The sequence below is a fragment of the Microbacterium sp. genome, assembly GCF_047607225.1.
Taxonomy (GTDB): Bacteria; Actinomycetota; Actinomycetes; order Actinomycetales; family Microbacteriaceae; genus Microbacterium.
In genome coordinates, this window is record NZ_JASGDO010000042.1 from 1 (window position 1) to 57671 (window position 57671).

At 70.7% G+C, this 57671-nt stretch carries 39 protein-coding genes and 1 pseudogene (1 of these 40 running past the window's edge); 17 read left to right on the top strand and 23 right to left on the bottom strand.

The genetic code is table 11. The features are described from left to right. Positions 1-48: 48 nt before the first annotated feature. The 3 genes and pseudogenes from QM591_RS07535 to QM591_RS07545 all read left to right on the top strand — a co-directional run. Positions 49-864: pseudogene (locus QM591_RS07535) on the top strand (SDR family oxidoreductase); the annotation flags it as partial. A gap of 227 nt (positions 865-1091) precedes the next feature. After that, positions 1092-2624, top strand: a complete 1533-nt coding sequence (locus tag QM591_RS07540; RefSeq protein WP_415131162.1) for a sugar transferase — start codon at positions 1092-1094, stop codon at positions 2622-2624. Positions 2625-2704: 80 nt separating this feature from the next. Then, the gene (locus tag QM591_RS07545; protein ID WP_415131245.1) at positions 2705-3832 is read left to right on the top strand and encodes a DUF1972 domain-containing protein; all 1128 of its coding nucleotides are present in this window, start codon (positions 2705-2707) and stop codon (positions 3830-3832) included. Positions 3833-3883: 51 nt separating this feature from the next. Here the strand turns inward: QM591_RS07545 and QM591_RS07550 are convergent, their stop codons facing one another. Continuing rightward, a complete protein-coding gene (locus QM591_RS07550) occupies positions 3884-4480 on the bottom strand; it encodes a hypothetical protein (RefSeq protein WP_415131164.1) in 597 nt (198 codons plus the stop codon). Positions 4481-4587: 107 nt separating this feature from the next. Here QM591_RS07550 and QM591_RS07555 point away from each other — a divergent pair, with 107 nt between their 5' ends. Then, on the top strand, positions 4588-5748 hold the full coding sequence (locus QM591_RS07555; protein WP_415131166.1) for a glycosyltransferase family 4 protein: 1161 nt from the start codon (positions 4588-4590) through the stop codon (positions 5746-5748). 100 nt (positions 5749-5848) lie between these two features. Here the strand turns inward: QM591_RS07555 and QM591_RS07560 are convergent, their stop codons facing one another. The 3 genes from QM591_RS07560 to QM591_RS07570 form a co-directional block, all read right to left on the bottom strand. Continuing rightward, positions 5849-8434, bottom strand: a complete 2586-nt coding sequence (locus QM591_RS07560) for a right-handed parallel beta-helix repeat-containing protein (protein WP_415131168.1) — start codon at positions 8432-8434, stop codon at positions 5849-5851. Between the two features lie 160 nt (positions 8435-8594). Continuing rightward, on the bottom strand, positions 8595-9956 hold the full coding sequence (locus QM591_RS07565) for a polysaccharide biosynthesis tyrosine autokinase (protein ID WP_415131170.1): 1362 nt from the start codon (positions 9954-9956) through the stop codon (positions 8595-8597). Then, the gene (locus tag QM591_RS07570; protein WP_415131172.1) at positions 9953-11236 is read right to left on the bottom strand and encodes a hypothetical protein; all 1284 of its coding nucleotides are present in this window, start codon (positions 11234-11236) and stop codon (positions 9953-9955) included. The genes QM591_RS07565 and QM591_RS07570 overlap by 4 nt, the downstream gene beginning before the upstream one ends. Positions 11237-11347: 111 nt before the next feature. Between QM591_RS07570 and QM591_RS07575 the strand changes: the two genes are divergently transcribed. The 4 genes from QM591_RS07575 to QM591_RS07590 all read left to right on the top strand — a co-directional run bounded on the left by QM591_RS07575 (position 11348) and on the right by QM591_RS07590 (position 16129). Beyond that, a complete protein-coding gene (locus tag QM591_RS07575) occupies positions 11348-12424 on the top strand; it encodes a polysaccharide pyruvyl transferase family protein (protein ID WP_415131174.1) in 1077 nt (358 codons plus the stop codon). Positions 12425-12483: 59 nt separating this feature from the next. Next, positions 12484-13623, top strand: a complete 1140-nt coding sequence (locus QM591_RS07580; protein ID WP_415131176.1) for a Coenzyme F420 hydrogenase/dehydrogenase, beta subunit C-terminal domain — start codon at positions 12484-12486, stop codon at positions 13621-13623. Beyond that, entirely contained in the window at positions 13620-15080 is a 1461-nt protein-coding gene (locus QM591_RS07585; protein WP_415131178.1) for a lipopolysaccharide biosynthesis protein, read from the top strand. The genes QM591_RS07580 and QM591_RS07585 overlap by 4 nt, the downstream gene beginning before the upstream one ends. Before the next feature lie 71 nt (positions 15081-15151). Beyond that, entirely contained in the window at positions 15152-16129 is a 978-nt protein-coding gene (locus QM591_RS07590) for an acyltransferase family protein (RefSeq protein WP_415131180.1), read from the top strand. A 53-nt stretch (positions 16130-16182) separates the two neighbouring features. On the opposite strand, the gene QM591_RS07595 is transcribed toward QM591_RS07590, so the two are convergent. From QM591_RS07595 to QM591_RS07620, 6 genes are all read right to left on the bottom strand, one after another. Then, entirely contained in the window at positions 16183-16650 is a 468-nt protein-coding gene (locus tag QM591_RS07595) for a hypothetical protein (RefSeq protein WP_415131182.1), read from the bottom strand. Positions 16651-16795: 145 nt separating this feature from the next. After that, on the bottom strand, positions 16796-21715 hold the full coding sequence (locus tag QM591_RS07600; RefSeq protein ID WP_415131184.1) for a PKD domain-containing protein: 4920 nt from the start codon (positions 21713-21715) through the stop codon (positions 16796-16798). Positions 21716-21732: 17 nt separating this feature from the next. Then, positions 21733-22350, bottom strand: coding sequence for a hypothetical protein (locus tag QM591_RS07605; RefSeq protein WP_415131186.1), 618 nt, complete (start codon positions 22348-22350; stop codon positions 21733-21735). A gap of 128 nt (positions 22351-22478) precedes the next feature. Next, a complete protein-coding gene (locus QM591_RS07610; protein ID WP_415131188.1) occupies positions 22479-23342 on the bottom strand; it encodes a hypothetical protein in 864 nt (287 codons plus the stop codon). After that, positions 23339-24235 (bottom strand): glycosyltransferase family 2 protein, encoded by an 897-nt coding sequence (locus QM591_RS07615; protein WP_415131190.1) that lies wholly within the window; start codon positions 24233-24235, stop codon positions 23339-23341. Before QM591_RS07615 ends, QM591_RS07610 begins: the two co-directional genes overlap by 4 nt. Beyond that, the gene (locus QM591_RS07620) at positions 24232-24996 is read right to left on the bottom strand and encodes a CDP-alcohol phosphatidyltransferase family protein (RefSeq protein WP_415131192.1); all 765 of its coding nucleotides are present in this window, start codon (positions 24994-24996) and stop codon (positions 24232-24234) included. Before QM591_RS07620 ends, QM591_RS07615 begins: the two co-directional genes overlap by 4 nt. 135 nt (positions 24997-25131) lie before the next feature. Between QM591_RS07620 and QM591_RS07625 the strand changes: the two genes are divergently transcribed. The 3 genes from QM591_RS07625 (at position 25132) to QM591_RS07635 (ending at position 27732) form a co-directional block, all read left to right on the top strand. Continuing rightward, positions 25132-26160 (top strand): glycosyltransferase, encoded by a 1029-nt coding sequence (locus tag QM591_RS07625; protein ID WP_415131194.1) that lies wholly within the window; start codon positions 25132-25134, stop codon positions 26158-26160. Continuing rightward, entirely contained in the window at positions 26157-27071 is a 915-nt protein-coding gene (locus tag QM591_RS07630; protein ID WP_415131196.1) for a glycosyltransferase family 2 protein, read from the top strand. The genes QM591_RS07625 and QM591_RS07630 overlap by 4 nt, the downstream gene beginning before the upstream one ends. Positions 27072-27273: 202 nt before the next feature. After that, positions 27274-27732, top strand: coding sequence for an adenylyltransferase/cytidyltransferase family protein (locus QM591_RS07635; RefSeq protein WP_067164425.1), 459 nt, complete (start codon positions 27274-27276; stop codon positions 27730-27732). A gap of 208 nt (positions 27733-27940) precedes the next feature. Here QM591_RS07635 and QM591_RS07640 read toward each other — a convergent pair whose 3' ends face one another. Then, complete coding sequence (locus tag QM591_RS07640; protein WP_415131247.1) at positions 27941-29101, bottom strand: glycosyltransferase; 1161 nt, start codon at positions 29099-29101, stop codon at positions 27941-27943. Positions 29102-29241: 140 nt separating this feature from the next. Here QM591_RS07640 and QM591_RS07645 point away from each other — a divergent pair, with 140 nt between their 5' ends. From QM591_RS07645 to QM591_RS07655, 3 genes are all read left to right on the top strand, one after another. Continuing rightward, positions 29242-29502, top strand: a complete 261-nt coding sequence (locus tag QM591_RS07645) for a glutaredoxin family protein (RefSeq protein ID WP_415131198.1) — start codon at positions 29242-29244, stop codon at positions 29500-29502. A gap of 65 nt (positions 29503-29567) precedes the next feature. Beyond that, on the top strand, positions 29568-31043 hold the full coding sequence (locus QM591_RS07650) for an MFS transporter (RefSeq protein ID WP_415131200.1): 1476 nt from the start codon (positions 29568-29570) through the stop codon (positions 31041-31043). A 64-nt stretch (positions 31044-31107) separates the two neighbouring features. Continuing rightward, on the top strand, positions 31108-32790 hold the full coding sequence (locus tag QM591_RS07655; protein ID WP_415131202.1) for an aldehyde dehydrogenase family protein: 1683 nt from the start codon (positions 31108-31110) through the stop codon (positions 32788-32790). A 1-nt stretch (position 32791) separates the two neighbouring features. Here the strand turns inward: QM591_RS07655 and QM591_RS07660 are convergent, their stop codons facing one another. The 3 genes from QM591_RS07660 to QM591_RS07670 form a co-directional block, all read right to left on the bottom strand. Continuing rightward, positions 32792-34384 (bottom strand): DEAD/DEAH box helicase, encoded by a 1593-nt coding sequence (locus QM591_RS07660; protein ID WP_415131204.1) that lies wholly within the window; start codon positions 34382-34384, stop codon positions 32792-32794. Between the two features lie 168 nt (positions 34385-34552). Then, the gene (pip, locus tag QM591_RS07665; protein WP_415131206.1) at positions 34553-35554 is read right to left on the bottom strand and encodes a prolyl aminopeptidase; all 1002 of its coding nucleotides are present in this window, start codon (positions 35552-35554) and stop codon (positions 34553-34555) included. Next, the gene (locus QM591_RS07670) at positions 35551-36432 is read right to left on the bottom strand and encodes a neutral zinc metallopeptidase (protein ID WP_415131208.1); all 882 of its coding nucleotides are present in this window, start codon (positions 36430-36432) and stop codon (positions 35551-35553) included. Before QM591_RS07670 ends, pip begins: the two co-directional genes overlap by 4 nt. Positions 36433-36481: 49 nt before the next feature. Here QM591_RS07670 and QM591_RS07675 point away from each other — a divergent pair, with 49 nt between their 5' ends. The 3 genes from QM591_RS07675 (at position 36482) to QM591_RS07685 (ending at position 39885) form a co-directional block, all read left to right on the top strand. Further along, positions 36482-37501 carry a malate dehydrogenase gene (locus tag QM591_RS07675; protein WP_415131210.1) on the top strand — a complete coding sequence of 340 codons (1020 nt, stop codon included), beginning with the start codon at positions 36482-36484 and terminating at the stop codon, positions 37499-37501. Positions 37502-37539: 38 nt separating this feature from the next. Continuing rightward, on the top strand, positions 37540-39315 hold the full coding sequence (locus tag QM591_RS07680) for a cation:proton antiporter (RefSeq protein ID WP_415131212.1): 1776 nt from the start codon (positions 37540-37542) through the stop codon (positions 39313-39315). Between the two features lie 147 nt (positions 39316-39462). Then, the gene (locus QM591_RS07685; protein WP_415131214.1) at positions 39463-39885 is read left to right on the top strand and encodes a recombinase family protein; all 423 of its coding nucleotides are present in this window, start codon (positions 39463-39465) and stop codon (positions 39883-39885) included. Between the two features lie 215 nt (positions 39886-40100). On the opposite strand, the gene QM591_RS07690 is transcribed toward QM591_RS07685, so the two are convergent. The 9 genes from QM591_RS07690 to QM591_RS07730 all read right to left on the bottom strand — a co-directional run. After that, positions 40101-41726: a serine/threonine-protein kinase gene (locus tag QM591_RS07690; RefSeq protein ID WP_415131216.1), complete on the bottom strand. Its 1626-nt coding sequence runs from the start codon at positions 41724-41726 to the stop codon at positions 40101-40103. Continuing rightward, a complete protein-coding gene (locus QM591_RS07695) occupies positions 41723-43060 on the bottom strand; it encodes an FHA domain-containing protein (RefSeq protein WP_415131218.1) in 1338 nt (445 codons plus the stop codon). The genes QM591_RS07690 and QM591_RS07695 overlap by 4 nt, the downstream gene beginning before the upstream one ends. Next, positions 43053-43931, bottom strand: coding sequence for a PP2C family protein-serine/threonine phosphatase (locus QM591_RS07700; protein ID WP_415131220.1), 879 nt, complete (start codon positions 43929-43931; stop codon positions 43053-43055). The genes QM591_RS07695 and QM591_RS07700 overlap by 8 nt, the downstream gene beginning before the upstream one ends. Further along, positions 43931-44365, bottom strand: a complete 435-nt coding sequence (locus tag QM591_RS07705; RefSeq protein WP_415131222.1) for an FHA domain-containing protein — start codon at positions 44363-44365, stop codon at positions 43931-43933. The genes QM591_RS07700 and QM591_RS07705 overlap by 1 nt, the downstream gene beginning before the upstream one ends. Then, positions 44362-46683 carry a transglutaminaseTgpA domain-containing protein gene (locus tag QM591_RS07710; RefSeq protein WP_415131224.1) on the bottom strand — a complete coding sequence of 774 codons (2322 nt, stop codon included), beginning with the start codon at positions 46681-46683 and terminating at the stop codon, positions 44362-44364. Before QM591_RS07710 ends, QM591_RS07705 begins: the two co-directional genes overlap by 4 nt. Then, positions 46680-48035 (bottom strand): DUF58 domain-containing protein, encoded by a 1356-nt coding sequence (locus QM591_RS07715; protein ID WP_415131226.1) that lies wholly within the window; start codon positions 48033-48035, stop codon positions 46680-46682. Before QM591_RS07715 ends, QM591_RS07710 begins: the two co-directional genes overlap by 4 nt. Next, on the bottom strand, positions 48035-49006 hold the full coding sequence (locus QM591_RS07720) for an AAA family ATPase (protein ID WP_415131228.1): 972 nt from the start codon (positions 49004-49006) through the stop codon (positions 48035-48037). The genes QM591_RS07715 and QM591_RS07720 overlap by 1 nt, the downstream gene beginning before the upstream one ends. 46 nt (positions 49007-49052) lie before the next feature. Then, positions 49053-55145 (bottom strand): Ig-like domain-containing protein, encoded by a 6093-nt coding sequence (locus QM591_RS07725; RefSeq protein ID WP_415131230.1) that lies wholly within the window; start codon positions 55143-55145, stop codon positions 49053-49055. A gap of 192 nt (positions 55146-55337) precedes the next feature. Further along, a protein-coding gene (locus QM591_RS07730) for an ATP-binding cassette domain-containing protein (protein WP_415131233.1) crosses the window boundary here: on the bottom strand, positions 55338-57671 show its 3' portion. Its footprint extends 30 nt past the window's final position; 2334 of the gene's 2364 nt are visible here — the last part of the coding sequence; the start codon falls outside the window, past its right edge; it ends in the stop codon at positions 55338-55340.

A 57671-nucleotide genomic window follows, 5' to 3' on the forward strand; every position in this document is an offset into this window, starting at 1 on the left:
CCGACGGGCTGAAGCGCGTTCTCGACAAGCGGTTCCTGCTGACGATCGGCGCTGCGCACGGCCCTGGCAGGGCGCGGCGAGGTCGAGTTCGCCTCGCGCGCCGACCTCGACCTCGCCGCGTCCGATCTCGCATCGGCTCGGCGGTGGCGCGACTACGCGACCATCATCAACGCCGCGGCCTACACCGCCGTCGACACGGCCGAGACGCCGGAAGGCCGCCGCGACGCGTGGGCGGCGAACGTCACCGGCGTCGCGGCGCTGGCCTCGGTGGCGCGCGAGAACGGCATCACCCTCGTGCACGTCTCGAGCGACTACGTGTTCGACGGCACGGCGGACCGCCCCTACACGGAGGACGACCCGGTCAGTCCGCTCGGCGTGTACGGTCAGACCAAAGCGGCCGGCGATGCGATCGTCGGCACGGTGCCACGGCACTACGTCGTGCGCACGTCGTGGGTGATCGGCGAGGGGCGGAACTTCGTGCGGACGATGGCCGCGCTGTCCGAACGCGGGGTATCCCCGACGGTGGTGTGCGACCAGATCGGACGCCTCACCTTCACCGAGGACATCGCGCGGGGCATCCTCCACCTGCTGGACACGGGCGCGCCGTTCGGCACCTACCACCTGACCGGCGGCGGAGAGGCCGGCTCGTGGGCCGACGTCGCCCGCGCGGTCTACGCCGCCGTCGGAGGCGACCCCGCCCGCGTGACCGACGTGAGCACGGAGGAGTACTTCGCGGCGGCCACCGGCCCCGTCGCCCCCCGTCCGCGCAACAGCGTGCTCGACCTCTCGCGCCTGGAGGCGACCGGCTTCGTCGTCCGCGACGCGGCAGAGAGTCTCCGCCGCTACCTCGACGCGCCGGCCTGACGCGCGGGGTGCGCACGACACCGTGAAATATGCGCGGTGGTGTTTGCGGATCCTCGAACGAGCGCTAGAGTGAGGGTGAACGCGGCGTGACAGCTGGGGTTGTCACGTGGTCCGGGGGGACCACAGCGTTCATCTGGGGGATGATGTAGGCGCCATCGCGTGTCTGCATGTCGCATGTTGCTGGGGGGCACAATGCTGACGCAATTGATTGCTGTGGGGGAAGCGCAGTGAGCGCGGTCGACGAGGTCGTACCGGCACTGCATCTGCCGAGGTTCACGTCTCTGGGCACGGCGCGCACCAGCGCGTCGGTCGCTCCGCGTGCCTCCGCAGCGATCGTGAGCCGCCAACAGTGGGAGCGCCGCTTCCGCACCCGCTTGCGCGTGACCGACAGCACGATCGTGCTGCTGTCGTGCGTGCTCGCATCGGTGCTCTCACTGTTGGCGACCTCTCCGCAGGTCCTCGCGGCCGACCCGTGGCTCCTGCTGCGGGTGCCGTTGAGCACGGCGATCGTCTGGGCGATCGCGCTGGGGCTGCTCAACACCCGCGAGCCGGCGATCATGGGAAGCGGCGCGACAGAGTACACCCGTGTGCTCCATGCGACCGGGCTCGCCTTCGGTGCTCTGGCGATCGTCTACGTGGCCTTCGAGTGGCAGGGCATCCGCACGCAGCTGTTCTTCGCGCTGCCGGCCGGTGCACTCGCGCTGCTGGTCTCGCGGTGGGTCGCGCGCCGCTGGCTCGTCACACAGCGCGCGCTGGGCCGCTACTCGTCGCGCACGGTCGTGGTGGGAACCCGCGACGATGTGGAGTACGCCATTCGTACTCTCGGCGACGAGGGTCGGCTCGGCTACAACGTGGTGGGCACCGTGGTGCTCGACGACCAGATCGGAAGCCTCTCCGTGGGGACGGAGAGCTATCCGGTGGTCTCGGGCGACGACGCGGCACCCCGCGCTGCGACCGAGCTGAACGCCGACACGATCATGGTGGCCGGACAGCCCGCGGGCGACCCGACGTACATCAAGCGTCTCGCGTGGGAGCTCGAAGGCTCGGCGGCGGAGCTCGTGCTCTCGAGCCGGATCGCCGACGTCGCCGGGCCCCGCATGTCGCTGCGCCCGGTGGAGGGGATGCCCCTCATCCACGTGCGGATCCCGACGTTCGAGGGTGGCGCGTACCTGATCAAGCGCGGTCTGGACGTCGTCGCGTCGGCAGCTTTCCTGCTGCTCTTCTCGCCGTTCATGGCCCTGATCGCACTCGCCATCAAGATCGACGACCCGGGCCCGGTGTTCTTCCACCAGGAGCGCGTCGGCCGCGACGGTCGCACGTTCAAGATGGTCAAGTTCCGCTCGATGCGCATCAACGCCGAAGCAGAGCTCGCCAAGCTCCTCGAGGCGAACGAGGGCGCCGGCCCGCTGTTCAAGATGAAGGACGACCCGCGCGTCACGCGCATCGGTCGCATCCTCCGCAAGTACTCGCTCGACGAGGTTCCGCAGTTCCTCAATGTGCTTCGCGGCGACATGAGCGTCGTCGGCCCGCGCCCGCCGCTTCCGGCGGAGGTCACGGCGTACAACGGCACCGTCTTCCGGCGCCTCTACATCAAGCCGGGCATCACGGGACCGTGGCAGGTGGGCGGCCGCAGCGACCTCTCCTGGGAGGAGAGCGTCCGGCTCGACCTGCGCTACGTGGAGAACTGGTCGGTGCTCAGCGATATCGTGCTGATGTGGCGAACGGCGAAAGTGATGATCAAGCCCGAGGGGGCGTACTGAACCCCTCGCCGGCGAGCCCGGCGCCGGTGACGTCCGACAACGACGCAGCCGCGCGACCGGTGCGCTCGCTCTCGATCGCGATGATCGGCACGCGCGGGGTTCCGGCGGCCTACGGGGGCTTCGAGACGGCCGTCGAGGAAGTCGGGCGCCGTCTGGCCGAACGCGGGCACCGCGTTACGGTCTATACGCGCGGATCCGACCACAAGGAGCGCGAGTTCCTCGGCATGCGCGTCGTGCACCTGGCCGCGCTTCCGGTCAAGCAGCTGGAGACCCTCAGCCACACGGGCCTCTCGGTGGGACACGCGCTGCTGCGCCGTCGTCCCGACGCCGCATTCGTCTTCAACGCCGCCAACTCGCCCTTCCTGCCGTTCCTGCGCGCACGGCGCATTCCGATCGCGCTGCACATGGACGGACTGGAGTGGAAGCGCTCGAAGTGGGGTCGGCGCGGCAAGGCCTACTACCGCTGGGCGGAAGAGTTCGGTGTGCGGTGGGCCGACGCGCTGATCGCCGACGCCCCCGGAATCTCCGACTACTACGACGCGGAGTTCTCGGTTCCCACCGAGCTCATCCGCTACGGCGCTCCGATCCTCACCTCCGCCCCAGAAGGGGGCGTGCGCGAGCGCGGCCTGGAGCCCGACGGCTACCACCTGGTCGTCGCGCGCTTCGAGCCCGAGAACCACGTGCTCGAGATCGTCGAGGGCTATCGGGCGAGCGGGGCGACCATGCCTCTCGTCGTCGTCGGATCCGCTCCGTACAGCGCCGAGTATACGCAGCGGATCGCCGCCGCTGCCGAGGGGGACGACCGCATTCGGCTCCTCGGCGGCGTCTACGATCAGGACCTGCTCGATGCCCTCTACTTCCATGCGCACACCTACGTGCACGGGCACTCGGTCGGGGGCACCAACCCGTCCTTGCTCCGGGCGATGGGGGCCGGAACCGCGGTGATCGCCTACGACGTCGGCTTCAACCGCGAGACCCTCGACGGCAACGCCTGGTTCTTCGACGATGCCCAGGGCGCTCGGGATCGTTTCGACGAGGTGAAGAACGACCCCGCCGCGGTGACGACGCGCGGACGCGAGATGCGCGCGCGTGCGGAGGAGTCGTTCCGCTGGGAGACCGTGGCCGATGAGTACGAGGCTCTGGCCCACCGCCTGTCGTCGGGAGCGTCCGTCCACCGCACCGCGCGACGAGCACGCCGTCGATCGTGAGCCCCGCGTTCCGCGGTCGGCGCGAGACCCCGGAGCGTCCCCGTCGCGGCGTCACGCCTCGGCGAGTGCGCGGGCGAGCTGCGTGTGGAAGGTGCGGATGTACGCGCGCGCGGCCGACAGGGTGCCGGCGTGCTTCGGTGCGCGCGATCCATGGTCGTCGGGAATGTCGAGCGGGTGGGGCCGGCCGAACGACCACCCTGCGCGCACCGTCGGCAACAGTCCATAGGCACGTCGCTTGTTGAGCTCGACCGCCACCTCGTCGAGGCTCGCTGCACCGGTGACGTCGGCGGACAGCACGTTCGCCTCGCGCAGGGTGAACGTCCGCTCCCGCGCCGTCGGCACCAGCCGCGCGACGACGGCGCGCTCGGCCAACGACGCCGTGATGACGAGGTCGGCGTCCTCGATCAGATCGGCGTCGATCTGTCGGGAGCGATGGGCGGCCACGTCGTCGTGCGCCACGCCGTCGCGCGCGAGGATCTCGTCGACGACGGAGCACACCGGGAGGCTGCCGGCGACGTGGGCACCGGCGCTCTGCAGCCTCCACTCGCCTGACCCGCCGTCGGCGGCCACGAGACCGGAGAACTCGAACTGCATGAGCGGCGACCGACAGACATTCGCGGCGCAGACGAACAAGAGGCGTTTCTCCACGTGGTTTCCCCCGATTTCCGCGTGCAGAGCTGTGAGGACGAGCGTGGCTCCCACCTTACTCGGCGCAGGAGCGGCGCGACGGACACACCGGAAGAGAGAATGGACCGATGGTGGCACGATCTGAGACACCCGCACGCGAGACCTATCTGCTGATCCATCCCGGAGCGGAGCTCTTCGGCTCCGACCGGATGCTGCTGGAGAGCGCGCGAGGGATCGTCGACTCCGGCGCGCGCGCCGTGGTCGCCCTGCCCGAGCACGGACCACTCGTCGAACACCTCCGCGGTGCCGGTGCGGAGGTGGTGATCCTCCCGATGCTCGTGCTCCGCAAGGCTCTCCTGCGCCCCCGGGGATGGCCGACGCTGATCCGCAACACCCTGCGCGGAGCGGGAGCGGCCTGGCGCCTCATCGGCCGGGTGCGTCCCGCCGCCGTCTACGTCAGCACGATCACGATTCCGCAGTGGCCGCTCATCGCGCGCCTACGGCGTGTGCCCGTCGTCAGCCACGTGCACGAGGCCGAGGCGTCCGGATCGCGGCTCATCAACGCGGCGCTCTACGCTCCGCATCTCGCGGCGACCAGCGTGCTGGTCAACAGCCAGTTCAGCCGCGACACGATCGCCGCCGCGCTCCCCCGCGCCGCCCGTCGCGCAGAGCTCGTCTTCAACGGCGTCGCTGGCCCCAGCGACGCCGCGCTCCCGCGGGAGGACATCGACGAACTCCGTGTGCTGTACATGGGGCGACTGTCGCCGCGGAAGGGCGTCGACGACGTCGTGTCGGCGGTCGCGCTGCTCAGCGAGCGCGGTCAGCCGGCCACCGTCTCCCTGCTCGGCTCGGTGTTCACCGGCTACGAGTGGTACGAGCAGGAGCTCCGCGAGCGGGCCGCTGAGCTCGGCGGCGACACCGTGCGGTTCCTCGGCTTCCGCCCCGACGTGTGGTCGGTGTTGGCCGAGCACGATGTGCTCGTGGTGCCGAGCCGTATCGATGAGCCCTTCGGCAACACGGCCGTCGAAGGCATCCTCGCGCTGAGGCCCGTCGTCGCCAGCGACACCAGCGGCCTGAGAGAAGCAGCCGGCGGGTACCCGACGACCGCGCTGGTCGCGCCCCACGCGCCGACCGCCATCGCCGACGCCCTGGAGGACATCGTCCGCACCTGGGCCGACCTGCGGGAACGCCTCCAGGCAAGCAGGGCACAGGCGGAGGCACGGCACGCCCCGGAGCTCTACCGCCGCGCGGTCAGCGACGCGGTGCGGTCGGCGGGATCCGCTCGCTGACGACACCGCGCACGCCCCGCGGGGGCAACCAGGGTCGTCGCGCTCGGTCGCTGACGGCGCAGACCGGGAGAGCGCGGCGCGCTCCCCCGGTCACGCGCGATCAGCGGCTCTGCGCTCCGATGACCTTGGCTCCCGCGGTCAGCGCGCTCTTCGCGGCGACGGCGGCGGGCACCGGCGACGCGTTCGAGCTCTGGGCCGAGCGCATCGTCGACAGCAGCTTCAGCTCGGAGGACAGCACCGCGGCGCCGTCGACCGCACGGGAGGTCTTGTCCCGACCGGTCGCCGAGACATAGGCCGAGAAGGACGCATGGCGCTGGTTGCCGTTGCCCGCCTGCGCCCACTGCGCGAAGTTGCTCGTGTCGGAGGCGCGGGAGCGGTGGTACACGTTGCCGCCGCTCTCGGTGACCATCTTGGCTCCCGTGAACTCCCTCGACCAGTCGTTGACGCACACGACGCAGTCTCCCTGAGCCTCGGAGATGACGTTGTTGCTGACGACGACGTTGCGCACCGTCCACGGCACGGTCGGGTCGGGGTTGGGGCGGCGCGGATCGTGCCCGGGCAGGCTGGTGTTCGATGCGCGACGCTCGTCCTGCGTGATGTAGACGCTCCCGCTGGCGTTGTCGGACAGCGTGTTGTTCCACACCGCCGCGTTGCCGGAGTTGGCGATCAGGATGCCGGCCTTGCCTGAACCTGCGACGAGGTTGTTCGCGATCACGGCCTTGTCGGACAGCTCCACGACCAGGCCGTATCCGGTGTTCCCGGAGACGTCGTTGTCGGTGAACGTCAGGTCGTAGACGGACTCGTCGAACCAGGGCCCCTGGCCCTTGTTGTCGATGAACGAGCTGTCGGTCACCTGGATACCACGGGCTCGCGTGACCTTGAGCGCTCCCGAGACCGGCGCCCGGTTGAAGCCCTGCGAGTTGTTGTTGACGGACAGCATGCCCTTCACCGTGAGACCGTCGGACTGCGAGGCCCCGGCACCCAGGAGGCCGTTGTTCGCGACAGTCACCCGCGTGAGGGTGACGTTCGAGGCCCACGTGTAGAAGCCGGTGGTCGCGTTGTCGCGAATCGTCACGTCGGTCAGGGTGATGCGGGGCTGGTCGGCGGTGACGGTTCCCATCTCGGGCACACTCGTGGCGTACCGACGGATTCCGATGCCGCGGATCTCGGCGTCGGTCGCGCGAATGGTGAGCGCCTTGGACAGGGTGCTCGCTTCGACCTTCTTGCCGCTGGGGTTGGATCCGATGACGAGGGCCTTGCCGGAGCGGTCGACGTAGAAGGTTCCGGCGGTGACCGCGGAGCGCGAGCCCACCTGGGTCAGCGGCTTGCCGTCGATCCAGATCTGGTCGGGGTGCGCGGCCATCGGCTTCTTGGGGTCGAGCCACTGCCAGCCGGGCTGCGTGCCGTCGGGCTTGCCCTTGGCGTAGGTCGGGCTGGAGTCGAAGAACGTGGTCCAGCCGCTCTTGACCCAGACCGAACCGGACTGCTGCCAGCCGCTGACGACCTCGGCACCGTCGAGCCAGACCTCCTCGTTCGGGTAGGGCTGGATCGTGATGCCGGTGCGGGGGATCACGAACACCGACTGGTGGTAGCTGCCCTTGCGCAGCACCACCGTGCCGTGGTTCTTGGCCAGCTCGACGGCGCGCTCGATGGTCTTGACCGGCTGGCTCTTCGTGCCGGGGGCCGAGTCCTTGCCGCTCGGTGCGACGAAGATCGCCCCGGCGGGGACGGGGTAGGCGAGCGTGCCGGGGGCCGCAGCGCCGACATCGCCGCGCTTGCCCGGATAGTCCACGCGCACGGCGCCCTGCCCGGTGGGCGACGGCTCCGCGGTCGCGGTCGGCGTGGGAGTCGGCTTCGGAGTCGCGGTGGCCGTGGGCTTCGGGGTGGGCTTCGGAGTCGCGGTGGCGGTGGGCTTCGGGGTCGGAACGGGCGAGGGAGCCGGGGCCGCGCTGGTGCGGCGGCTGCTGAGGTTGTCGAACGACACCGGCATGACGGCACCGGCACCCGAGGCGTAGACGAACGCTCCCACAGACCCCGCGGTGCGCACGCGCGACGCCGAGGTGTCTGCGGTGCGCAGCATCCACGTGGCCGGCTGGGTCGCGCTGGCGCGCCACGCGCTGGCCGACACGGTCACGGTGCGGCCGGCGCCGCTGACGGCGGCGCGGATCCGGACCGACTCACCCGCCTTCACCCGGAAGGGGAGCGCCGTGCGTGCGAGCGTCGTGAACGACATGCCCGCCGACCGGGCGATCTCCAGATCGGCCCGGCCGTTGGAGCGCACGATCACTCGCGCGGCGTACCCCGACGTGGAGGTGGCGCGGACCAGATGCGACGCGTAGACGGTCGACCCCGACTTCGGCAGACGCGGCAGCCGTACGTCGATCCTGCTGACGACGTTCGCAGCGGTGGCCACCGAGGGGAGCAAGGCCCGCGCGGAGCGACCGGCCCCGGCGACGGTGAGCGTCGCCGTGCCGCGAGAGACGGCACCGGCGCGCGTCGGCACCACGGCGTAGCGCCCGCCGTCGAGGGAGGCACCCCATCCCGAGGCGACGGTGCGGCTCATGGAGTCGCGGGCGAGCGCGTCGTCGGCGGCCACGGAAGGCGTGGTCGTCAACAACGGCGCCACGAGCGCCGCGAGGGCGATGGCGATGAGGGTGAAGCGACGAGGGGCAGGCGACGACGACATATGAGGGTCTCCAGGCAACCGCGGGTCGGGCTGGGGGGAACGCATAGCGGGTGCGAGAAAGCTACCACCGCCGTCAACCGAAACGCGCGGGTGTGAGAGCACTCTCATGCGAGCGCATGGAGCTGCGCCGTCGCGAGGCCGGCTCCGATCCGCCCTCGGGTCAGTTATCGGAGAGGTAGTAATACCGATCGCGTCGCGCCTCGGCGACGTTGTTCAGGACGAAGCCGGCCAGGTTCGCACGCACGCCGGTGAGTGCCGCGATACAGCGTTCCACCTGGGTTTTTGCGGTCTTCCGCGTGTTGATGATCGCGATCGTGGCGTCGACGTACTGCGAGATGACGGTGGCGTCGGAGACCGACAGCACGGGAGCCGTGTCGATGACGACGAGGTCGTAGGAGGGGCGCAACGCATCCACGAGGAGACGCATCCGATTCGACGCGAGCAGCTCAGCAGGGTTGGGGGCTTGCTCCCCCGCCGTGAGCACCGCGAGGCCCCCGGCACTCTCGATGATCGCGTCCTCGGCTTCGACGGCCTCGACGAGCACCGACGTGAGTCCCACCGCGTTCTCGAGCCCGAGTGTGGTCGCCACAGTGGGGCGACGCAGGTCCGCATCGATGAGGAGCACCCGTTGGCCGGACTCGACGTAGGCGAGCGCCAGGTTGACCGCGGTAGTCGTCTTACCCTCTCCGGCGACGGACGACGTGACGGCGATCGCGCCGATGCGGTGCTCGACGGCGGAGAACTTCAACGCTGACCGGACCTGCCGATAGGCCTCCGCTCCGTGGCCGTTGGGCTTGGTCAGGACGACGGGACCGCTGGGCTTGCCCTTCTGCCGCGGCACCGCGCCCAGGACCGGCAGGTCGGTGACCTCGGCGAGCGCATTGCGCGAGCGCACGCGGGTGTCCAGCAGCGCCCACGCGCTCAGGGCGAGGGCGGCAAGCAGCGCCCCGATCAGCACGCCGATGACCGCGTTCTGCGACTTGTTCGGCGAGGACTGGACGGTCGCGGGCACGGCGGGATCGATCACGCGGGCGACGACGGTCGACTCACCCTTGTCGTCCTTCGGCGCGATCGTGTACACGGCCTGCGTGAGGTTGTCGGCGATGGAGTTTCCCACCTCGGCGGCGAACTCGGGGTTGGCGGACGCGGTGGTGATCTCCAGAACGACAGTGTTCTGCGGGATCTCGACCTTCGTCATGCGGCGGAGATCCGTGAGGGTCAAGCCGGGGCGGGTGGCCGCCAGGTCGTCGCGCACCTCGTCGAGCACGGCGGCCGACGTGGCCAGCTGCGCGAAGGAGAGCATCTGGTTCTGCGTGTAGGCCGACCCCTGGTTGATGTCGGAGCCGCTGGAGGCGGTGCGCATCGAGAAGTAGATCGATGCGGTCGAGTGGAAGACCGGGGTCAGCGTGGAGCTGTAGCCGAACGCGGCGAGACCGCCCACGAGCCCCGCGACGACGATCACCCACCACAGTTGCAGGAACACGGACGGCAGCCGTGCCGCCGCCGATTGTGTGGTGCTCATGTTGCCCCCTTGAGCAGTGTGTGTCGCGCGTCATCCAGGACGGGGGCCTCCCCATGGGCACCGTCCCGACGCCAGGCCAGACTATAAGAGGAGACCGCGATTCCCGCGACGAACCAGAGGAACGGGGCGTACTGCGTGATCAGCGCGACCGTCGCCAGCGCCGGGATCTGGCTGACGATCGCAACGGCGGCGGGGCTTCCGCGACCGGTCACGACGACCCACACGCACACCGCGAGCATCAGCATGAGGATCGCGAGGGGCACGATGCCGTGCCGCAGACCCGTGAGGATGAGGGCACTGTCGATCGACTGGAATCCGCCGAAGTAGTCGACGCCCGTGGCGTCCACGCGCCGCGCGTCGGAGACGCCGATCGCATTCATGTCGCCGATGAGCGGCAGCAGGTCGGCGCGGTACTCCGCGCTCCCGGCCGCCTCGTCGCCGGCGTCGTCGAACACGGTGGAGATGAAGGGCACCGCTGCGACGAGGGCCACCAGCGACAGCCCGACGGCCGCGACCCGCTGTCCGATGCGGATGTAGCGGCCGAGGAACACCACCGAAAGCGCGATCACCAGCAGGAGCCCGACGAGCCCGATGCGGCTGAGGGTCATCACGATCGCCGTCGTGACGATCGCCAGGGCGCCAGCCTTCCACCACCATCGCCAGGTCGTGACCAAGACGAACGCGCTCGAGATGGCCAGGCTGGAGCCAAGGGAGATGGAGTGCCCGAACGCGCCTTCCGCCCGCAACAGGCCGCCGCGGTACTGGAGGTTGGTCCACATCGCGCCCTGGACGCCCGGGATCAGGACGAAGATGTTGACCCCGGTGGTGAACTCGACGATCGCCAGTGCGGCCGCCACGACGGCGATCACCGAGATGCACGAGACCACGAAGTCGGAGCCGACGGCGGCGATCGCGATCCTTCCCCAGATGTAGGGGAGGAGCCACGAGAACACCGTGTACTGCACATGCCCCCAGACGCCGCCGAACAGCAGCCCGACGACGATCGCCCCGAACGCGGCGAAGGCGAGGGTGTCCACGACCGACCAGCGCAGCCGCACCGACGGCCAGCACCCGACGATCGCGACGATCGTCACGACATCGAGCACGGTGAGGGCGATGCCCTGCAACGAGACGTTGACGTAGACCGGCGCGAAGAACAGCGCTATCGTCCACAGCACGACGGCCCATCGGGCGTCGCGGCGGAACAGCAGCCAGAGGGCCAGCAGGACGTTCAGTCCGATGAGGAGCAGCGCCAGCAGGCGAAGCGGATCGCCCACCATCGCCCCCCTTCCCCGGCATGAGGATCGCTCTAGGCATCGTAGCGATGCGGCGCAGGGAATTGAACCGTAGAATAGGACCTCACCATGCACCGAGCCAGGGGGAGGCCATCAGTGCGGGCAGTTGTTCTATGGGCGAGTGAAGCGTCGACGAATCTGGGGGTACGGGCGCTGGCGCGGGGCTCTCGCGACCTGTTGCGCCGTGTCTGGCCCGATGTCGAGGTCGAGTTCGTCGACTTCGGGCACCGGCCCGACCAGCTCCGTTTCGGCCGCAAGCGCTCGCTGATCCGCGAACGCGTGCTGCGCGAGCACGGCATGATGGCGTGGCTGCGTTCCTTCGACCTCGTGTGGGACACCAGGTCGGGCGACAGCTTCGCCGACATCTATGGCCTCGACCGGCACCTGAAGATGTCGATGCTGTACGAGTTCGCCCAGCAGGCCGGTGTGCCCACGGTGCTGGCACCTCAGACGATCGGCCCCTTCGGAAGCCGCACCGGACGCCTCGCCGCGCGTCGGAACATGCGCCGTTCGTCGCTCGTCTATGCGCGTGACCCCGCGAGCGTGGCCGCCGCCCGTGAGCTCGGCCGCCCGGTCGATCGCCTCGCGAGCGATCTGGTCTTCGGCATCGACCAGCCGACGCCCCGCACGGGGCACGACGTCCTGCTGAACGTGTCCGGACTGCTGTGGAAGCCCAACAGTCACGTCGACAGCGAGCGGTACCAGCGGTTCGTCCGGGCGACGATCGCCGGCCTCCTCGACGCCGGACGCGGCGTGACGCTCCTCCCCCACGTCCTCGATTCGGCCGACCACGACAACGACGTGCCGGTGTCGCGAATGCTGGCGGACGAGTATGGCGGACGCATCGACCTCCACGTTCCGACCGACCTCGACGACGTCCGCGAGACGATCGCCGGCTCGGCCCTGGTGATCGGGTCCCGCATGCACGCGTGCCTCAACGCGGTGTCGACGGGAACGCCCGCCATCGCGATCTCGTACTCGCGCAAGTTCAAGCCCCTCTTCGACGAGATCGGGTGGCCGCACGTCCACGCGCTCGGCGAACCGGATGCCCTCTCCGCCCAAGTGGTGGCGACCGCGACCGGTCCCTCGATCACGGCGGACGCCGAGGCCGCCCGGGATCGCGGCCGCGAGGCGATCACGGCGATCGAGGCCGATCTGCGAGCCCTGCTGTGAGCGCGCTGCGCGACCGGGTTCGCTCCGTCGTCGCGGCGGATGCCTGTTCCGGCTGCGGCATGTGCACACTGCTGGACCGCGGACTGGAGATGTCGGATGCGACGGGATATCTCCGCCCGGTCGAAGCAGGCGCTTCCGCCGAGCTCGACGGCGCCGCGGCGATCTTCGACCGCGCCTGCCCGGGCCGGCGGATGGACGCGCAGCGCCCGGATGGGGCGCAACGCCACCCCCTGTTGGGCTCGTACTTGGGCATGTGGGTCGCGTGGGCGACAGACGAGGAGGCGCGTTTCCGCGGCTCCAGCGGCGGCACGCTGACGGCGCTCCATCAGTGGCTGGTCAGTCGCGACGTCGACGCTCGCATCGTCTCGGCGGCGGCCTCCCAGGCGGCGCCGTCGCGCACGGTGCCGGTGACGATCACGACCAAGGCACAGGCCCTCGCCTCGGCGGGCTCGCGGTACGCGCCGGTCGCCGTGGCGGGCGACCCCGCCATCCTGCAGGCACCCACCGCCGTCACCGGCAAGCCGTGCGAAGTGAGCGCCCTGCGCGCGGCCCGGCTCACCGACGACGCTCCCCTTCTGCTCTCCTTCTTCTGCGCGGGCACGCCGAACCAGTCCGCGACCGAGAAGCTCGTCCGCGACCTCGGCGGGCCCGAGATCGACGCCGTCACCTCGCTGCGCTATCGCGGTGACGGGTGGCCCGGGCGCTTCGTCGCCGCTTTCGACGGCGGAGAGGTGAGCACGGACTACGAGAACTCCTGGGGCTCCACCCTCGGTCCCGCGACGCAGTGGCGGTGCAAGATCTGCCCCGACGGCATCGGCGAATCCGCCGACGTCGTCGCGGCCGACTCGTGGGACACCGACGAACGCGGCTACCCCGTCTTCGACGAGGGAGCCGGACAGAGCGCCCTCATCGCCCGTACGCCCCGGGGACTGGCCGCGGTCCTCGCGGCCGAAGAGGCCGGGTTCCTGCAGCTGAAGCCTCTCGACCCGGGTGCTCTCGTGTCGGCTCAGCCACTGCAGGCGAGCCGGCGCACGTTCCTGTTCGCGCGGCTGCTGGGTTCCCGCCTCGCCGGGCGCCCAGCGCCCCGCTACCGCGGTTACGGACTGCTGCGGCTGTCGCTCTCGGCTCCCCGCACGGCGATCCGCACCGCACGCGGCACCTTCCGCCGCGTGCGGACCGCGCTCAAGGCCCGGCAATGAGCGGTACTCTCGCGCAGTCCGCTGCGCGGGGCATGTTCTTCACGCTGGGCGCGCAGGGCGTCAAGATCGTCCTGCAGCTCGCCTCCGTCGCGATCCTGTCACGCCTGCTCACGCCGAACGACTACGGCCTGCTCGCGATCGTGCTGGTCATCGTGGGCGCCGGCGAGATCTTCCGCGACTTCGGCCTGACCGCCGCCTCGATCCAAGCGCCGACCCTCAGTCGCGGACAGCGCGACAACCTCTTCTGGCTCAACGCGGCCATCGGGGCCAGCCTGTGCGTCATCGTCTTCTTCGTGTCGTGGCCGGCGACGTGGATCACCGGCCTGCCGCAGATCCAGGCGATGGTGCAGTGCCTGTCGCTGCTGTTCGTCCTCAACGGCCTGGCCACGCAGCACCGCGCGAGCCTGCTCCGAGCCCTGCGGTTCAAGGCGATCGCGGTCGTCGACATCGCCGCTGCGGTGATCGGCCTGGGGCTCGCGGTCCCCGCCGCCCTGGGCGGCCTCGGCTACTGGGCGCTGGTGCTCCAGCAGCTCATCGTCGCCGCCGTGGGAATGGCCGGGGCCATGTCGCTCGCCCGCTGGTGGCCGCGACTGCCCGACCGCACCGAGAGCATCCGCGGCTTCATCGGGTTCGGATGGAACCTCGTGGCCACCAACCTCCTCATGTATGCGGGCTCGCAGCTGGACACGGTCCTGGTCGGCGCCCGCTTCGGTACGGGCGCGCTGGGCCTCTACAACCGTGCGTTCCAGCTCGTCATGACGCCCCTGAACCAAGTACGGGCGCCCATCAACAGCGTCGCCCAGCCGGTGTTCGCGCGGGTGCAGGGGGATCAGTCGCGCTTCGAGCGCTACGTCGTGGCCGGACAGCTCGCGCTCGGCTACGGCATCGGCATCGTCCTGGCCGTCCTGGCCGCGCTCTCGACGCCCGTCGTCGCGGTCATGCTCGGGCCCCGCTGGCTCGACGCGGCGCCCATCCTCTGCCTCTTCGCGATCGCCGCGATGCTCTCGAACATCTCGATGATCGGCTACTGGGTGTACGTGTCGCGCGGCCTCACCGCGCAGCTCTTCCGCTACACGATGGTGAGTCTGGCGATCAAGGTGGTCTGCCTCGTGACCGGTTCGTTCTTCGGCGTCGTGGGGGTGGCGGCAGGGTTCGCGATCGCCCCCGCGTTGTCGTGGCCCATCTCCCTCTGGTGGCTGTCGCGGCTGACCCCCATGCCGGTGCGGGAGCTCTACGCGGGCGCCGCGCGGATCCTCGCCGTGTGCCTGGCCGCCGCCTTCGCCGCCGCGGGCGCGGGGGTCTTCGCGGCGGGTGGTCTCGTGCCCGTCGCCCAGCTCGGCATCGGAGGAGTGGCGGGCCTGTTGGCCGCGGCGTTCTTCCTCGTGTTCCCGCTGTTCCGGAACGACGCCGCGACCCTCGTCTGGTTCGCGCGACTGATGCTGAAGCGCAAGAAATGAGGGGCAAGGGGGACGCCATGGCACCGGCTGGACGATCGACGGCTGTTCCGGCGGGAGGGCGGATCCATTGGATGGACTCCGTCCGCGGGACGGCGATCCTGCTCCTTCTGCTGTGGCACGCCAGCGCCGTGCCCGAGATGTACGGCGCTGAGATGCCCGAAGCCATCCGCGCCGTCAACGCCTTCTTCCTGCCGTTCCGCATGCCCACGCTCATGCTCCTGTCGGGAATGCTCCTCGCCAAGTCGCTGAGCAAACCGCTGCCGACCTACTATGCGGGCAAGTTCGCGATGATCCTGTGGCCCTACGTCGTGTGGGTGCTGATCGCGAAGGCGACGTTCCTCGACATCGAGGGCATGCCCTGGTGGCACTGGCGCGCGTGGTACGCCACGTCGTACCTGTGGTTCCTGTTCTTCATCGGCGTGTACTACCTCGTCGCTCCGGCTTTCCGGCGGCTGCCGGGATGGGTGCCGGTGGCGGCCGCCGCCATCCTCGGCCTCGTGCTGCCCTACGGCACGACGGAGCAGCGGATGGCTTACTTCGCGGTGTTCTTCTTCACCGGCGCCTGGCTCGCCCGGCATCGCGGGGTCCTCGACACGCTGACGCAGTGGCGCGTGGCCGGCCCGCTGGCCGTGGCGGCCGCCGGATTCGGCGTCGCCGCGGCGCTATGGACCGATCCGCTGCAGTACGCCGTGTGGGGGGCGCCGTTCAGCCTGGCGGGGAGCCTGTTCCTCGCCGCCCTGTATGGCTCCCTCGAACGAGGACGACGACGGCTAGGAGCGCTGCGCTTCGCCGGGCGCTCCTCGCTCGTGTACTACGTGAGTCACTTCCCGGTCATGGCGGTGATCTCCGAGGCCCTGCTGGGCGTGCTTCCTCCCCTGCTCATTGCCGCGATCAACCTCGTTGCGGCCCTCGCGGTGGGAACCCTCCTCGCCTTCGCAAAGGAACGGATGCCGGTGTGCTGGCTGTTCCGCGCTCCGCGTCCCCTCACCCGCGGCGTGGATCGCGCGATCGGGTGGGTGGCTCCGCGCCGCCGGACGGCGACGCGCTAGGGCACGTTTCCGGCGCTGAGGCGACGCGACGCCCCCTGGCACACTGACGCCCCTCAGAGCAGGTCGTTCTCGGCCTCTTCGATGCGACCGCTCCACCAGGAGTCCGGACCGGTCGCGGCGCTGTCGATGGTCTGGAGTCGTCGTCGGAGCTCTCTCAGCCGCGCGCGGTGAGAGGGCCTTTTGCCGGACGGGAGCGAGCGAGGACGCGTCCTGCCCTCCCGGAATGCACGGAGACGCTCCGCTGCCTGCTCCGCCGTCATCACCACGGGTGCCGGAGCAGGCGGCCCGGAGCTCAGATACTCCGCGAATGCCTCCAGGAACCCCTCGGTGGCCCTCCGGTCGCGGTTGAGCGGGAAGCGATCGCCCGTTGCGGGGTCGCACACCGACGTCGTCCCGTCGCTGTCCTCCATGACCAGGAACTCTCCGTCGTGCACGCTGCCGATTTCGCGAGCCTCGGAAGCCACATCGGCTCTGGGCGTCACCGGATACAGGCGGATACCGAACAACTGCTCCTCGCTCACGCCCTGCAGCCTATCGAGGCGGGTCGCACCGACCTTGACCGAGCCCGGTTGGGATCTCACCGAAGGGACACGGCTCCTCACGGCATCGGCCCCCGGTGTTCCTTTCGGAACTGCCCGGGGGCCGATGTGTCGTACGCGTCGCCGCTTACTTGGCGGTGAGGTCGTACACCGAGACGACGACCAGACCGTTGGTGGCGGTGCCTGCGACGTAGCTGCTGACGGCGATCTGGCCGGCGCCCTGCAGCGCGGCGGTCGTGTCGGTGCCGGTGACCCACCAGGCGGTGGGCTCGTCGGTGCCCGCCGCCCACACCTTGACGCGCAGCGTCGTGGTGCCGTCGGCCGACGACGTCTGGAACCGCACGTTGAGCTTGGCGCCCGCGGTGTGGGTGTAGCCGGTGAGGTTACGGTTGGCGATCAGCGTCTCCGTGCCGTCGACGACCTTGGCGACACCGACCGCGACGACACCCGCCGACGAGATCCGGAGCTTCGCCCGCAGCTCGTTGCTGCCGTTCTTGTGCACCGCGTAGTTGAGGTGGAGCCCGCCGCCGTCGGCGACCTTGTCGGTCGAGAACGTCAGACGAGCGTCGAGATCGCGTGCGGAGACGTCCGAGAGCGTCGCTGTGCGCGTCTGCGACTTGCCGACCGTCAGCAGGCCGGCGCCGTCGGCGACCGAGAGCCCGGTGGTGCCGCTCCAGGCGCCGCCGTCGATCGCGGTTCCCCACCCGGTGGCGACGGTCCGCTCGAAGTCGTCTCGTGCGACGAACGAGTCGTTGGACACCGTCACGCTCTTGGTCGCCGACGCGGTCGCCCCCAGACTGTCGGTGACAGTGAGGGTGACGTCGTACTGACCCGACGCGGTGTAGCTGTGCGACGCGGTACGACCGGTCGAGGCCGACGAACCGTCGCCCCAGTTCCAGCTGTAGGTGAGCGTCGCCCCGTCGGAGGCGGTGGAGTCTCCGCCGTCGACGTTGACCGTGAGCCCTGCGGTAGCGGTCGTCAGCTTCGCGATGGGCCGTGCGTGCTCGACGACGATGTTGGACGAGACGGGTGCACTGGTGGCCCCCGTGCTGTCGGTCACCGTGAGCGTCACCGCGTAGGTGCCCGCCGCATCGTACGCGTGGGAGGGCTTCGCCGCCGTCGACGTCTTGCCGTCGCCGAAGTTCCATGCGTAGCCGGTGATGGTCGCCCCATCAGACGCCGACGACTCGGTGCCGTCGAACGACGCGGTCAGGCCGTCGGCCATCGCGGCGATCTTGGCGACGGGTGCCGCATGCGGGGCGACGGCCGTGCCGCGGACCACGAGGTCGTCGACCGAGACCGTGACCGGACCGTTGGTGATCGTGCCGGTGCCGTAGGCCCCGACGCCGAACGATCCGGCGCCCTGCAGCGTGTTCTCCGTGTTCGAGGCCGTCGTGGTCCAGTCGGCCGGCTCGCTCGAGCCCACCGGCCACACCTTGACCTTGAGGTCGGTGCGCGATGCGGTCGGCTGCTCCACGACGAAGCGGACGTTCAGCTTCGCGCCGGCCGTGTAGGTGTAGCCCGTCAGCGTCTTGGCCGCGATCAGGGTCTCGGTCGTGCCGATGACGGTCGCCAGGTTCACGGTGACCGCACCGGCCGCGGAGATCCGGAGCTTCGCCCGGTACTCACCCGTCGCGTCCTGGTGTCCGACGGCGTTGAAGTGGATGCCCCCGCCGTCGGCGACCTTGTCGGCCGAGAAGACCAGCGACATGTCGAACGCGTTGGTCTGCGGGTCCGGGAGCGAGATCCGACGAGTCTGCGACTTGCCGACCGAGATCTTGCCGGCGCCGTCGGCGACCGAGAAGCCCGTGGCGCCCGACCAGCTGCCGCCGACGTCGGCCGTACCCCAGCCGCTGGTGACGGTGCGGTCGAACGTGTCGCGAGCGAGGAACACCTCGGCGAACACCTGCGCGTCGTGACTGACCGTCGCGGTCGAGCCGAGGCTGTCGGTGACCGTCAGGGTGACCGTGTAGGTGCCGGCCTGCGCATAGGTGTGGGTTGCGGTCTTGCCGGTGCCGGCGGCGCTTCCGTCGCCCCAGTTCCACGAGTACGACAGTGTCGCACCGTCGGATGCGGACGATCCGCTCGCATCCGTCGACACCGACGGGCCCGTCGCGGTCACCTCGAACGCCGCCACCGGATCGGCGTGGGTCACGGTCACCTGCGCGGTCGCGGCAGCGCTGTGCGCGCCGGTCTCATCGGTCACGACGAGCGAGACCGTGTAGGTGCCGGCCGCGTCGTAGCGGTGCGTGGGCGAGACGGCCGTCGAGGTCGCGCCGTCGCCGAAGTCCCACGCGTAGCTCTCGACGGTGGACCCGGCCATCGCGGTCGAGCCGGAGCCGTCGAACGATGCCGTGAGGCCGCTCTCGGTGTGGGCGATCGCCGCCGCCGGCGCCTGGTGCGGCGCGGTGGCGGTGACGGTGGCGGTCTTGGTCGAGACCAGGCCGCGGTTGTCGGTGACCTTCAGCGTGACCGTGTAGGTGCCCGGCGTCCCGTAGGTGTGCGTGGCCGTCACGCCGGAGGCGGTCGGCGTGCCGTCGCCGAAGTCCCACGTGTAGGAGCTGATGCTCTGACCGCTCGCCGCCGTCGACGCCGAGGCGTCGAACGACCGGCTGAGGTCGGCGCCGCTCACCTGGAACGAGGCGGTGGGAACGCCGGCACCGGTGCCGACCGCGTAGTGCTGCGCGACCTGCTGGGCCGTGAGAGCCTCGCCGTACACCGCGACCTCGTCGAGCTGTCCCGCGTAGTAGCGGTTGTTCGACGGCTGGTTCGGCCACCCGTTGAGGTTGTCACCGCCGATGCGCCAGTACCCGGTGTAGTCCTGGGCGGTCGTGACCGAGGCGTCGGATGCGCTCAGCTGACCATCGAGGTAGAGGGCGATGCCGCCGGTCCCCTGCGTGGCCACCACGTGGTGCCACTGGTTGTCGGCGTACGACTTGTTGCTCGGTGACATCACGGTGCGGACCGCGTTCGGATAGACACCGAAGACGATGCGGCCGTTGTCGGTCAGGTAGACGTGACGGTCGTAGGAGCTGGAGTCGCCGGTGCGGGAGCTTCCGTAGCCGATGAGCTTGCCCGAGTTCCCGGGGGCCGCCTTGAACCACAGCTCGACGCTGAAGCGCGCCGTGGTCGGAACGGTGGTCGGTGTCGCCGCCGTGCCGCTCTGCGATCCGTTGAACTGCGCGGCACCGGTCTCGCCCGGGATCGCGGAGCCGTTCACGCTCGTGACACCCGTGCCCGTCACCGCGTCGCGGCTGCCGGCCCAGTCCGCCGTGAAGCTGGACGGGTTGAAGCGCCAGTAGATCGACGGGGACGTCGCCAGCACCTGGTCGGCGTACGCCGAGGGCAGGTTGTTGGTCACGGTGCCCGTGATCTCCGAGCTGGTCACCGAGTTGCCGTCGCCGTCACGGACCACGACGCGGTACGTGTGGGTGGTCCCGGCGGTGAGACCGGTGGCCGTGAGGGAGACTCCCGGCAGGTTCCAGAACGTCGACGCCTTGGTGACGGTGGCCGCCGGGGCGCTGGCGCCCTGCTCCCACAGCTCATAGGTCAGGTCGCGGTCGTCGCGGTCCCAGTTGGAGCCGATGCTCACCGACAGCGTGCCGGGGAACAGCGACTTGGTGCTCGTGGGCGCCCAGTCCGCGCCGGAGAGGCGCGGCCCCTGCTTGGCGCCGCTGGCGGGCTGGCGTGCGAACCGCACGAGGCCCTGCTGCCGCTGGTTGTTCACACCGACGAACTCGCCACCGAAGACGACGTAGTCATCGTTGCCGGTGATGGTCCAGCCCGCCTGGCCCATGCCGGACGCGGTGCCGGTGAGCCACTCGGGGAACCAGTTGACGGCGGCCGGTGCGGGATACCCGCTCCAGTCGGCGTAGATGTTGTTGACGTAGGGCGAACGAGTCAGGGTTCCCTTGCGCTCGGCCGTGTAGACGGTCGCGTGACGAAGCGTGCCGTTGCCCTGCGGAAGACCACCGGCCGTCGTGCACTCGTGCTCGTGACCCGTGCTGTACACGTTGGTGCCGTCGGAGAACACCCCGTAGTGGTCGCCGTGGCAGTCCGCGATCCACACGACGTCACCGGTCTGGCCGTCGGCGGCGAAGAGGCCCTCGAGGTTGCCGGTGGCTACGTCGGAGAAGACCCACCCGGTGCCGTACACGTTCTTGGAGTCGGCGGAGATGGCCCAGATACCGGCCTTGCCCGAGCTTCCGGATCCGTCGTTCCGACCGTTCTTGACCGTGTTGGTCACCGCCCACGGCAGAAGGGCACCGCTGGTGAGGTCGAGGGCGGCCAGTCCGCGCTGGAGCGAGCCGTTGACGTTGGCGAAGCGACCCGCGGCGATGAGCTTTCCGCCGCCGGGAGCCAGGACCATCGAGTCGACCTGCAGGTCGGTGGTCGGGGCCCATCCCAGCACCGCGCCGTTGGAGGCGCTCACCGCGGCGAGGTTCTGTCGCGAGATGCCGCCGGCGGCGCCGATCAGGCCTCCGAAGTAGACGGCGGTGTCGGTCGCGACGATCGCATTGACGAACGAGCCGCCGATGGCCGGCTTGAAGGTGTTCGAGAGCTGGCCGGTGGCGGTGTCGAACGCCGCGACGTTGAAGCGCGTGGCGTCGCCGACCTTCTGGAAGCTGCCACCCACGTAGAGCGTGCGCCCGTCGGGCGAGAGCGCGAGCGCCTTGACCGTGCCCTTGATGTCGGGAGCGAACGGCAGCAGGTTGCCCGTGCGCACGTCGTAGGCCAGCAGGTTCGAGCGGGCCGTCAGGTTGGTGCCCGGAGCGGCACCGGCCGGGCGGGTCTGCGAGAAGCTGCCGCCCGCGTAGACGGTGTTCCCGTTCATGACCTGCGTCCAGACGATGCCGGAGTCGAGCTGCACGGTGGGCAGCGCGTCTGCGGTGACGGTCTTGGCGTTGCGCTGTTCGATGGGCGCGACGCCGCTCAGGTCGCCGTCGGCGGCCACGGCGGCACCGCCACCGACGACGGCGCCAGCGGCCACGACGGCAGCGGCGGCGAGGACGGCGACGCTGCGCCAGATCTTCTCGGTGATGTTCATCGGGGGGATCCTTGTTCTCAGTTCTCTTCGGCGAAGAGCGCGATCGTCGCGCCTGCCACGTATTGGATGCTCACGACGAAGTCCTTGCGGGACTTCTCGGGAAGAAGGAAGACGTACGTCGCCTCGGCGGTGTCTCCCGCGGCGAGTTCGCCGGCGAAGGGCGTGTACGGCTCAGAGGTCGTCGGCTGACCGAAGACGTCGCCGTCGGCGGTGAGCCCGACCATCGCAGTAGCGATGTCGATGGGCTTCTTGCCGCCGTTGGTGAGCGACACGTCGACGGCCACAGCCGGACCGGAGATCTCTCCCGGCGTCTGAGCGGTGACATCCAGCGAGCGGATCTTGGTGATCCGCGCGGTGACGTCGCCCCCGACGTCGGCCTCGTCCTTCAGGCCGACCTTGGTGGTCTCGACCTTGCCGCCCGACTTCTCGACCTCGTCGATGGACCCGCCGTTCGGAGCGGGCACCGTCTCGGTCGGTGCGGGCGTGGTGTTCTGCGTGCCGTCAGCCGTCGGCGCCCCGCTGGCGGTGCCGGCGGCGCCGGCCTCCGCCGCGATTCCCGAGCACGCAGACAGCGCGATCACGGACGCAAGTGCGATGACGGCGCCGATATGGCGCGTGTAACGTCGTTCCCCCATTGACGAGACTCCCCAGTCCCCAAACGAGATCGCCTGTCATTCCTTGTTCGGCGATCCCACTCGCCGAGGACAGGTTCGACCTCTTATTCCCCAGAGTCCGGAATCTACCACACGCTTGCGCGAATCGCCTAGGGCTTTGCGCGTTTTCTTTCCGACGGGCGGGTGGGGTCCTCCACGTGGGTGAGCTCGTCCATGGCGCGCAATCGCGTGTCCTCTGGACTCCGCGACGTCTCCAAGCGGATGGCGGGACCCGCCAGGTAGAGCGCCAGCTCCGGGAAGCTCGAGTAGTGCGGCCCGACGATGTGGGCCGAGCTGGCGAGGAGGTACAGGTCGACGAGCGAGAGCCGCAAGGCGCCCAGGCTGTTGTACGCCCCCTTGTCGCCGAGGCCCACCGCGCCCGGGAACGCCGCCTGGATCCTCTCCTGCGCCGCCACGGTATCGGCCGAGACGAAGAAGGGCACGGGCCCGTGCTCACGGCGGATCTCGGACAACCGGTCGAGGTACCACTCGATCGGAGACTCACGGAGCGTGTTCTCGTGCGACACGGCATGCGTGCGGACCATGACGCCGACGTACGGAGCTCCTCGGAAATGGTCGTCGAAGACCCGGTGCACCCGGTCGGCCACTTCGGACACGGGACGAAGCTCCCGCAGGAGGGGGTGCCACGCGTCGATCCCCTCGGGAAGCGCCAGCGGCTGCGACGTGCGGATCTGCCAGAGGTCGTCGTCGGCCGCCTCCGGGATCCACTCGAGCCCCGCGTCGCGGTACGGGTGGGCGCGGGAGAGCAGGATCGACCGGGCACGCGAGATCCGCTCCCGATCCGTGTGCCACAACTGGTCCATCCGCGCCCCGAACGGGCGGCCCGTCGGCCACACGTACGCGAACGAGCGGCCGGTCTGTTCGGCCAGCAGCTGCGCCGACAGCACGACGCGAACACGGTTTCCCAGCCCGTGATAGGGCCGCGTGACGGCCACGACTCCGGGACGCTTCACGGTCCCACCTTTCCGCGCAGCCCGTCGCGCATCCCCCGCGCGAGCGCCCGCCAGGGCGCGATCGACCGCACGAGCTGACGGCGGCCGCCGCCCAGGAGCGTGCCGTAGGAGACCCGCAGCGTGGAGCGTCGCCACTGCCGGTACGTCTCGGCGTCGAGGTGCCGGGCGGCATACAGGAGCCGATTGCGGATGTTGTAGTAGTAGAACAGCTCCGACCGGGCGCGACCGGGATCGACCGACTGCTGCGTGCCGCCCTCGTCGTGGACCGCGGTGATCGTGTCGTCGATGACGAGGCGTCCGCCCGCATCGAGGATGCGGTGCGAGAGGTCGACGTCTTCCCAGTAGAGGAAGAAGTCCTCGTCGAATCCGCCGACGCGCCGCCACAGGGCGGACGAGATCGCGAAGCACGCTCCCGAGACCCACATGCGGCGCGGGCGATCGCCGTTGCGCTCCCGGAAGCGGATGCCGGAGAGGGAACCGTCGTCGAGGTGGAGGTCCATCCCCCCGCTCCAGATGGTGCCGTCGGGTCGTAGCACCACCGGGGAGAAGAGCGCCGCGGGGTCGGCCGCCGCGGCGTCGACCAGCGCGCGCGCCGACGCCTCCGGCAGCGTGGCGTCGGGGTTGAGCACGACGATCACCTCGGCGCCGTCGGCGATCGCGGCATCCGCTCCGCGGTTGACGCCGCCGCCGAATCCGAGGTTGCGTTCCAGCAGCAGCGCGCGCCAGCCGTGCTGTTCGGCGAGGGCGCCCACCGAGGCCTGCTCGACCGGATCGCGGAAGCAGTCCACGACGTACACCCGCAGCCATGGAGCGGACTCCGCCAGCGGCACGAGGTTGCGCTCCAGGAGCGCGCTGGATCCGTAGTTGACGACGATGAGGGCGGCGGAGGTCACGACGCCCCGTCCGCGCCGATCGCGCGCATCTCCCGCGACCACTTGACCGCCGCCGCCGCGAGGAACAGCACCGCCACGAGGGCCAGCAAGCCGTAGAAGACGAGGAAGAGCGCCGGCCAGCCCCAGAACACGAAGACGAGGCAGACGAGCCCGAAGTCCGTGGGAAGCAGCAGCACGGAGCGTCCGAGGGTCCCGCCGCCGCGCTGATGCGTGGAGGCGACGCCACGCGTGCTCTTGAGGAGGTCGTTGAGGAGCATCCCGGCGAAACCCGTCGAGGATGCGATGGAGAACACGAGCGGGATGAGCAGCAGCACGGGCTGATCCGGGATCGCTCGGTACAGCCCCACGAGCACCGCGAGGTGCAGCGAGGAGAGTTTGAGGGCGTCGATGAAGTGATCCAGCCACTCGCCTTGGACGGTGCCGCCCCCGCGGAGCCGGGCCAGCTGTCCGTCGGCGGAGTCCCACGCGTACCCCAGGGCCAGCAGCGCCGCCGCGACGAACCCGGTCCAGGCCTCGACGGGCGCGGCGGCGATCAACCCGATCGCGAGGAAGGTGTGGACGGCACTGATGGCCGAGGCCTGGTTGGGCGTCAGGCCGAGACGGTGCGCGACGGCCGCGAAGAAGCGGCCCATGCGGCGGTTCACGTAGACCGAGTAGGCCGGCGCGCCGCGCGCGTGCCCCTTCTGCGCCGCGGCGAGCGCTCGGTAAGAATCGACGATCGACAAAACGGTTCCCCCTCCCGGTGCCCCGTCCCTCGTCATGAGCGGCGCACAGACGAATCATATGACGAGGCGTCCGCGGCGTCTGCGACGTCCGCGACGTCCGCGACGTCCGCGACGTCCGCGACGCGGGCATAGTCTGGGTCGCGCGAATCACCGTCGTCGGAAGGGGAGCCAATGAACGGTGGACATCTGCGCGTCATGCAGTCGTTCCGGAAGCCTCGGGTCACATCGAACCCGTACATCCACATGCTCGACGAGGCCTTGGAGCAGGCAGAGGGGATCGAACACCTCCGCTTCTCGTGGCCCGGCGCCTTACTCGGCCGCCTCGACGTGCTGCACTTCCACTGGCCGGAGGTGTTCCTGGAGGGACGCACGCCCGTGCACCGACTGGTCCGCCGCGCGCGGATGCAGGCGCTGTTGTGGAAGCTGCGACTGACTCGGACCGCCATCGTGCGCACCGTCCACAACCTGGAGCTCCCCTCGGGGATCAGCGGCTGGGATCGGCGGATGCTCGAGTCGGTGCGACGACGGGCCGCCGTCAGCATCGCGCTCAACGACCAGACGGAGGTTCCGGGGACGGTCGCGGTGGTGCCGCACGGCCACTACGTCGACTGGTTCGACGGCATGGAACGCTCCGAGCGGGTGCCCGACCGCCTCGCCTTCGTCGGACTGGTCCGCCGGTACAAGGGCGTCGAGGCGCTCATCGCCGCCTTCGCCGACCTGCGTGCACGGCGGCCGGAGACGACCCTCGCGATCTCCGGCCGACCCACCACGGAGGAGATGGACGCCGAGGTGCGCCGGCTCGCCGCGACGACACCGGGCATCGTGCTGCAGCTGGAGTACCTCACGGAAGCGGACTACGCGCGCGCCGTGACCGCCTCCTCCCTGGTCGTCCTGCCCTACGTCCACATGCACAACTCCGGCACCGTCCTCGCGGCGCTCTCCCTCGATCGCCCGGTGCTCGTGCCCGACAACGAGGTCAACCGCGCCCTCGCGACGGAGGTCGGACCGGGCTGGGTGCACACCTTCGAGGGCACGTTGAGCGCCGACGACATCGAGCGTGCGCTCGACGCGGTACGCGGGGACAGTCGGGGAACGTCGCCCGATCTGTCGCAGCGCGGCTGGGCCGCGACGGGGACCGCCCACGCCGAGGCCTATCGCCGCGCCGCGCAGGCACGCCGACGAGGGGCGCGCACCGCATGACCGACCGCATCGTGATCGCAGTCCCGACCTTCCGTCGGCCCGCCCTCCTCGCCACACTCCTGACCGATCTCGCGGAGCAGGCCCGTCCGGACGACGCCGATGTCTCGGTCTGCGTCATCGACAACGACCCCGATGGCTCCGCGGCCGACGTCGCCGCCGCCCACGACGCTCGCTACGTGCGGGAGGCGGCGCGGGGTCTCGCCGCGGTCCGCAACCGAGCCCTCGACGAGGCCGGGGATGCGCGCGCACTCGTGTTCATCGACGACGACGAGAGGCCGGGCGCCCACTGGCTGGCCCGCCTCGTCGAGACATGGCGCGACACCGGAGCGGCCGCCGTCTCCGGACGCGTCGAGTCCCGCTTCCCCGATGGCTTCGACGATCCCTGGATCCACGCGGGCGGGTTCTTCCGCCGTGTCGCGTTTCCCGCCGGCGCGTCGCAGCCGGCCGCTCCCACCAACAACCTGCTGCTCGACCTGGACGCCGTCCGCCGCAGCGGGCTCCGCTTCGATCCGCGTTTCGGGCTCAGCGGCGGCGAGGACATCCTCTTCACGAAGCAGCTGGTGGCCGCGGGAGGGACGATCATCGCCGCACCCGACGCGCTCGTCTTCGACGACGTGGCGGCAGATCGTCTGACGCCACGCTGGGTGCTCCGCCGCGCATATCGCGTGGGGATCAGCTCCACGCGCACCGACCTCGTGGTGCGACCGGGGATCGTCACGCGGCTGCGCTGGCTCGCGGCGGGCCTCGCACGCATGACGGCCGGCACGCTGCGGCGGGGAGCGGGGGTGCTGACGCGCTCCGTCGTCCACCGCGCGCGGGGAGCGCGGGCGCAGTGGCGCGGGGCTGGCATGGCCGCCGGCGCCCTCGGGTTCGACTACGCGGAGTACCGTCGTCGCGACGGCGGGAACTGAGTCCGGCGAGGCTCCGACGGCCGCCGACCGAGCGGCTTTCCGGCACATGAGAGAACTCACATGCGCGGGACGGGGCGTTTTCACGCTATGCTGAACCTGCGCGTCGGCGGGGGCCGTCGCGTTCGTCCTTCGAAGGGGTTCGAAGGATTCTCTGGGGGAATCGACGATTCAGGTCGTCGACATGTCAATTGCTGGGGGGCAAATGACTCTGCGAATCGGCTATGCCGCGGGTGCGTTCGACCTGTTTCACATCGGCCATCTCAATCTGCTTCGGCACGCCAAGTCCCAGTGCGACGTTCTCGTCGCCGGGGTCGTGAGCGACGAGATGCTGCGTTCGGTGAAGGGCATCGAGCCCTTCATCCCGACGTCGGAGCGCGTCGCGATCGTTCGGTCGCTGCGGTTCGTCGACCACGTGTACGTCGAGACCGTGCCCGACAAGATGGACGTCTGGCACGAAGTGGGCTTCACCCACTTCTTCAAGGGCGACGACTGGCGTGGCACGGAGAAGGGCATGCGCCTCGAGCGGGAGTTCGCCGAGGTCGGGGTGGAGGTCGTCTACTTCCCCTACACCGCCCACACCTCCAGCAGCCAGTTGCGCCGTGCGCTGGAAGCCGCCAGCAGCGCGAGCGACACGTTCGCCGCGCAGCCGCTGTCGGCCTAGCGCGGCACCACAGACTCGACGGCGCCGAGCAGCAGCCCTCTCCGCCTCCCCAACGCCTGGGCTCACCCCACTCGGCGCCGTCGACACCCGATCGGAAGGATCGGTCCTCCGCACGCTCCACACCGGTGCTCGCGAGGGGGACCGGTCCTTCCGTGTTTCCTCGGGCGCGTCACCACCCCGAAGGCCCGCACGGAGACGGACGAGGCGGCTAGAGCTCGCCCGGCTGCACGGCCTGCTCGTCGAGCTCGCGCACGACCTCTCGGCCGGCCCCGGCCGTAGACGCGTTGCGCGGCGCGTAGACGACGAGCGAATGGAAGACGAAGCGGACGACGAAGGCGACGACGAGGGTGATCGCGGTCGCGACGACCGCGGAGATGTGTCCCGTCTCGACCATGAAGGCGACGATGGGGATCCGCACCACCGCTTCGGCGTTGTTGAAGGCGAACGACTTCGCGAAACGGGACCACACCCCCGAGGCCTGACCCCGCATGTCGGAGAAGACGAAGCGCTCGATGAGCAGGAAGTTCCCGACGATCGTGACCTCCGCCGCGACGATCGCGGCGATGAGATAGTCGACGCCCCAATGGGTGAGCGCCGCGACGATGCCGACGTTGAGCACGGCTCCCAGGCCGCCGATGATCGCGAAGAGCGACATCTTGCCGAACCGAAGGGCGGCCAACTGCGCGAGGAAGTGGATCCCCTGGCGCACCGACGCCTTGGACTCGCCGGCGTGCCGATCGGCGAAATCGAACGGCACCTCGGCCACTCGGAAGGGCCGACGGACCAACATCTCGAGCAGGATCTTGAATCCACGCGGCCGCAGTCCGTCGAGATCCACAGCGGCGCGCGACACGAGGAAGAAACCGGTCATGGGGTCGGTGACATCGCGCAGCCGCACCGGGAACATCGCCTTCGTGATGGCCGTGGACGCCTTCGACACGAGCACTCGCGTGCGATCGGCCAGCCCGTGCGCCGTTCCCCCTCCCGCGTACCGCGACGCCACGACGACGTCGACATCGCCTTCGGCGAAGCGGGCGACCAGCTCGGGGATCTTCTCGGGCGGATGCTGGAGGTCGCCGTCCATCACCAGACAGGCATCGGCCGTGGCGGCGCGCAGTCCCTCCACGACGGCTCCGCCGAGCCCCCCGGTCCGAGCGGTGCGGTGGATCAGTCGCACCGGGAGCGGTGCCTCCTCGGCGACGAGTCGGACCACTTCAGGCGTGTCGTCGGTGCTGTCGTCGACGAAGATGATCTCCGCGTCCGTGCGGACGCCGCCGTCCGCGCCGTCGAGGGCCGCGGCGACACGACGCACGAGCTCCGCGACGTTCGGAGCCTCGTTGTACGTCGGCACGATGATCGACAGATCGATGACTATCCCCCGGGAGCGTGCTGGAGCGAGAGATCTATCGTCGCACGATCACCTGGGTCTCCGACGTCCACTGTCCGTCTGCGGGGACGAGATCGGTGCGAGACGGACCGGGGAGGAGTCGAGAGCGCGAGAATGGACGCATGACCTCCACCGACAAGACCATCACGATGTTCGGCGCCGAGTGGTGCCGCGACTGCCGCCGGACCAAGGCACAGCTCGACGAGCTGGGCGTGGACTACACCTACGTCGACCTGGAGGCCGAGCCGGCCGCCGCCGAGGTCGCCCGCGAGATCTCCGGCCGCACCAACATCCCGGTCGTCGTCTACCCCGATGCCACGCACCACGTCGAGCCCAGCAATGACGACGTCGCCGCGAAGCTGAAGGAGCTCTCGCTGATCTGAGCTCACCGCTGGCTACCACCCTCGGGGCTGTCGGCGGCCGGCGCCCACACCCTAGGCTGTCCGCCATGAGCGACGAGGCTCCTGCCCATCCGACCGCCCCGGCCACCGCCGCGAACGCCGATGCCCTGCCGACGCGGACCGTCGCCCGTTACGCGGCAGGGTCCATCGGGACCGGCGGCTTCGCCACGCTGCCCGGGCTCGTCCTCACGTATTACCTCACCGACAACCTCGGGGTGACAGCGATCCTGGCAGGCGTCATCGTCGCGGCGGCCAAGGTCTGGGACGTCGTGATCGATCCCGTGGTGGGGGCGCTCAGCGACACCGACAAGCACCGCCGGGGCAGCCGGCGACGATGGATGCTGGTGGGTGCCTGCACTCTGCCGGCGCTCTTCGCCCTCACTTTTGCGGCGCCTCCCGCCATCGGGCCGATCGCAGGCGCGATCTGGGTGTCCATCGCATTCCTGGCCACCGCGACCGCGTTCAGCCTGTTCCAGGTGCCCTACATCGCCCTTCCTGCAGAGCTGACCGGCCGCTACGACGCGCGCACCCGGCTGCTCACGTGGCGCGTGGTCGTCCTCACCGTCGCGATCCTGCTCTTCGGCGCGGGAGGGCCGGCGCTGCGGCGCATCACGGGCGATCCGACCACCGGATACCTCGTGATGGGCGTGATCGCGGGCGTCGTGATCGGCGTCGGCATGCTCGTCGCCACGACGGTGGCCGGCCGTTCGGATAGGTCGCGGTCGGCCATGGCGGCCGCGGGGACGAGCGCCGCGGAACGGGCGGAGCTTTTCGCCGAGGCCGTCGGCGAGCACGCCGCGCGCCCCCTGGGGGCCGACGCGTCGACGCCCGGAGGAGGCGTGCGCGACAACTTCCGCGCCGCCGCGGAGACGCTCCGTCGCAGCCAGCCGTTCCGCGCGCTCCTTTCGACCTTCGTGCTGCAGGCGCTGGCGACCGGGCTCATGCTCGCCGGTGCACAGTATCTGGCGACGTGGGTGCTGCAGTCCGAGGACGCGGTGACGTTCCTGTTCGTCGCCTTGATCGCCCCGGCCCTCCTGGCAGCGCCGCTCTGGGGCGCATGGGCGAGACGGGCCGGCAAGGAGCGGGTGTTCGCGGTCGCGAGCGTCCTGTTCGCGGGCGCAGCGCTGTCCACCGTCGGAGCACTCTGGGCGCCCGGCACGTGGCTGTACGCGTCCGTCGCCGTGGCAGGCGTGGCGTACGCCGGAATGCAGTCGCTCCCGATGGCGATGCTCCCCGACGTGATCAGTCACGACGCCGCGCGATACGGGACCGGCCGCGCCGGAGCCTTCGGCGGCGTCTGGACGGCCGGGGAGACCACCGGCTTCGCCCTCGGCGCGACGCTGCTGACCGTCGTCCTGGCCGCCACCGGATACGTGGAACGCACGGCGGCCATGCTCGTCTGGCAGCCGCCGGCGGCGATCGCGGGCATCGTCCTGAGCTTCAGCGTCGTCCCTGCCGCACTCGTCGTGGCGAGCCTGATCCCGCTCGCGCGGTACCGGCTCCGGCGCGCGGACATCGAGTGACCGCGACGGGCGGCGGACGAAGACCCCGACGTAAGCTGAGACGACCGCCGCGAAGGAGAGTGCCGTGACCCCGGACACCGTGCCCCTGGAGCACCGCGAAGAGATCGACGCCGCCCTGGCCGCGGTGGAGAAGAGTGCGCGGACGTGGACGCTTCTCACTCTCGGTCAGCGCCGCACGCTCCTCCGACGCGTCCACGCGTCGGTCGCCGCCGTCGCCGCCGAATGGGCGGATGTCGCGGCGACGACGAAAGGCCTGCACGCGGCCCATCCATTACGCGGTGAAGAGTGGCTCTCGGGACCGTATGCCGCGCTCGTCGCCCTCGACGCCTACGCCCGATCACTCAGTGCCCTCGCTGCGGGGGGCAGCCCCCTGGACGCGGTGAGGTTCGGGCGCGCGCCGGGAGATCGGACGGTCGTCCACACCTCCCCGCTCGACCTCACCGACCGGATCCTCCTGTCGGGCTACTCGACCGAGGTCTGGCTCCGCCCCGGCGTGACGCCCGGTGAGGCGCGGCGCACGGCCGGACTCGGACAGCTCACTCCCACCGTCAGCGGGGGTGTCGGCGTGGTGCTCGGGGCGGGGAACGTGAGTGCGATCCCCTTCCTCGACGTGCTGTACGAGCTCCTCGCGCACAATCGGACCGTCGTCCTCAAGGTCAATCCGACGCAGGACGACCTGGTCCCCGTGTTCGCGCGGGCGCTCGCGCCGCTCATCGAGCCGGGCTTCCTGCGGATCGTGCGCGGAGGGGGAGACGTCGGGGCCTCCCTCACACGCCATCCGTCTATCGCGCACGTCCACATCACCGGCTCGGAGGCGACGTTCCGCGCCATCGTCCCCGATCTGCGGGTTCCCATCTCGGCCGAGCTCGGCGGGGTCTCCCCCATCATCGTCGTCCCGGGGGAATGGTCGGCCGCCGACCTGCGCTTCCAGGCCGAACACGTCGTGACGATGCGACTGCACAACTCCGGCCACAACTGCATCGCCGGGCAGGTCGTGCTCCTGAGTGCGGACTGGCCGCAGCGCGACGACTTCCTCCGCGAGCTGCGAGCCGCCTACGACCGGTCCCCGCAGCGCGAGGTCTGGTACCCCCGCAGCGAGCGCGCCCTCGACCGGGCCCGCGCCGACTATCCGGATGCCCTCTGGTGCGGCGACGGGACGCGCGCCCTCGTGGTGACGGGGCCCGAGGAGGCCACGCCGCTGGAGACGACGGAGTACTTCTCCCCGGTGCTGGGTGTGGTCTCGCTGCCGGGCACGGGGCAGGCCTTCCTCGATACGGCCGTCGAGCACGCGAACGAGCGGCTCGTGGGGACCCTCGGCGCCAACGTGCTCGTCGCTCCCGAGACCCAGCGCACGCTCGGGGCGGGGTTCGAGCGCGCGATCGCGGAGCTGCGCTACGGCACGGTCGCCGTGAACGCGTGGACGGCCTTCGGCTTCCTCACCCCGACGGCCACGTGGGGCGCATTCCCCGGCGGGACGGTGGAGGATGCGCCGAGCGGGATCGGCGTGGTCCACAACGCGCTGCTGCTCGACGAGGTCGAGCGCACGGTCGTCCGCGGACCCTTCCGCCCATTCCCCCGCGCGATCCTCACGGCGCTGCGCGGCGGCGGGCTGTCGGTGCTGCCGAAGCCGCCGTGGTTCGTGACGTCACGCACCGGCGCCGCGGTCAGCGAAGGCTTCACCCGCTTCCGCATCGATCGCGATCTGGCGCGGATGGCCTTCGTTCTGGCGCAGGCGTTCCGCGCCTGAGTCAGCGACCGCCGCGGCGTCCGGCGCCGTTCTGACGCACGACCGACCCGACCATGAGCTTGCCGCCCTGCTGGCTGGCACGGCGACCCGTGGTGCGGGCGTTGCCCGCCGACGGCGCGCCGGAGGCCGCGGCGCCCGAGGAGCCGTGGCGAGCCGATCCGTGAGCGGTGTCGGTGTGCCGCGGAGCGCGGTCGGTGCGAGCGCCCCCCGCCGTCTGCTCGTTCCGCGACGGACGACGGCGACCGGTCTGCGCGGTCTCTCCGGCGGAACGCTGGTCGCTCCGGCCCCCGCGACCGCGACCGTTGCCGGCCCCCGCCCCGGCGCCGTTCTCGCGGGCGGCACGCTTGCGCTGGGCGTTGGCGCCCTGGCTGCGTCCGCCGCCGCGCTGCGGCTGCACCTTCGGGGCCGGCGTCACGTACGGGGCCACCTCGCCCACGAGGGCGGTGACGGCGGGAGAGTCCGCCGTCACGGCGGTGGGTGTCACGGCGACGCCCGCCTTGCGGAGGAGATCCTTGACGTCCTTCTCCTGCCCGGGCAGGACGAGGGTCACGACCGAGCCTTCGGCCCCGGCACGCGCCGTGCGACCCGAACGGTGCAGGTACGCCTTGTGCTCCATGGGCGGGTCGACGTGGATGACGAGCTCGACCTCGTCGACGTGCACGCCGCGCGCCGCGACGTCGGTCGCCACGAGCACGCGTGCGGCCCCCGACGAGAACGCGGCGAGGTTGCGGTCCCGCTGCGGCTGCGAGAGGTTGCCGTGCAGGTCGACGGCGGGGATCCCCTGGGCCGTCAGCTGCTGAGCGAGCTTCTTGGCGTGGTGCTTGGTGCGCATGAAGAGGATGCGGCGGCCCGTGCCCGAGGCGAGGGTGCGCACGAGCTCCTTCTTCGCGTCGGTTCCTTCCACGTGGAACACGTGGTGCGTCATGGCGGCGACGGGCGAGTTCGCCTCGTCGACGGAGTGGAGCACCTCGTTCTGGAGGAAGCGGCGGACCAGCTTGTCGACGCCGTTGTCCAAGGTCGCGCTGAAGAGGAGTCGCTGGCCGTCGCGAGGCGTCTTGTCCAGGATCCGGGTGACGGCGGGGAGGAACCCCAGGTCGGCCATGTGGTCGGCCTCGTCGATCACCGTGATCTCGACCGAGTCGAGCGTGAGGTGCCGCTGCTGGAGGAGGTCCTCGAGCCGCCCGGGGCAGGCCACGACGATGTCGACGCCGGCCTTCAGCGCCGCCACCTGGCGGGTCTGGGTGACCCCGCCGAAGATCGTCGTGGTCTTGAGCCCGTACGCGGCGGCGAGGGGCTCGAGCGTTGCGTTGATCTGCGTCGCGAGCTCGCGCGTGGGGGCGAGCACGAGGCCCAGGATGCGCCCCTGGCGGCGAGCGCCACCGGCGAGGGCTCCGCCGAGGCGGGCGGCCATCGGGATGGAGAACGCGAGGGTCTTGCCCGAGCCGGTCTTGCCCCGGCCGAGCACGTCGCGCCCGGCGAGCGTGTCGGGGAGCGTGTCGACCTGGATCGGGAACGCGGAGGTCTTGCCGTCCTTCGCGAGGACGTCGAGAAGCGGAGCGGGCACGCCGAGCGTGCGGAAAGAAGTGTCAGTCATGAGAGTGTCTCTGGGCACGGAGGTGCCCGGTCGGTGGCCCGGGTGCGAACCGCACACGGGGTCGCCGTACGAAGAATGTCAGCCGACTTCGGTGCGGGACCGGCGGCGAGGGAAGCGTTCTACGACGCGAGAAGCACCAGGATCGGCGCTGCAAGTGTGTCCAGTCTATCAGCCGGCGCGAGCACCGAAGCGATCGGTGGCTGCCCGGAGGGCCTGCGCGATCCCGGGCTCCGACGCCGAGTGGGACGCGTCGGGGACGATCACGAGCTCGGCTTCGGGCCAGGTTCGGTGCAGATCCCACGCTGTCATGACCGGCGTGCACACGTCGTAGCGCCCCTGCACGATCACCGCGGGGATCCCTCGGAGCCGGGCGGCGTCTTCGATGAGTTGACCCTCACGGAACCACCCGCCGTGGACGAAGTAGTGGTTCTCGATGCGTGCGAACGCCACCGCCGCATCGGGAGCGGCCATGGAGGCGACGAGGTCGGGATCGGGGTGGAGCGTGAGGGTCGATGCCTCCCACGTGGTCCAGGCCACTCCCGCCGGCCGATGCACCGCCGGATCGGGGTCGGTGAGACGGCGGTGGTACGCCTCGATCATCCTCGAGCGCTCCGTCACGGGGATCGGTGCGAGGAAACCCTCCCAGAGGTCGGGGAACAGCGCCGCCGCGCCCCCCTCGTAGAACCACTCCAGCTCGTGGCGGCGGAGCGTGAACACACCGCGGAGGACGAGCTCGGTGACCGCGTCGGGATGCGACTGGGCGTAGGCCAGGGCGAGGGCGCTCCCCCACGACCCGCCGAACACCTGCCACCGATCGATCGCGAGGTTTCGGCGGAGCAGGTCGATGTCGGCCACCAGGTGCCACGTCGTGTTGTGCCGGAGATCGGCGTCGGGTTCGCTCGCGTGCGGAGTGCTCCTGCCGCACCCGCGCTGGTCGAACAGGACGATGCGGTACACCGCCGGGTCGAAGAAGCGCCGGTGCCACGGCGAGGTGCCCGCCCCCGGTCCGCCGTGGAGGAAGACCACCGGCTTGCCCTCGGGATTGCCCGACTGCTCCCAGTAGACCCGCTGACCGTCGCCGACCAGCAGCTCACCGGTCTCGTAGGGCTCGAGGGGCGGGTAGAGGATCCCGTCGAGATGGGGCGGACCGGCGAACTCGCCGGCGCTCACAGGTCGTCTCCCGACACGCGGAACGCCGCGTCGCAGGCCGCGGGACCCTCGTTCATCCCGGTGGTGAACCACCGCTGACGTTGCTCGCTGGATCCGTGCGTCCAGCGCTCGGGATCGATGCGGCCGGTGGTCTCCTGCTGGATGTGGTCGTCGCCGACGGTCGCGGCGGCGGCGAGCGCGTCGCGGATCTGCGCGGCGGTCGGCGGCTTCAGATACGGCACGCCGTTGGCGTCCTTCTGGTCCGCCGCTCCCGCCACCCAGGCGCCGGCGTAGCAGTCGGCCTGCAGCTCGGTCCGCACGCCGTTGCTGGCCGGTCCCGACCCGTTGGACGGATAGCGGTCGAAGACACCGGTGAGCTGCTGGAGGTGATGACCGTACTCGTGCGCGAGCACGTAGAGCTGCGCGAGCGGGCCGACGGTCGCGTCGAACTGGGAGCCGAGGAGAGCGAAGAAGGTCGGATCGACGTAGATCGTCTCCTCCGGCGGGCAGTAGAACGGCCCGGTCGCGTTGGAGGCGGTGCCGCACTGTGTGGAGGTCTGCTGGTCGACGATGATCAGTTGCGCGGGGCGGTAGCCTTCCACCCGCTGCTCCCAGTAGGCGTCGATCGACTTCTGGCCGAACACGAGCCGGCAGTCGTCGCGGGCGTTCGCATCGGCGCCGGTCTCGCAGTCCTGGATGACCGCCTCTCCCGCCTGCGGATCACCACCGGACCCGTCGAGGCCCAGGAGCCCGCCGAGCTGCCCGCCCGTGAAGACGTTGATGAGGACGATCACGAGGCCGAGCACGCCGACCCCTCCCACGCCACCGGCGACCATGGTGCCCCGGCCCCTGCGGCGGGCCGTGGTTCCCCCCAGTTGCGCGTCGTCGTTGAACGTCATGCGGAACACGGTACCGCTCCGCTGGGACCTGCGGGCATAGGCTCGGACCATGGATGCCACCCCGCAGACACCGACCACCGTGACCGTGACCGGAGCGGGGGGACAGATCGGCTACGCGCTCCTGTTCCGCATCGCCTCGGGCGCGATGCTCGGCGCCGATCGCCCCGTGCGACTGCGACTCCTGGAGATCCCGCAGGGCCTGCGCTCGGCGGAGGGCACCGCCCTGGAGCTCCAGGACTGCGCCTTCCCCCTGCTGGCGGACGTGGAGATCACGGACGACCCGGCGGTCGCCTTCGCCGGCACGAACATCGCCCTCCTCGTGGGAGCCCGCCCTCGTACCGCGGGGATGGAGCGCGGAGATCTCCTGGCCGCCAACGCGGGGATCTTCGGACCACAGGGGGCCGCCCTGAACGCCCAGGCCGCCGACGACGTCCGGATCGTCGTGGTGGGCAACCCCGCCAACACCAACGCGCTGATCGCCTCGGCGGCAGCCCCCGACATCCCCGCCGACCGCTTCGCCGCGCTCACGCGCCTCGACCACGACCGCGCCTCGGCACAACTCGCCGCCGCGCTGGAAGTGCCCGTGGCGGAGGTCACGAACCTCACCATCTGGGGAAATCACTCCGCGACGCAGTTCCCGGACGTGTCTCACGCCCGCGTCGCCGGTCGTCCCGCGTGGGAGGCGCTGTCGGAACGCTGGGGTGGGCGGGAGGCAGCTCTCGCCTGGCTGGACGAGGAGTTCATCCCCCGCGTCGCAGGGCGCGGGGCCGAGATCATCGCGGTCCGCGGTTCGTCGTCGGCGGCCTCGGCGGCCAACGCGGCGATCTCCCACGTGCGCGACTCCGTGCTGGGCACCGGTGAGGGATGGACTTCCGCCGCCCTCGTGTCGCGCGGCGAGTACGACGTGCCCGAAGGCCTCGTGTCGTCGTTCCCGGTGACCAGCGACGGCTCGGGCTATCGCGTCGTGGAGGGCCTGGAGCTGGACGCCCGCGGTCGCGCGCGGCTGGACGCCTCGGTGGCCGAGCTCGCCGCCGAACGCGACGCCGTGCGGGCGCTGGGCGTCCTCTGAGCCCCGGACGCCGTCGGCGCCGCGGGTAGTCTCGGCCTGTGGAGATCCTGCTCGTCGTCCTGATCGGAGTCGTCGCCGTCGCGGTGGTGACGGCACTCGCCCAACGTCTGGGCGTCGCCGGCCCGCTGCTCCTGGTCGCCCTCGGTCTGGCCGTGGGCCTCCTCCCCTTCATCCACTTCCCGGAGATCGATCCCGACCTCATCCTCATCGGCGTGCTGCCGCCGCTCCTGTACGCCGCCGCCGTGCGCCTGCCCGCGATCGAGTTCCGACGGGATTTCACACCGATCGCCGGCCTCGCCATCGTGCTGGTGGTGGTGACGGCTCTGGTACTGGGATGGTTCTTCTCCCTCATCCTCCCGGGGGTCGGCTTCGCCCTCGGGGTGGCCCTGGGAGCCATCCTGAGCCCGACCGATGCCGTGGCCACGGGTATCGCCAAGCGACTGGGGATCTCGCCTCGCGTCACCACGATGCTCGAGGGCGAGAGCCTCCTCAACGATGCGACGGCTCTCGTATTGCTGCGCACCGCCCTCCTCGCGGTCGCGGCCGGTTCGTTCTCCGTCGGCGGAGCGATCGGCAGCTTCGCGTGGGGCGTGCTGATCGCCGTCGTCGTGGGCGCCGTCCTCGGACTGTTCGCGGTGCGGCTGCGCTCATGGGTGCGCAACTCGGCAGCGAGCACGGCCATCGGGTTCACGGTGCCGTTCCTCGCCTACCTCCCCACCGAGCATCTCGGGGGATCCGGCCTCGTGGCCGCCGTCGTCGCGGGAATCGTCGCCGGCCAAGGCGCCCAGAAATGGTTCACGCCGGAGCAGCGGCTGTCCGATGAGGTCAACTGGCGCACGGTCGAGCTGGTGCTCGAAGGCGGCATCTTCCTCATCATGGGTCTGGAGCTCGAGCAGATCGTCTCCGACGTCCAGCAGCGTCACGAGGGGATCGCGCTGCCGACCGGCGCCGCCCTGGCCGCCCTCGCGATCGTCCTCCTGGTCCGAACGGGCTACGTGTCGTTCCTCCTGTGGATCGGCCGCCTCCGGGGTCGCAGTCGCAGCCGCACGCGATTCGAGGCGATCGATGCGCGGCTCGACGAGATCGAAGCGTCCGGGTGGCCGGAGCCTCCGGCCGGACGCGGGAGGCCCGCCGGTCGAGGACGATCCTCCGGACGGGGACGGCGCGCACCCGACCCCGCCCACCGGGAGCGGCGTCTGTCGTCGATGCGGGAACGGGTCTCTCGCGCCCTCGCCGACCTCGATTACTACCAGGCCTCCCCGCTCGGGTGGCGCCACGGCACGATCATCGTGTGGGCCGGCATGCGCGGTGTCGTCACGCTCGCCGCCGCGCAGACGATCCCCCGCACGGTCGAGACGCGGCCGGAGCTCGTGTACATCGCGTTCCTCGTCGCCCTCGTGAGCCTCATGCTCCAGGGATTCACCTTGCCCTGGCTCGTCGGCGCGCTGGGACTGGAGCGGTCGGGCGAGGGCTCGGTGGATCCGGAGGAGCAGGCACGCCTGGACTCGGAGCTGCGAGATGCCGCGGCCGCCGCGCTCGCCGACCCGCACCTGCGACGCCGCGACGGCGAGAGCTTCGATCCACGCCTCCTCGAGAAGGTCGGCGCGCGATACGCGGAGCCTCCCAGCGACGAGGCCTCCCTGTTCGTCGATGACCTGCTGGAGCTGCGACTGGCCATGATCGATGCGATGCGCGAGCGCCTGACGACGCTGAGCTCCGGCGGCACGTTCAGTACCCGCGCGCTCCGGCACACGCTCGCCCAACTCGACGCCGACCAGCTCAGTCTCGAGCTCCGCTTGCGCGACGAGGACTGACGAGGCGAGCGTCGCGCTGACTCGTGCCGACCCGGCTGAGCCGGCTGACCCGTGGGGAGCGGTGACCTGTGCGAGAGTGAGTGCCGACGAGAATGCGGCGACCACCGTCCGCGACCACCGACACGGGATCCCACCGAAGGAGCACGGATGACCACTGCCTCCGACGACCGCGCGCCGGCCGACTACGCGGAGTCGATCTCACTGCCGGCCACCACCGAAGCCGTGCCCGTGATCGTCTCGGGCACCGACTGGTGGGCGGCCCGTCCGGCCGGTTCTCGCCTCGTCGGCCTGGTCGTCGCGCGCGATGACCTGCCGAGCGTGATCGCGCAGCGCGACGCGCTCGCCCAGTTCGGCGTCCCGATCGAGGGCTTCCGGCATCCCGCCCCCGAGACCGGGGAGAGCTGGTCGGAGCGCCTCACCCGCCTGTTCGGGCGTCTGGAGTCCGGCGATGTCGTGGTCGTGGCCGACAAGCATGCGCTGGGCCGCGACGTCGACGAGGAGACGCGCACGATCGCGGAGCTCCAGCGACGCGGCGTGATCGTCAAGGTCCTGGGGCACGGCCGGGCCTGACCGCTCTGACGGACCGCGCGGCCGCAGCACAACGGCGGACCGCACGGCCGACACGCCGCCTCGGAGCCCGCACCTCGCGGCGTGTCACCTCCCGCGTCCGCCACTGTGCATCCCGGCCCCTGCGCACAACGGCGGACCGCCCTCCCCCATCCGCCACCGTGCACCCTGGCAACTGTGCACCCCGCCCCCTGCGCACCCCGGCGCGTCAGCGATGGTCAGGGAGTGCAGGCGCGAGCATCGTCCCCGGTCGTGCCGTCGACGCGGCGGACGATGACGGCGATGCACGTCGTTCCCGACGGATCGGCGGGAAGGGTCACCGTCTCGGTCTCGACGACGCCCTGGTCGCCCTCGCCGGTGAGGGTGTAGGGGTACCAGATGTAGCGGTCCCCCTCCTGCGGGTCGGGATTGGTCCAGGTGAAGACCGCGTTCTTGCCCTTGACCGTCCCGGCGAGATCGGCCGGCACCGGAACGACTCCGCCGATGGGGTCTTGGGGCTTCGCCTGGACGGGAGCGCTCGGGGTCGGTGTGGGAGCGGGAGCGAGGAGACTGGCCGCGGTGACGGCCCCGACGGCGATCACGACCACGGCCGCCGCGCCCAGTCCGATCCACAGACCTCGGCGAGAGCGCGGAGCCGGCGCGCCTGGCGGGGGCGGGGGCGCTGTCGGAGCGTGCGGAAGCGTCGTGGCCGTGTGCGCGGCGGGCCCGGTCGTCACGGGAGGAGCGGCCGGGGCCGGCGACGCGGAGATCTGCCGGGGGCTGACGATCGTCGCGGCGCCGTCGTCGATCGAGCCGATCGGAGGCCGCGCCACCGTGTCGTCGGCGGGAACGGCGCCCGGCGTCGGCGGCGCGAATCGCTCGAGGCGTTCGTGGGTGCGTCCGGCCGCGGGGACGGTCTGCGGATCGATGCTCACGATCCCCCGCACGCGGGTGAGCTCTCCCTCGTCGTCCTCTTCGTCGGCCGCGTCGGGCGCATCGTCGAGGATGTCGATCGGCGTCACCGAGTGCGAGAGCTCGATCTGCACCTTCTGGAGGGCGCGCGCGAACGCCACCGCCGACTCGTACCGATCGACGGGACGCTTCGACATCGCACGATCCAGTGCGTTCTGGAGCGAGAGCGGCACATCCGGCCGCGCGATCGGGGGGAGCGGCTGCGTCTCGATCCGCTGGATCAGCTCCGCCCCGCCGTTGCGGCCGCCCGGCACCTCGAAGGGCGACCTACCCGCGAGCAGGGTGTACAGCGTCGCACCGAGCGCCCAGACGTCGGAGCGCACCGCGAAGTCCGGAACGTCGGCGAACGACTCCGGCGGTGACCACGGGATGGACATGCCGGTGGAGGGATCGGCGCTGCCGGCCGTTGTGGCGATGCCGAAGTCGGTCAGCGCCGGGCGGTTGTACTCGGTCACGAGGATGTTGGCCGGCTTGATGTCGCGGTGCAGGATGCCCGCTCGGTGCGCGGTCTCGACGGCGGCCGCGACCTGGATCCCGATGCGCAGGGCTTCGGCGACCGACAGCGCCGCGGCCCGAGAGCGCACCTGCAGGTTGGGCTTGGGACAGTACTCCATCGCCAGGTACGGACGGTGATCCTCGGAGACCCCCGCCTGATAGATCGTGACGATCGCAGGATGGGTGGACAGCAGCGCCATGACGTTCGCTTCGGCCGCGAACTGCTCGGTCGATGCCCCCGCCATCTTCTCGGGGAGGAGCACCTTGACGGCCACCTTGCGGCGCGGCAGGTGCTGCTCGAACAGATAGACGTCGGCGAATCCGCCCGACCCGAGAACCTCGAGGAACGTGAAGCCCGGCAGCTGCGGCGGCGGGGCAGGTGATCGCTTGGTGCTCACGGAAGATCCTCGAAGGTCACGGTGATGCCGTCGCCGAGGTCGAGCACATCACCGGTGACGACCATCGTGGGCTCATTCGGGTGCAGCCGGACGGGATCCTGTCCGCCACGACGCAGGACCGTGCCGTTGGTCGTGGCGAGGTCCGTCACGAGCACGTGCTCCCCTTCGGCACGGATCTCCACATGGCTGCGAGAGATGTCGCCCTCGGCGCTTTCGACCGCGACGAGGAGGGGCAACTCGGAGCTCGACGCTCGGGTGGAGCGGGGCCGCCGTCCGATGACCACGGGCCGCTCCAGCTCGACCACGCGACCCGTGGACAAGCGGATGCGGCCCTGCGTGGGCTGACGCGGCGGAACGTCGCCCACCGGCTCGAACGACGCGGCCGCACCCCCGGCCGCGCGCAACGCCCGTGCCTGAGCGACAGAGACGGTCTCGCCGTCGTGGTCGCCGGCCACCGGTGCAGGAACGGGCGCGACATCTCCGGGCGTCCGCAGCGGCGCCCGGGCAACGGTCGCCGCCCAGGAGCCCGCGTCTCCGCGGGGTGCCGCGATCGTGCTGTCGTCGGCGAGGTCTCCGGGCGCGTCGTCGACGGGATGCTGCGTCGTCGCGGGGATCCAGGTGTCGCTGCCGGCGGGCTCGGACAGCTCCGAGGGGAGGGCTGACGTCGGCGGGGGTGTGTCGGAAGCCGGCAGGAGGGTCGGAGGCAGCGGCGGCGGACCGGGGACCGGAGGCAACGACAGGGGTGCCGGCGATGCGGCGGGAGTCGGCGGGAGAGCGGCCGGAGCAGCGGCCGGAGCGGACTCGGCGACCGAAGCCGGAGCGGACTCGGCGACCGAAGCCGGAACCGGTGCCGGAGTCGCCGCCACGGCGCGGGCACCGGCGGTGAGGACGAGGCCGCTCACCGGGACGACGCCGGAGGCGATCGGGAGCGACAGGCTCTCGTCGTGGTCGCCCCCGAACGACACCCGTGCGCGACCGGCACGCGGCACGGTCCGCTCCGCCCACGTCGCGACTCCACGCCCGGACACCTCCACCGCGCCGTCAGGCCCCTCCACCAGCACGTCGATGGGGCCCCGGACCGCGACGCGGATGCCGTCCTCCTCGGAGAGGACGAGCGCGAACGACGGGATGGCCGTCAGAGAGGTTCCGAAGGCGCCGGTCAGCGCCTCGACGAGCGCACCGATCCCTCCGCCGTCGAGGCGCCGCCACACCGCCTCCGCCGTCTGCGGAGTGACGGAGGCCGCAAGGACGGCAGCCGCGCCCGGGGTCACCGCCGCGACCCATGCACCCCCCGCGTCCGAGGCGTCGGCCGGGATGAATCGGATCTCAGCCATGCGCGGCGCCTCCTCGGCGATCGTCGGCCGCAAGGGCTGCCCGCGCAGCCGTCGGACGGGTGTCGGCATCGATCTCGTCGCGCGCCGGTGCCGGAGCCGTGTCGCACGGAGCGTCGTCATCGTGACCGGCGACCGACACGGCATCGACGACGACCACCGTGATGTTGTCGCGACCGCCGCGGAGCATCGCCTCGTGGACGAGCCTGGTCGCCGCCTCCTGCGGGTCGGCGGTCTCCTGCAGCACCCGCAGCAGTCTCGCGCTGTCGAGCTCGCCCGACAGCCCATCGGAGCAGACGAGCACGCGGTCACCGGGCTCGGCCGGGACGAGCCAGAAATCGGGCTCCCCGTCGCTTCCGGCCCCGATCGCACGCGTGATCTCGTTGCGGCGGCGGTCGACGGCGGCAGCAGCGACATCGAGCTCCCCCGCGTCGATGAGCTCCTGGACGACGGAATGGTCGACGCTGATCTGCTCGAGCTCGCCGTCGGCCAGGCGGTACGTGCGGGAATCGCCCACGTTCACGGTCAGCCAGTATCCCGCGCCACCGACGTCTGCCACGACGACGCCGCTGAGGGTCGTCCCCGCCGCGCGCACCGTACCCCCGGCGCCGTGGGTGACGAGCGCCTCCACTCGCGCACGCGCGCGAGCGAGCGCGGCCCGGACGTCGTCGATGCCGACGCTCACCGCGCCGACGAGGGCGCTGAACTCCTCCACGACGGCGGAGCTGGCTGCCGCGCCCGCATCGTGGCCCCCCATGCCGTCGGCGACGAGGAACAGCGGAGCGGCCGCCAGATACGAGTCCTCATTGACCTGGCGGCGGAGCCCCGGGTGCGTCGCGGCGCCGAAGGCGACCGCGATGGGAGAGTCCGCCATCACACCCCCTCGACGCTGGCCCGACGATCACCGAACTCCAGGATGTCACCTGCGCGCAGGATCCAGCGCTCTCCCGGGGCGATGTGATGCCGCTCCGCCCCGCGGACGATCTCGCAGCCGTTGGTCGACCCGGTGTCGGCGATCCACGCCGCCCCCCGCTCACCGCCGACCGCGAGGTGGGTCCGGGAGAGCGTCAGCGTCTCGTCGCGTACGGCGACCGCCCGCCACCCGGGGACCGCGTCGGGGTTGCGGCCGAAGACGGTCGGGGCATGCACGACATGCCGCACGCCGTCGTCCCACACGAGGGTGAGGAGCGGTGGCGGGCCGAACCCGGGCACACCGCGGATGACGTCGCCCGCGTCGGCGATGGACAACAGTGCCCCGTCGCGCGGCGCCGACTCACTCGGGACGGTGTCTTCTATGACAGCGGTCACGACGGCCTCCTCCACCGGAGCGAACGCACACTCAACCGGGCGGTGAGGCGTCGCCACCACGGCGTCCGCTGCTTCATTCCCCCCACGATGGCATCGACCTCGCGCCAGAACGCCTCGACGTCCTCCGCAGTGGGCTCCCCCGGACCGTAGACGTCGGCGTCTGCGCGGCGAGCGAGAGGCTCGACGCGCGGCTCTTCGAACGTGGACCCCACGACGGCGGCGCTCTCGGCTCGAGTGGCTCCGGCGGTGACCGGTGTGCGCAGGTCGAGGGCGTTGTCGACCAGCTCGTCCCAGCCGCCGGAGATGCGGTCAGCGGTGCGGGGGGCCGATCGACGACGGGCCCGACGCGCGCCCTTGATGAACCCGAGGACGATGAAGGGAGCCATGAGGACCGCCACGACACCCAGGCCGATCCCGCCGTACATGAGGAGGGGGCCGATCCAGTCGAACCCGGCGTCCTCGTCGTCCTTCTGGTCGCGCTCGTCGGCGATCGTCGGCGGGAGGTCAGCGGGTTCCTGAGCGGGCGGCGGGGGCTGCAGCACCTGCGGCTTGGGATTGGCGTGCGGCTGCGTGTTCTGGTCGTTGGGCTCGTTGTCCTCGTCCGGCGTCGGGTCGAAGGGCACCCAGCCGAAGCCCTCGAAGGCCACCTCGACCCACGCGTGGAGGTTGTCGCCCGTAGCGGTGAAGGCACCGGCGGTCGACTTCTCTTCGTCCTCGCCCGGATACCACCCCATCACGACGCGAGCGGGAATGCCGAGCTGCCGGGCCATGAGCGCCATCGCGACGGCGTACTGCTCGTCGTCGCCGATCATCTGCTCCCCGGCGAACATCATCGAGATGCGAGCCGAGCCGTGCCCGGACGGCGAGTACGGGTCGTCGGCGAGACCGTGGCTGAAGTAGCCGTCGTTGTGCAGCCAGTCCTGCAGAGCGCGCACGCGCTGGATCGGCGTCTCGGCCTCGCCCAGCTCTTCCGCGGCGATCTTGGACAGGGAGTCGGGTACTCCGGCCTGCTTCGGCATCTTGACCGGGGCGAAAGGGGCATCGGCAAGCTGGGCATCGCTCGGCGGCTCGGCGACGACGGCGCTCATCGTGTACGCGTCGCCCTCGGCGAGACCCGCCGTGACCACCCCGGTGCCCGTGGCGTCGTTGTAGTGGGCGGTGCGGCGAAGCTCCGCCGCACGATCGCCGTCGAAGGTGATCTCGCGAACCGCGCCGACATCCGGAAGCCAGACACCATCGAGCTCACCGATGTCGACGCGGACCTCGACCGGCTCGCCCTGTGCGCCGGGAGACATGTTGGAGCGCACCGGCCGGAAGGCGCTGGAGGAGCCGGCCCCCTCGTTGGAGACGTTGTAGACGACGCCGTTGTAGGCGTCCATCGTGGCCAGGCGCACGCGGGCCTCGTCGGGAAGCCCGGTGACCGTGAAGAGCGTGGAGTCGGCGTCGTCGCGGATGATCCCCCGCCACGCTTGGAGCGGGCTCGGGTACTCGTGGATGTCGAAGGGCGGCACGACGAAGTCGCGCAGCACGTAGCGCTGTGTCGGCGTGTCGGCGAGCGCGACGGTGGCCACCCCGGCGCCGGCCGCCACGGCGAGGACGGCCCCACCGGCGATCAGTCGACGCGCGCGGAGCGGGCGCGACGGCGTCGCGGCCGGGTTGTCGACACGCTGCGCGGCCGAGTCGGCGTCCCAGCTCTGGCGCAGGGCGAGCCACACGATCGCGATGGCGGCGAAGACGATGCCCTGGACGATCGGGGCGGCCGGCTCTGCGGCTCCGAGGAGGATCTCGAGCGCGGTCACCGCGAGCGTGGGGACGAGGGCCCACGCCGCCGGGCGCACGCGGAGCGCGAGCGATCCGGCGATCACCGCCCCCACGAGGATGAGGAGGAACGGCACGACGAGGTGCCCGTCGGAGGCCGCGACCGGCGGCACCGTGGTGAGAAGCGTCTTGAACGATGTGACGCTGCCGACGGCCAGCTGGCGCCACGTCTCCAGGGTGGGGATGACCCCCAGGAGGGTCGTGTGCGGGAGCGCGAGAGCACCACCGAACAGGAAGTACGCCCCGACGGTGAGTCCCGCCACGGGGAGGATCCCCCAGCGCTGCCAGGCGCCGCCCCAGGCGATCGCGCTTCCGACGAGGACGGCGCCGAAGCCGGCCAGGAGGTAGCCGGCGCCGTCGAAGGTGGGCCCCCAGCCGATGATCCCGACGGCCAGGAGCGCGGCGACGGCTCCGAGATCGATCGCGGTCCGGACGGTGAGCTCGGCGCGGGCCCCCGCGACGAGGCGGCCGAGACGGCTCTCGGAAGCGGGGGCGCTCACGACAGCACCTTTCGCACGGCCCGGGGGAGCTGATCGAGAGTCCCGAGGGTGACGACGTCGGCGTCGGCGACCCGCCGGAGGGTCGGTGCATCGACGCGGAGATCGGCGATCACCGCGAGCACCCGCACCCCATAGGGCAACCGCGCACAGGCCTGGCGGAGGGCCGCAGCGTCGACGGCTGATCCCGTCACGATCACGGCCACCGCGGCATCGGGCGTCTGGGTCGCCATCGCACCCGCCAGCGAGACCACGCCGCCCTCCCGCGGACGCGAGTGCTCGAGACCCGCCAGCGCATCGAGGAAGCGGCGACCGGTGTCGGCACGGAGTGCGCCGCGCTGCACCCGGGCGTCGAGGACGCGTGAGTCGCGCAGGGCCCGAAGGCCCACGGATCCCGCGACCGAGATCGCCAGCTCGAACTCGTCGGGCTCGCGATACTCGTCGGGGGTGGTCGACAGCCCCACGACGAAGTGGGAGCGCCGCGTCTGCTCGTACTGGCGGACCATGACGTCGCCCGTGCGCGCCGTGGACTTCCAGTGCACGTGGCGGAGGTCGTCGCCCGGCTGATACTCCCGCAGCGCGTGGAAAGACACGTCGTCGCGCTCCAGCTGCTGCACCGGGAGGCCCTCCAGGTCGCGGAGGTGACCGAGGGAAAGGCCGTCGAGGGAGTTCGTGCGCGGGTGGACGAAGAGGTCGACGGCCTGACGGCGGTCGTGGGTGCGCTCGAACAGTCCCAGCGGGTCGCCGCGGAGAACGCTGACGGGGCCCACGGCCAACACTCCGCGGGTGGAGGTGGGGATCGCGAACAGCTCCTCGTGCGTCTCACCCGCCGCCAGCCGCGGCACGTCGAAGACCCCGCGGCCGGAGCCGACGGGCAGCACGACCTCCGAGGGCAGCAGTGCGCGAGAGGTCGCGTTGGTGAGGGTCAGGCCGCCGACGGCGCGCTCCCCCACGACCACGCGCGTGCGGGTGAGGTCCAAGCCGATCTCGTACGCGGTGCGACCGAACAGGAACGGGATGCTCACGGCGATCACGACGGTCACGACGGCAGCACCGACGAGCGCCTCGTCCCACCCGTAGGCGAAGGCGGCGAACCACAGGATCACCGCGAGGGCGATGGCGACCCACCCGAGCGGACGGATGACCGCTGCGACGCGGACGATGGCCCCTCGGGCGACGAGCCACCACCCGCCCAGACGCTCCTGCCAGACCGGCGGGAGCCAGGTCGACGGCGCGAGCCACTGGCGGCGCGGAGTCACCGCGCGGGAGGGCTCCGCCGCGGCGACATCGTCGGGCACGGCGGACGGCCGGGACTCGTCGAGCCCCGGCGTCACGTCGTCCCGCGTGGTGGTCATCAGGCCGATGCCCTCGCCAGCGGGGCGTCGACGGCGGCGAGCGCGTTCTGGATGATCTTCTCGGCCGAGACCCCCGAGAACTCCGCCTCGGGATCGAGGACGAGACGGTGGGCCCACACCGGCACGGCGAGCGCCTTGATGTCGTCGGGGATCACGAAGTGGCGGCCCTGGGCGGCGGCGTAGACCTTCGCGATGCGCATCATCGAGATCGACCCGCGCACCGACACCCCCAGACGCGCGGCCTCGTCTTCCCGCGTGGCCTCCACCAGCTGCGCGGAGTAGCGCGCGACTGCCGGATCGATGTGCGCCGTCGCGGCGAGATCAGCCATGTCGGCGACCGCGGAGGTCGTGATGACGGGGCGGAGCCCGGCCGACGGGTTGCGGTCGACGGCACCGGCGAGGATCCGCTCGGCGACGGCCAGCGACGGGTAGCCGATCGAGGTCTTCACCATGAAGCGGTCGAGCTGAGCCTCGGGGAGCTTGTAGGTGCCCGCCTGCTCGATCGGGTTCTGCGTGGCGATGACGAGGAACGGACGGCCGACTTCATGGGCCACGCCGTCGACCGTCACCCTCGACTCCTCCATGACCTCCAGGAGGGCCGACTGGGTCTTGGGGGACGCGCGGTTGATCTCGTCGGCGAGGACGATCGAGGCGAACACCGGCCCCTTGTGGAACGCGAACGTGTGGTTCTGCTGGTCGTAGATCGTGACGCCGGTGACGTCGGAGGGCAGCAGGTCGGGCGTGAACTGGATGCGGTTGGACGTGCCCTGGACGCTCGCGGCGAGCGCTTTGGCCAAGCTCGTCTTTCCGGTTCCCGGCGCGTCCTCGAGGAGCACGTGACCCTCGGCGAGCATCGCCGAGAGCACCAGCCCGACGACCTCGCGCTTTCCCATCAGGGCCTGGTCGACGTTGTCGACGAGGCGCGCGAAGGTCTCACGGAACCACGCTGCCTGTTCGGGGGTCATGCTCATCTGCGTCTGTCTTTCTCGAGGGGGTGGGAGGGGCTCGCGGCCCGGATCAGGGCCTCGGCCACAAGTACTTCTCGGTATCGACCGATCCTCCCCAGCCGAGGATGTCGATCCACACATTGCGACCGTCGCGACCGTGGAAGCAGCCGATCTGCGTGGCGCCCCGGCCGTTGAAGTTGACGGAGTAGGAACTGCCGAACCCGCCCGGGTATGCGTCGGAGTAGCAGCGCACGGTGTGCGGACCGATGGAGAGGTTTTCGTAGTTGACGACGAAGCGGCGGCAGCCGTTCGTGCAGCTTCCGTCGGGGTCGCCCTGGGTGACCCAGACGCGCGGCTGCGGCGGAGGCGGCTCGTCCTGCGTGCGCGCCTGTGCGGAGGCGCTCGTGGTGCTGCTGCCGGCGGCGCTCGTGCGGACCTCGATCGTGCCGGTGTGGCTGTACCCGACGTCGCGGGTCGTGTTGCCGCTCGCGGCCACCGTCTGCCAGCCGCCGCCGTCGATCCGGATCTGCGTCGTGATGTCGCGTCCGTTGCGGGCGGGCGAGGACCAGCCGTACGTGATGCTCGTGCCGTTGGCCGACGCCGATGCAGCCGGGTTGCCGATCTGCCCGTAGGGTGCCACGGCGTTCGACTCCGCCGAGGGAGCCCCCTGCTCGGTCACGCCGTCGACGGTCGTGACCGCTCGCACGCGGATGGTGTACGTGCGGTTGTTGTCGACCTGGCCGTTCCCGATCGTGCCGGAGCCGTTGTTGCCGCCCGCGACCCAGTCGCCGCGCCAGCCGCCGCCGTTGACGGAGTACTGGTAGCTGGCCTGCCCGGCGCTCGCGCCATTGAGGGAACCCGGGGTCCACGTCACGCTCACACGGTTGTCGCCCTCGGTCGCGGCGACCCTCGTGGGCGCCGAGGCCTGACCGAACGACTGCCGCGGAGCCGACTCGGGGCTCCACTGCCCCCACCCGGCCTTGTTGTGCGCGCGGACGGCGAACGTGTACGGCGTGGAGGAGTTGTCGACCGTGATGGCCTGGCTCGTCTGGCCGGCACCGACACTGACGGTGTTGATGACGGAGCCACCACGGGTGACACGCACCTGGTACTCGTCGATCGCGTCGCCGTTGGCCGCCGGAGCGTTCCACGAGACGCGCACCTGGTTCTGCGTGCCGACGGCGTCGAGGCGCTCGGTCGAGGGGGCACCGGGGGCATCGGGAGCACGCGCCGGGATCTCGCTCGCCGACCACGCGCTGAAGTCCGACGGCTCCGGCGCCTTGTTGTGGGCGCGCACGCGCACCTGATAGGCCACACCGTTCTCCAGGCCGTCCCACGTGATGCGGGTGCCCGGGATGTTCGTCTTCTGCGCGACACCGGAGGGCGGCGCGGGCGAGATCTCCAGCGTGTAGTTCTCGACGGGCGAGCCCTCCGTGCGCGGCACGGTCCATTCCACCAGCAGGCTCTGGTCGCCGAAGGTCAGCGACGGCGGGGCGGGCTGGTCGGGGCGCTGGTCGGGCCGCGCGGTCTCGGACGGCAGCGACGGCTCCGAGGTCCCCACGCTGTTGGTGGCGGTCACGACGAAGTTGTACTCGACGTTGTTGGTGAGCCCATCGAGCGTGCAGGTGGTCGAGGCGCACTGCTTGCTGTAGTTCGAACCGGTCGCGGTGACGGTGTACCCGGTGATCGGACGGCCGTTGTCGATCGGCGGCGTCCAGGACAGGACCACCGTGCGGCTCTCGACGGCGGTGACCGTGGGCTTGCCAGGAGCGTCGGGGCGGCCCTGCACCGTGATGCGGACACGGCCCTCGACGCGACGGTCGGGGTCTTCGGTCTTGTCCTCCACGGTGTAGCGGACGACCATCGTGCCGACGAAGTCGGGCGCGCTGGAGACCTCCACCCGGTCGCCGGCGACGCGGACGCGGGCGACGTCGCCGGACTCCGGCTCCGCCCCGACGATCTTCAGCGGGGTGTCGGGGAAGGGGTTGACGTCGTTACTCAGCACGGGAACCGAGATCGTCTCGCCCTGGTCGGCCTGGTCGATGATGTCGTCGTTCGCGCTCGCCAGCTCGCGCGTCGACGCGGTCACCGTCACCGTGATCGGGGCGCTCACCGGAGCGGTCTGACCGTCGGTGGCCTGCACCTGCAGGGAGAACTTCGTGCCCTTGTCGACGTTGGCGTCGGCGGTCACCCGGAGCGTGCCGCCGTCGATCGAGGCGTCGATCCCGGCGGGCGCCTGCGAGGCGAGGGTGAAGGTGAGCTTCTCGTCGTCGCCCGGATCGGGGTCGGAGGCGAGCTCGCGAAGGTTCAGCGTCGCCGCATCCTCGCCCGCGGCGACCGACAGCGACGCTCCCACGAAGGTGGGCGGCTGGTTCTCCGGCGGCAGCACCGTGATCGGGATCGTCAGCGTCGCCTTGCGCCCGTTGGCGTCGTCCGGCCCGTCGCCGTCGGTCACCTCGAACGTCAGGGCGTCCTGCCCGAAGTAACGGTCCTTGGACGTGTAGACGAGGGTCGTCTGATCCTTCACGAGGGCGTCGCCGTTGGCGTGGGCGGCACTGACCTTCGCGGCCTCCGTGACGACGACGCGTTTGCCTCCTGCGGCACGCACGTAGTCGGCCAATGGCAGCTCCACCGTCTCGCCGCTGTCGACGACGAGGGGCTCGGTCGACAGGAGCGTCGGCGGCAGAGCGTTGAGCGAGGGGACGCGGATGAACGCCGAGGCGGACTGATCGTCGACGTCGGTGATCGTGTACGTGATGAGCTGCGGCTCGTCGGTGAGGGTCACCCGCACCTTGTTGTCGCCGACGACGGAGGCGTTCTGGGCACCCGTGCCGAGGGTCACCTCGAGGGCGCTGCGGGTGCCGTCGGGGTCGTCGTCGTTGTCGAGGACGGCGATCTCGGCGATCCCGGCCTCGTTGACGTCCTCGGCGACGACGCGGTCGTCGCGCGCGATCGGGCGCAGGAGGGGCACGTCTTCGTCGACGGTGATCTGCACCGACGTGCTCGCCTCGAGGCCCCGCTCGTCGGCGATCGTGTAGGAGACGCTCGTCTGCATCTCTTCGTCGGGCGCGGTGATCACGAGGTATCGGCCCGACACCTCCGCCTTGAGCCCCGGAACTCCCTCGGGGATCTCGACGGCGTCTTCGGCGAACCCGAACCGGTCGCCATCGGGGTCGGAGTCGTTCTCGAGCACGTTGAGCGCCACCTGGCGGCCGGGCCGCATCACGACGGAATCCCGGACGGCATAGGGCGCCTGGTTCTCGGCCGCGGGAGGCGCGATGCCGAGCTGAACCGTAGCGGTGGCCTCCTTGCCGAGCCGGTCACGGACGGAGTAGGTGAAGGAGTCGACCCCGGTGGACTCCTCGAACGCCTCGTAGACGAACGAGGCGACCTTCTGCTCGACGATGCGTCCCTTGCCCGGAGCCGAGGCGAGACCCACGAGGTCGACGGAGTCGCCGTCGTCGTCGATGCCGTCCAGCGGCACCGGGATCTCGACCTTCGAGCCGGCCAGCACGCGAGCGGTGAGATCGCGCGGACGCGGAGCGGTGTTCGCCTCGTCGTCGCGGGCGAGGATCTGGATGCGCACGAAGCCCGCGTCGCGCTGCCCCGTCGAGTCGACGACGTCATAGGTGAGGTTGACGGTCTTCGGCTCGTCCCCGGCGCGGAAGCGCACCGTGTCTTCGGAGACGAAGGCCTCGCCGTCGCCCGCATCGACCGTCTCGACGAGGTCGGGCGCGACGTGGATCGTGTCGCCGTTGGGGTGGTAGTCGTTGTCCAACACGGGGATCGTGACGGTGTCGCCGACGCGAACCACCGCCTGGTCGTTGACCGCGACCGGCGGACGCAGCTTCGCCGGCGCAGGCACGGGGATCACGACGATCTCGCCCGTGGCCGAGGCCGTGCCGTTGGACACGGTGTACGCGACGCGCACCTGCCCGATGAGTCCGCTCTGGTCGGTGATCCGCACCGTCTCGTGGCCGAGCACCGCGGCAGCCACCCCGCTGCCGGGTTCGACGCTCACCGACTGCACGACGAGGATGCCGCCGCCGGGGTCGGAATCGTTGCCGAGCACGTTGACGAGGACGTCGCCGCCCTTGGGGAGGAGCGCGATGTCGCGCACTGCGATGGGGGGCAGGTCGTTCTCGTCGTCGGGGAGCACGTCGACGCGGACGATCCCGGGGACGGAGTTCGGGCCCGCCGACACCAGGTACTGCACGTAGTGCGTGCCGACCTTGTTGGAGGTGAACGTGAAGGTCTTCTCGGGGAGGTTCGTGGTGATCTTCGCGTCCTCGACCTCTTCGACGCGGGTCAGGCGCAGCTGCTCGCTGCCGGAGCTCGTGTCGTTGGTCAGCGGCGTGACCGTCACCGGCCGCCCCTCACGGGTCACGACGTGATCGGCGTTGGTCACCGGCTGGGTCGTGCCGAGCGGACGGATGTCGAACACGGCGACGCCGGGCTGCGTGTCCTGCCCGTCGGACATGATGATCGGCACCTCTTTGCGACCCTGCACCCCGCCGATGGCGCGGTAGGTGATCTGTCCGTCGGAGGTGAAGTCGGCCTCGTCACCGCCATCGGGCACGACGTCGTAGAGGAAGATGTCGTCGCCGTCGGGATCGATCCAGTCCGGCAGGACGTTGTAGGACGCGGTTCCGCCGGCCTCCACCGGGATGGCGGTCTTCCGACGCTGCTGCGGCGGGGAGTTCTGGTCGAGGGGGCTCACCGTGAGGGTCACCCGCGCCGTGTCGGTGCCGCCGCGCCCGTCGTCGACCTCATAGGTGAACGAGGTGGAGCCCGAGGCGTCCTCCTCGGTGGTGATCTGCAGGGCGGCGCCGTTGTGGATGGGCTCGATCGTGCCGAAACCGGGTTCCCGCTCGACCGCGGCGACGAGCACATCGCCGTCGGCGTCGGTGTCGTTCTCGAGGACCGGGAGCACGGTCGTTCGGCCCGGACGGACGCCGTACTGGTCGTCGTTCGCGATCGGCGGCGTGTTGTTCTCGGTGCGTTCGGGAAGAGTCGTCTGGACGGACTCCTCGGTGGTCTCCTCTTCCTTCTCGCCCTCACCCTCCGGCGGAGTGATGTCCTGCCAGTTGTCGACGCGCTGCATCGAGTCGCTGGCCATCCACGCCGCGCCGCCGAACACGTCGTTGAGCACGACGACGTCGCGGTTCACGCGGAACCGCAGCTGGCTGGTGGGGTCGATCCCCGGCACCGTCTCGGAGCGGTCGTCGTCGTCTCCCGGGCAGTCGCGGATGAAGGCCCCGGTGCCCGACCACGCGCCGTAGGCGCACCCCGCGACGAACACCGGTTCTGCGGCCGCCCCGTCGGGCGCTTCGGCGGCGATGCGCACGAGCTCGCCTCCGCCGATCGGCACGCGCACCAGCTCCGACGCCGTCGCGAGAGTCACCGAGTCGGTGGCTTCCGAGGGCTGCTGGAGGATCGCATCCGCCGGCACCTCCACGCGCGTTCCGTCGCTGCCGTAGAGGGTGTTGGTGTCGTTGTCGAGCGCGAAGGCGATGTTGCCCACGGCGGTCACCTGCAGAGTGTGCCCGGGCTCGACGCCCTCCAGCTCCCTCTCGCCCGAGGTCGTCACGGCGCCGTCGGCATCGCGTCCGAACGCGACGAGGGTCGCCTTCTCGGTGGAGGCGGCGTACACCGTGCCGTCGACGGCGACGGCCGCCACGGCACCGTCGCCGAGCTCGGCGACCGGGTCGGAGGCTTCGGGGGCGAACGAGGAGATGGCACCGAACTCCGTGATCCAGATTCGACCGCCGTCGCCGACCATCGCCACGGAGTCCGCGCCCAGTGCTAGTCGGGCTCCCGGCGGCAGATCCGTGCCGGAGCCGAGCGAAACGCGGGCCGGGTCGATGGCCGTGACCGTCTTCTCGTCGACCACGAGCACGCGAGACCCGGCCTGGAGCACGTCGTACGTGGTGCCGGCGGCTCGGAGTCCGCCGTCGAGCACCTTCGACTCGTGGTTGAAGTGACCGACCAGCATGCTCGACTGCTTGGTGAGCCATACACCACCGTCGTGGAGGTCGACCTCCGTGGTGGGGCTTCCTTCGTAGACGAAGGCGAGGGTCCCGAGCGTCACGGCGGCCGCGCCGACCACGGCGACGGAGGCCAGCGTCCGCGGACGCGCGCGAAGCCACGCGAAGGACTTCATTCGGCTCGGCTCCCCCCCGGGCTCATCTCTGCGTGGCGTCGGGCACTGATTGCTGGATCAGTCGCACACTCTCAACGGAACGACTGACAGCCTACGTGACCCCGCCCGTTCTTCCACCCGCCCGAGGAGGGGAGAACTCCCCAGTTTCAGGGGATCCCGCGTCGCGTCGGCGGGACGCCGTGCGCACCCCGGTCAGCCGTCGACGTAGGCGGCGAGGTGCTGGGCGGTCAGGGTGGATCCGTCGGCCACGAGCGCGGCAGGGGTCCCCTCGAACACGACCGAGCCGCCGTCGTGCCCCGCCCCCGGCCCGATGTCGATGATCCAGTCGGCGTGCGCCATGACCGCCTGGTGGTGCTCGATCACGATGACGGAGTTCCCCGCCTCGACGAGGCGGTCGAGCAATCCCAGGAGGTTGTCGACGTCGGCGAGGTGGAGCCCCGTCGTCGGCTCGTCGAGGACGTAGATCGCCCCCTTCTTGGCCATGGAGATCGCGAGCTTCAACCGCTGCCGCTCACCGCCAGACAGGGTGTTGAGCGCTTGCCCGAGCGTGATGTAGCCCAGGCCGACATCGACCATGCGCGCAAGCGTCGGACCCGCGGGGCTCTTGGGGGCGGCGACAGCGAGGAACTCGAGCGCCTCGGCCGCCGACATCGCGAGCACCTCGGCGATCGTGCGCCCCTCCAGGAGGTACTCCAGGACGGCATCGCTGAAACCGGAGCCCTCGCACAGCTCACAGCGCGTCTCGACGCTCTGCGTGAAGCCGAGATTGGTGATGATCACGCCGAGGCCGCGGCAGGCGGGGCAGGCTCCCTCGGAGTTCGCGCTGAACAGCCCCGGCTTGACACCGTTGGCCTTCGCGAACGCCGCGCGAACCGCATCCAGCACGCCGGTGTAGGTGGCGGGACTGCTGCGCCGCGATCCCTTGATGGGCGCCTGGTCGACGACGACGACGCCCTCGAACGACGGCACGTTGCCGTGGATCAGCGACGACTTCCCCGACCCGGCGACACCGGTGACGACGGTGAGGACACCGAGCGGGATGTCGACGTCGACCTCCTTCAGGTTGTGCTGGGTCGCTCCTCGGATCGGCAGCACGGACGAGGGGGTGCGCGTCTGCGGCTTGAGTGCGGCGCGATGGTCGAGGTGGCGGCCGGTTAGGGTGTCGGACGCGCGAAGCCCAGCCAGGTCGCCTTCGTACATGATGCGGCCGCCGTCGCGTCCGGCACCGGGGCCGAGATCCACCACGTGGTCGGCGATCGCGATCACCTCTGGTTTGTGCTCCACGACGAGCACCGTGTTGCCCTTGTCTCGCAAGTGGCCGAGCAGCGCGTTCATCCGTTGGATGTCGTGCGGGTGCAGTCCGGCCGTCGGCTCGTCGAACACGTAGGTGACGTCGGTGAGGCTCGATCCCAAGTGGCGGATCATCTTCGTCCGCTGCGCCTCCCCTCCCGACAGCGTGCCGCTGGAGCGGTCGAGCGAGAGATATCCGAGGCCGATGTCGATGAACGACGCGACGGTCTGCCGCAGCCCCGCCATCAGCGGGGCCACTTCGGGCGCATCGATGCCCTCGAGCCACGCGGCGAGATCGGTGATCTGCATCGCCGCGACCTCGGCGATGTTCTTCCCGTGGACCCGAGACGACCGCGCACCCTCGTTCAGACGGGTGCCCCCGCACTCCGGGCACGGCAGGAACTTCACCGCACGATCGACGAACGCGCGGATGTGGGGCTGCAGCGAATCGCGGTCCTTCTGCAGCATCGACTTCGTAATCTTGGGGATGAGCCCCTCGTAGGTCATGTTGATGTTCTGGATCTTGACCTTCGTGGGCTCTTTGTAGAGGAAGTCCTCGAGCTCCTGCGGGCTGTATGCGGCGATCTGTTTGTCCGGATCGAGGAACCCCGACTCGGTGTACCCGCGCACCATCCAGCCGTCGGCGCTGTACCCGGGAACGCGGATCGCTCCGGCCGCGAGCGAGAGGGAACGATCCAGCACCTCGTCGAGGTCGACGTCGCTCGTCTCTCCCAGGCCCTCGCACCGCGGGCACATGCCGCCGGTGACCTCGAACGACCGGCGCTCCTTCTTGCCCTTGTCGGGTCCGACGGCGATCGTGACGGCGCCCGCCCCCGAGACCGAGGGGACGTTGAACGAGAACGCCTGCGGTGACCCGACGTGCGGATCGCCGAGGCGGCTGAACAGCAGCCGGAGCATGGCGTGCACATCGGTCGCGGTGCCGACGGTGGAGCGGGCGTTGGAGCCCATCCGTTCCTGGTCGACGATGATCGCCGGGCTGATGTTCTCGAGCGCATCGACCTCGGGGCGGGACAGCTGGCCCATGAACTGCTGTACGAAGGTCGGGTAGGTCTCGTTGATGAGCCGCTGCGACTCGTTGGCGATCGTCCCGAACACCAGTGAGGACTTGCCGGATCCGCTCACCCCGGTGAACACGGTGAGCCGGCGCTTGGGGATCTCGACATCGATCCCCTGGAGGTTGTTCTCCCGCGCACCGACGACGCGAATCCTGTCGTG

Excerpts from the sequence above, each read along its gene's own strand:
- QM591_RS07685 (WP_415131214.1), top strand. The coding sequence starts at position 39,463 with ATGACCACTGCCTCCGACGACCGCGCGCCGGCCGACTACGCGGAGTCG.
- QM591_RS07660 (WP_415131204.1), bottom strand. The coding sequence starts at position 34,384 with ATGACTGACACTTCTTTCCGCACGCTCGGCGTGCCCGCTCCGCTTCTC.
- QM591_RS07585 (WP_415131178.1), top strand. The coding sequence starts at position 13,620 with ATGAGCGGTACTCTCGCGCAGTCCGCTGCGCGGGGCATGTTCTTCACG.
- QM591_RS07565 (WP_415131170.1), bottom strand. The coding sequence starts at position 9,956 with ATGAGCACCACACAATCGGCGGCGGCACGGCTGCCGTCCGTGTTCCTG.
- QM591_RS07570 (WP_415131172.1), bottom strand. The coding sequence starts at position 11,236 with ATGGTGGGCGATCCGCTTCGCCTGCTGGCGCTGCTCCTCATCGGACTG.
- QM591_RS07635 (WP_067164425.1), top strand. The coding sequence starts at position 27,274 with ATGACTCTGCGAATCGGCTATGCCGCGGGTGCGTTCGACCTGTTTCAC.
- QM591_RS07645 (WP_415131198.1), top strand. The coding sequence starts at position 29,242 with ATGACCTCCACCGACAAGACCATCACGATGTTCGGCGCCGAGTGGTGC.
- QM591_RS07720 (WP_415131228.1), bottom strand. The coding sequence starts at position 49,006 with ATGAGCATGACCCCCGAACAGGCAGCGTGGTTCCGTGAGACCTTCGCG.
- QM591_RS07695 (WP_415131218.1), bottom strand. The coding sequence starts at position 43,060 with ATGGCTGAGATCCGATTCATCCCGGCCGACGCCTCGGACGCGGGGGGT.
- QM591_RS07675 (WP_415131210.1), top strand. The coding sequence starts at position 36,482 with ATGGATGCCACCCCGCAGACACCGACCACCGTGACCGTGACCGGAGCG.
- QM591_RS07700 (WP_415131220.1), bottom strand. The coding sequence starts at position 43,931 with ATGGCGGACTCTCCCATCGCGGTCGCCTTCGGCGCCGCGACGCACCCG.
- QM591_RS07670 (WP_415131208.1), bottom strand. The coding sequence starts at position 36,432 with ATGACGTTCAACGACGACGCGCAACTGGGGGGAACCACGGCCCGCCGC.
- QM591_RS07625 (WP_415131194.1), top strand. The coding sequence starts at position 25,132 with ATGAACGGTGGACATCTGCGCGTCATGCAGTCGTTCCGGAAGCCTCGG.
- QM591_RS07650 (WP_415131200.1), top strand. The coding sequence starts at position 29,568 with ATGAGCGACGAGGCTCCTGCCCATCCGACCGCCCCGGCCACCGCCGCG.
- QM591_RS07715 (WP_415131226.1), bottom strand. The coding sequence starts at position 48,035 with ATGACCACCACGCGGGACGACGTGACGCCGGGGCTCGACGAGTCCCGG.
- QM591_RS07580 (WP_415131176.1), top strand. The coding sequence starts at position 12,484 with ATGTGCACACTGCTGGACCGCGGACTGGAGATGTCGGATGCGACGGGA.
- QM591_RS07725 (WP_415131230.1), bottom strand. The coding sequence starts at position 55,145 with ATGAAGTCCTTCGCGTGGCTTCGCGCGCGTCCGCGGACGCTGGCCTCC.
- QM591_RS07630 (WP_415131196.1), top strand. The coding sequence starts at position 26,157 with ATGACCGACCGCATCGTGATCGCAGTCCCGACCTTCCGTCGGCCCGCC.
- QM591_RS07600 (WP_415131184.1), bottom strand. The coding sequence starts at position 21,715 with ATGAACATCACCGAGAAGATCTGGCGCAGCGTCGCCGTCCTCGCCGCC.
- QM591_RS07620 (WP_415131192.1), bottom strand. The coding sequence starts at position 24,996 with ATGACGAGGGACGGGGCACCGGGAGGGGGAACCGTTTTGTCGATCGTC.
- QM591_RS07555 (WP_415131166.1), top strand. The coding sequence starts at position 4,588 with ATGGTGGCACGATCTGAGACACCCGCACGCGAGACCTATCTGCTGATC.
- QM591_RS07545 (WP_415131245.1), top strand. The coding sequence starts at position 2,705 with ATGATCGGCACGCGCGGGGTTCCGGCGGCCTACGGGGGCTTCGAGACG.
- QM591_RS07590 (WP_415131180.1), top strand. The coding sequence starts at position 15,152 with ATGGACTCCGTCCGCGGGACGGCGATCCTGCTCCTTCTGCTGTGGCAC.
- QM591_RS07560 (WP_415131168.1), bottom strand. The coding sequence starts at position 8,434 with ATGTCGTCGTCGCCTGCCCCTCGTCGCTTCACCCTCATCGCCATCGCC.
- QM591_RS07605 (WP_415131186.1), bottom strand. The coding sequence starts at position 22,350 with ATGGGGGAACGACGTTACACGCGCCATATCGGCGCCGTCATCGCACTT.